Source organism: Staphylococcus sp. GDB20D11A (assembly GCF_016893255.1).
Lineage (GTDB): Bacteria > Bacillota > Bacilli > Staphylococcales > Staphylococcaceae > Staphylococcus > Staphylococcus aureus.
In genome coordinates, this window is record NZ_JAFEPJ010000035.1 from 1 (window position 1) to 57,671 (window position 57,671).

A 57,671-nucleotide genomic window follows, 5' to 3' on the forward strand; every position below is an offset into this window, starting at 1 on the left:
TGAATGGATTTATTCTTCAAGAAAATACATCAATTTTGATAAGTAGAAATGGTAAAAACATTGTATAGCATTTAACACAGGAGTCTGGACTTGACTTTTAGTTGCAAAAACAATAAAAAAAGTATAGTTACTATCATTATAAAAACCACAAAACCTCTTAAAAATAATTTAATAAGTCTTATAAAATAACCGTTATTATAGTAACCATAGACTTATAATTTATTACTTGAAAAATTAAGTGGTTTTGTGGTTTGAAACCTAGATATTTTATATTCGTAATTTAGTATAGAGAAACTATGGGGTGAAGATGTGAAATTAAAAAATCTTAAAGTCAAAAATTTCAGGAATTTTAGTGATATAAATTTAGCTTTAAATAATAGAAATATCATATTTGGAATGAATGACATTGGAAAAACAAATTTATTACAAGCAATTAGGTTTATATTTGATAGACAAATTAGAATTAATGGATTTAAATCTTCAGATTACCACAAAAATGATACTACCTTGCCAATTGAAATAATAATTGAAATTGATATAAGTGATAGAAGTGATGAAACACCAAAATCTCATGATTCTAAACTATTAATTTCTAAAATCAAAGAAGCTAGAAACAATCTCGATTATCCTGATTCTTTTTTTATTATGTTAAAAGGGGTATTTGATGAAAAAGAAATCTTTGGTAACCCAGTTTTATACTGGGGGTCAACATTAAGTGACTTAGAATTGGTACCAGTTAGAGGACAAACTTCTGCTATAGATGATATTTTTCACGTTGAGTATGTTAACCCCACCTCTTCTTTAGAGCATACTTTTAAAAAATATAAAAAAAGTCTTTTTAATAATAGTTTTAAAACTGAAGATGATATCACTATAGAAAATGACATCAACCAAAACATAAATGACTTAAATAATAATATTAGTAAACTTGATGTAGTTAAAGAAGCTCAAGAAAGTTTAACATCCTCCTACAAATCATTTAGAAATGAATCAATGAATATAGAACTCCGCTCTGAAATTGCAATAAATGGTTATTTAAATAATCTTATTCCTTACATTAAATGGACTAATGAGGATGGCTATTACCCAACTGGAGGCGATGGTCGAAAAAAATTACTAACCTATGCATTAACTAAAATGATAACTGAAAAGTTTGCTAACAGTAATATAGTTATATATTTAATTGAAGAACCTGAAAATAATTTGCACAGGTCCATGCAAGTAGCTTTTTCACAACAATTGTTTAATGACAAGATTTATAGTTACTTCTTTTTAACTACACATTCTTCTGAAGTTTTATATGAAATGGATGATACACAATTAATTAGGATTTCAAATCCCAATAAAAGTATTGGAAATTCTTATCATCATTATCTACCAGAAGGATATAAAAATATTAAAAAAATGTTAAATAAAGGATTATCACAAGCTATATTTTATAATAATGTCCTCTTAGTTGAAGGTGGATCGGAATACACTTTGTTTGAAACTGTTTTGAATTTTATATATCCAGAAAAAGAAATTGACGGAAAATATACACTTCAAGTTGATGGTGTCGGATTTAAAAAATACACAGAATTATTTGATGCTTTAGATATTGTTTATTTTGTACAAACCGATAATGATCTTCAACGTATGAAACATTCTCAAAATGAATATATGACTACTGGATTTAAAAGATGTTTTGAAATCATAAATGAAACCAGTCCTTTACAAAAAGTAACATTAGACTTAAATGACAAAAATAAAGACATAAAATTAAAAGAAAAGAAAAAAGAAATCTTTAATACTAACACACCCTATATATTGCAATTAAAAGAATCAAATATTTATCTCTCTGAAATTGACCTTGAAAATGATTTATATAAAGTTATGGGCGAAGATATGTGCGAGATATTAACTACAGATACTCCAGTTGCAAAACTTCAAGAAAGAAAACTTTTTAACATGGTAGAATTTGTTAATCATTTAAATGAATGCCAAGCCCAAAAAATATATGAAGGTTTTAGTGTTCTGAAAGGATTTATTGATTATGAAATATAATTCTTATAATACAAATGACTTAGAAACACGAAACAAAGCAATTCACAGTAATGAAGATACTCTTATTCTTGCAAGCGCTGGGACAGGAAAAACTAAATTACTTGTTGATAAATTAATTTATGAAAAAGATCATAATGATTCATATCAAACTTTTGCAGCCCTGACTTTTACTAATAAAGCTGCGAAAGAAATAAAAGATAGAGTTAAATTTAACAACAGACATCTTTTTATAGGAACGATAGATGGATTTTTAGAGAAAGAAATTATTGAACCATTTATTTCTCTATACTTAAAAACTGAAAGTAAATTATTTTACAGTTACATGAATGATAATAAATTCACTTCTTATAGTGAAGGCATGCAACAAATTATTGATGAAAATATTGTTGGAACCTATAAAGAACCATCAAAAAACTTCAAGTGTGAATTGTCATTAAAAATTTTAAAAGAGGTCATATACTCACGTGAGTATCTAAAATTTAAATATAAGAAGATCTTTATCGATGAATACCAAGATTGTGATTTTGCAATGCATTCCTTGTTTCAATTTTTAAATACTCAACTTGAAATTAAAATGTTTATCATTGGGGACCCTAAACAAGCAATTTATCAATTTAGAGGTGCGAAACCTCAATATTTAGAAGAGTTAATTAAAAAAGATAATTATTTAAAATTACAACTCAACAATAATTTCCGTAGTAAGCAAAATATAATCGACTTTTCACAAGCAATTAGTCCCGAAGTAGAAGTGGAGAATTTGGTCAATTCTCACAGTATATTTTATTATGCTAGCAATCCATCAGAGTCCAAAGTAAATATTATAAAATTTTTAATTAAAGAATCTATAATAGATCTTTCATCTAAAACATTCCTTATTTTAGGTAATAATAGCGATATTTATAAATTACATACGGAATTAGATAATATTTACCCTAGAGAATTTGAAATTATTAATAAAACTAATATAACCAATTGTATTAATAAATCTATACTTGAATCTATTGCAAGGTTTTATTTTGATTCCAATTTTTCTGAGTATGATTTTATTGAAAATTTATATTTGGAATATGATAATATATTGATTACTGATATTAAACATATTTTACTTAAAATTAAAAATGAACCACGTATCAAAAATATAGAAGAATTATTTGATAGATTAAAAATTCCTATATATGAATTTGAGGGTGAATTAGAATCAGAGCTTCTACAAACTATTTTGCAAAATGACATTAATAAAACCCTTTATAAAATGCAAACAACTTCGAAATTATTGTTAACTACACACGCTTCTAAGGGTTTAGAGGCTGATACAGTAATCCTTTTTACTAATTATTTCTTTCATTATCAGTCATTTAATGCAGAAAACAACTACGTAGCGATTACTCGTGCAAAAAACAAGTTAATTTTGATTGATGATTATAACTGCCGATATAAAAAGCGTATGAATATGCTTTTAGAAGAACATCAATATAACAAATTTATTTTTGATGATTTTGTAACTTGTATAGGTAATGCTACACAGTAGCTATCCTTAACATTTATTCTACTTCCATAATTCTCCTCAATAATGGGTATTTGTATCCAAATACCCATTATAAAAATAAAAGAGCTAATCCAAAATTGATTTGCATCTCAAAACTTGGATTAACTCTTTTTATGTTTTTTGACCATTTAAGCTTATCTAAGAGTTCGATCCCATAGTCTCTAACACAAAATAATATCCTAGGCGTTAGTATATTATAAAATTGATACAATATATCTTTTTTTATTATTCACAATAGATTATACACAATCTATTTTTTAGTTTTATTTGTGGTAAGCTTACCCGCATCATATTGTTCAACATGTTGAACGATATCAGATTGCTTATCCATGATGAGTACCAACGGCTTCTTAGCTGCAAGGTAGCCATAATTCTTGCTCGGCACGCCTAAACCAACGCCTTCTTTAATCAGCGATGCAATACATACATCCGCAATTTTTAATACGTCAGCATAGTCTGTACCTGTTAAAAACTCAAACATTTTAACATTTTCAATACGATGGTCTTCTATTGCCGTTTTGACATCTGCAAATTTCTTACCATGACCACAAAGTATTGTTAACGTTTGAGGCTGATCCTTATTTAATTTTAAAAATGAGATAAGTGTCTCCATATCCTGTAACTGCCCCATATTACCGCTATACAATATAATTTTGTCGTATTGCTCACGGTAAGCTTTAAATGTGTCATTATAGATACGATTGTCTTGTAACTGACGCATGTCATACCAGTTAGGAATCACATGAATATTGTCAGGATTTTTAGAAATTTGATGATTTACTAAATAGTTTTTCATTTCCGTACCAAGGACAATGACATTTTCAGCATTCTTGTAGACATGTTTATTAATGTAACGCATCAGTTTATCAATCATGCTACCTGGACGTGTTGCACCTGTCTTAATCGCATTATCAGGTGCTATATCATATACCACAAAAGAATATTTTTTCTTAAGCAGTCTGTGTAGAACGTCTGGTATTAATGGCAAGATTGGTGGATTAGAGTAAACAAGAATCTGATCATATTTCAACATTTTAGGTATATTAATCACGAATTTTGAAAATAAACTAAAGAAATTGATGATCCTTCCAACCTTACTTTTGTTATTAAACCTCGAACACTTGAGACGTCGAATGCGAATACCACGATGCATCTCGGTTTTAGAAACCTGTTTATGATTACTATATTCATATGGCCATCCACACATGACATCGACATTAATGTGATTCGCAATTAAATCTTCCGCCAATTGTGTTGGTAACGTCGCTGAAGATACATATTCCGGATAAAAATACTGACATAAAATCAAAATCTTTTTTTCACTCATCTAATCGACGTCCTTTTTATTAATGAATTTAGACTAAGAATTTTTGAACTGTTTATTTTTAGCAAAATAATAGAGTGCTATGAAAAATATCATGTACGATACGATTAAAACAACTGTATTAATAGATACAAAGTTTAAAAAAGTTAAATTAAGCATTTTTGATATAACAAATGTTACAGTAGTACCTATTAAAAATAACGCTTGTAGTATTAATTCTAACTGTTGCTTTTGTAATACAATCACAGAAAGTGATACCGTTGATACAATCAGCCTGATAACAAATAATGGGATAACAATTTTTATAACTGTAATTGCGTCAACCCAGCTGTGTCCTAATAATATATTGACTAATTCTTCACTGAACAAATAAAGTGGCATATAAAGAATTATAGAAACTATAACCAGTATGGAACTAAATTTAAGTAATAAATTTCGGAAGCTACCATGCTCAATATAATAGTCATTAGCTTGTTGCATAAATATTTTTGATAACCCTAAAGAAATAATTGTCACTGGTATGCCTAGTACTCTTATGGCCATACCATAAATACCTACTTCTGTATTGGTATACAAAATACCTATAAAGAACACAACAACCGAGAAAGACAAACTATTTAATAATATTGATGGTGTTGAATAAACTAACTGATTTTTATTTTCTAAAAATAATGCTTTAGTTTCTTCTTTATCTCTCACAATATTAAAGTGCTTTTTAAACGTTTTATATCCTAGTGTAATGCCTGCGATATAGGATAATGAAAAACCAATAATTAATCCTAGACTTCCTAATGCTAAAAGTCCGAAAATGATTTGAAGTAAAGCCATTGATCCAGCTCTAAACACATTAATCAAACTTAACACTTTATATTTTCTTTCCTTATTTAGATAATTTGTAAAAATGTTTGTTAAACTTACCAAAAACAACATAATAATAATGAAAATAAAATCTAATATAAAGTTTGGGTATAACCATGCACTAATCGCAAATATTGGTATCAGTATTAATAAAATAAGCAATGATATCAAAAAACTGATTTGTGAAAGTATATTAGCACTACGGTCATTTTTGGTATTCACAATCAACAAATCGTATCTTGCATTTATTATTGGTATTAAAATCATTGCGATATTTGAAAAAATTGTAAACTCACCAAATTCTGTAGGTGAATATAGTCTTGTAATAATTGGGGTAGTGATGATTAATATGACTTGAGCGATGCCACTGCTTAAAATCATTAAGAACGAATCGCCAATAAATTTATTTAATCTCATAATTAACCTCAGATTTTCTTGATGACTTTCGCTGGATTTCCACCTATAACAACGTTACCTTCTGGAAAACTTTTTGTTACAACCGACCCAGCCCCTACAATTGTATGTTCCCCCAATTCTACTCCTGGTAATATAACTGAGTTCATTCCAATCCAACTATAATTCCCTATTTTGACATCTTCACCTGGTGTATGTGACTTCAAATTTTTAATATTATGATTAGCTGTAATAATACCTACGTTAGGCGCTATATAAACACCTCTACCTATATATATAACTGCTGAAAAATTATTAAAATACGTCCCGGGCGATTGGAAAATATGAATATCATTTTTATCAAAAACAATGTTATTAGGGTTATGCATTCTAACAGTTATATCTGCAGGAAATGGCAAGCTCGTATTTATTCCTAACAACTTGAACGGAACAGCTTTCCACGCCCATAACCATCCAGCCACTTTATTTTCAAAATAATATCCAGTTAAATATTCTTTCTTATAAAATAATAATAGTGGTGTATTCATTAATCTAAATATTTTCGATTTCATAAATGTTTTTACAATCATTCTATCCCTACTTTTTTAGTAAATTTTTTTATTATAATGCCTCGGATAATAGCTATAACATATACAACTAAAATCATAGAAATCAATGTGATTAATGGTGTCGGGTGACTAAAAATACTCGTAATAAGTCTCATATAAATATATGTACCAATAAATATCACTTCTAACGAATGACTCTTCCGAATAATATACTCACTCAGAAATGCAAAAAAGATATTTGCAATTAAATTCAAATAGAAGAATAAGGGTCCAAAATAAATAATTCCATATCCAGCACTCGAAATTAGATGCCCAGTCAATTGTTTACTACCATATATCAATTGGTTAAAAAGTTGGCTAGTAATCAACTGCTTTTTATCTACAAAGAAATTAAAACCAAAAACAGCTCTAGTATTATCAAATAAATATTGTTTGAACGAACCATTATAGTAATTCAAATAGTCTATAGAAGCTGCAATATTGCTAGGTCCATAAAAATATGACTGCAACGTGTCAACTATCTTAAGATTACTTACACTTGTACTATTTAACGCCTCGCTATATGAACTATAATTAAACACATACAATTCTTTATATAGTGTCATCAATGCTAATACGAAAATACCAACAGATATAATAATGATATTGATACGTCTTTTGTGCTTAGAAAACAAGAGTGACACCACTGTTAAAACAGCAACCATCGTATAAAGTTGATAACTTCTTCTTTCACCAACAATTAAACTAATATTTAAAATTCCTATAGCTAGCGGCAATACAACATAAATAATTTTAGGATTCTCTTTATACTTTTTATATGAAGCATATGCGATTATTAAGAATAATAACGCTAAGGCAAGTTGAAATAGCATTACAAAAAGGACATTTAAACCACTTGTTGCTTCGGTTCCTCTTCCCATTGCATCTGTTTTAATAATTAAAAATGATATGTTTTTGCGCACTTCGGGAAAAGCTACAAAAATCCCACAAATAACAAGACCAAACACAATGTAATAAATTGATGATCCAGAAAGTGTAAAGCTATTTCTTGATACCACTTCATGTTTGAATAATTTAGATAGTATCAATATAAATAGAGAGCCTATGATAAACTCCACACTCATATAAATAACCGCTTGATTAAAATAAGCTTGTCCTAATGGTAAATTATCTATAGTTGAATCCTGGAAAAACACTATCATAGCAGGTATAAATACTAATCTAAGAAAACCTAAAACATCGTATACAATTTTCGAAAATTTAAAATTCGGATTATTCGAGAAGCTTATAAAGAGCTTTCCTACTCCATAACTTATAGGTGCTAAAAATAATAAAGGTTTATCACCTAACATAAGGCAAGGAAACATTAAAATGGCAATAACATATGAAGTGACATTATATATCTTATTCATTAAATATCCTGCCTATCTCTTGATAGAACTGTTTATTATTTTCAATTACATCGTTTCTATAAGCTTCTCTCTTATGATTAATGTCCATTACATCCAAATTGTTATACCAATCCATCAATTCATCACCAATACCTTTTAAATTTTCTGGATTAATACTAAAACCCAGTCCGAATTTATTAGCTTCTGTAGCGGTGAATGTATCATCTGTTGTAATAATAGGTTTGTTTAAAAACAACGCATAATACATTCTTATGGATAAAGCAGTATCTAAAGCAATATTTTGATTACCAAACAAATTATTAAGTATATCAATTTCATTTAAATATTTCGGTGTTTCTTTCAAGTCAAAGCCGCCAGAAAATGTAATATTATTAATAAAATTTTCTCGAGCAAAGACTTCTAATTTTTCCGACCCTGTTCCAAAATATTGCATATGGAACCTTGAATCATTTGCCAGTTCCTTTATCAATTTTTGATTTATCTCATTAAATCTAACATTACCAATAAAACCTATATTAATTGGCCATCTTTTTTTGAATCCATCGGTCACATTACTTTCTCTAATAATACTCATGTTATAACTATAAATAATTCTATATTTTTCAGATTTAGGTAAAAATTTAAGAAAACCTTCTGAAGATAATGTTGTCAGCCTGCTAGCATCAACGATTTTTTTCATTCTATACTTAATAAGTTTATTATTTTCAAAAAAGTAGTCCCTTATATTTAAAATAAATTTATTTTTATAGTGTTTTTCTAAAAAACTTTTAAATAAGTGTCCTGTATAACTTCCCCATACTATGACAAAATCATAATGATTTTCTTTAAGAATTTTCATAGCGTATGGCCTAAATCGATAGTAAGCAATAGCTTTTTTGATAAATGTCCAATCTTCTTTAATATCTACTTTATATTTATAGTAATTATTGATGCCTTGGATATGTTCTTCGATATCATATTTGTCAGTGTATATAATGTCCACCTCATTGATATTCAAATCAATGTGGTTTAAATAATGTGATAATAATGACATATGCTTAATGTTAGTAGCGCCAAGAATCGCTATCCTCATCGTCATTTCCTCCAAGTATTTCGATTGATAATATCTTTATAACTTTGAATAATTTTAACTACTTTTGTCGAAACGTTAGTGTCTTTATAATCAATAGCATCAATCATCGGTTCGTTATTGTTTTGCATCTCTCTTGCTAGTTCAACAGATTGGATTAGATTGTTATAGGTAATACCACCTACAATAACCGTACCTTTATCTAGTACTTCCGGTCTTTCTGTGGAAGTTCGAATAAGGACACCAGGGAACTTCAAAATAGACGACTCTTCTGACAATGTTCCACTATCTGATAGCACAACAAATGCATCTTTTTGCAATGCATTATAATCAAAGAAACCAAATGGCTTTAACTGTTTAACTAATGGATCAAATTCAAATTTACTTTCTTCAATTTTCTTCCAACTTCTTGGATGCGTTGAATAAATCACAGGCATTTTATACTTTTTGGCAATATCATTTATCGCATTCATTAATGATTTAAAATTCTTTTCATTATCGATATTCTCTTCTCTATGCGCAGATACTAAAATGTATTGTTGCGGTTCTAATCCTAGTTTATTTAAAACGTCACTGTGATTAATTTTATCTCGATGCGCTTCTATCACTTCTGTCATCGGTGATCCTGTCACAAAGATATTCGCTTTATTGAAGCCTTCATCTAATAAATACCGTCTGCTATGTTCTGTATAAGGTAGATTCACATCACTGACATGGTCAACAATTTTACGATTGATTTCTTCAGGTACATTCTGATCAAAGCATCTATTACCCGCTTCCATATGGAACACAGGAATCTTTAATCGTTTAGCAGATACTGCTGCTAAGCAACTATTTGTATCACCAAGAATTAAAAGTGCATCTGGTTGTTCGCGTAATAAAACATCATATGCCTTCGCAATAATATTCCCCATCGTTTCTCCGAGGTTACTTCCAACTGCCTCTAAGTAGTGGTCCGGTTGTCTTAATTCCAAATCATCAAAGAAAATTTGATTCAATGTATAATCATAATTTTGACCAGTGTGTACTAATATCTGATTAAAATATTGATCACATGCTTTAATCGTTGATGATAAACGAATGATTTCAGGCCTTGTACCAACTATTGTCATTAATTTTAGTTTTTCCATGCGCTATACCTCCAAGAAATACGTATCTGGCTGATTTGGATCAAACATTTCATTCACCCACATAATAGTTACCATATCTGTATCGCCTAAATTTTCAATATTATGTGTGTATCCTACTGGTATGTCTACAACTTCTAATTTGTCGCCAGAAACGTAATATTCAATGATTTCATCATCATTAACATGTCTAAAACGAATTACTCCTTTACCTGATACGACTAGAAATTTTTCGTTTTTAGTATGATGCCAGTGATTACCTTTAGTAATACCTGGTTTAGAAATATTTACAGAAACTTGACCACGATCCGGTGTTTTTATAAATTCTGTAAAAGAACCCCTATCATCCACATTCATAAGTAAGGGATAACTAAAGTCTGTACTAGGTAGATAGCTTAAATACGTACTATACAAATCTTTTTCAAATAAGTTATCTAATTTCGGCAATGTTCGATCGAGACGTGACTGTTTGAACTTGTATAATAAATCTACAATTTCTCCCAATGTCACTTTAAATACATTTGGTACTGTAGGTACACCATTTTCAATCGTTGGAGTTCCTTCAATAGCACGTTTTATTTCAGCGACGATATCATCCACGTAGTTTAGCGTTAGTTCAACGTCCCGATTATTAACTTGAATCTCTTCGTTACGTGCAATTTTGTAACAAAATGTTGCTATCACTGAGTTATAATTCGGCTTACACCACTTGCCGAATAAATTTGGCCAGCGATAAATATAAACCGTATTGCCATACTCTTCGGCATATTGTCTTAATAGCTGTTCACCTTGCAACTTACTCTCACCATAAGGATTATCTTGTGTTGCTTGTATTGAAGACGATAATAATATCGCCGGCTTTTTCTTATTTCTAGTTAATATATCAAGTACATGATCTAAATAACTCACGTTTCCTAAGCTGAATTCTTTGTCGTGTTCAGGTCGATTGACTCCCGCTAAATGTACGACAAAGTCTGCTTTCAACAACGCTGACTCTAATTCTTCCTCTTTAGTTTGTCGATGTACTTCGAAAATATGATGATCTGTCGTTGATGTTAAATCTGCTTTCAAGTTTTTTCCTACAAAACCCTTTGCTCCTGTAATTACAATATTCAACGTCAATCTCTCCTATCTCATTGAAGCTTTATAATCATTCAATTCGTTTCTAACATATTCTAGTGTTAAAAGTTTTTCTTTTATCTCTTCCACCGTTAAAATATGTGTATTATCGGAGTTATATTCATAAGATTGCGTAATCTTTTCGTTACCGGTTTCAACATAATTACTATAATTTAAATCTCTGGAGTCTGCCGGCACTCTAAAATAATCACCCATATCTTCACATTGTGCGTATTCTTCTCTCGTCAACAATGTTTCTGCTTTTTTCTCTCCATGTCGCGTACCAATGATTTCAATTGCATTATCAGCTTCAAACAATTCTAATAATGCGGTCGCAAGATCCCCTACCGTTGAACTTGGTGCTTTTTGAACCATGATATCGCCTGTCTCTGCATGCTTAAATGCATGAACAACTAGTTCTACCGCATCTTCTAAACTCATTAAAAATCTTGTCATATCAGGATCTGTAATCGTTAAAGGTTCTCCAGCTTTGATTTTGTCGATAAACAAAGGAATTACTGACCCTCTTGAAGCCATCACATTGCCGTATCTTGTACCGCAAATAAGCGTTTGTTCACTACGAATATTTCTTGATTTGGCTACGAATACTTTTTCCATCATTGCTTTCGAAATACCCATAGCATTAATAGGATACGCTGCCTTATCTGTAGATAAACATATGACTTTTTTAACATTTTGATGAATAGCACTTTGTAAGACATTTTCTGTACCAATAATATTTGTCTTCACTGCCTCAACTGGAAAGAATTCACATGACGGCACTTGTTTTAAAGCTGCTGCATGGAATACGTAATCAACATCTCGCATTGCTGTTTCTACACTTTGACTATCACGCACATCACCAATGTAGAACTTTAATTTTGAATTATTATATTTTTTTCGAATATCATCTTGTTTTTTCTCATCGCGTGAAAAAATACGAATTTCTTTAATATTAGAATCTAAAAACCGTTTCATAACAGCATTACCGAATGATCCTGTGCCCCCAGTAATTAATAAAATTTTGTCATCGAACATAATTATCTCCCTTTTTGCCATTGGCATAGTTAATAATTTTTTCTTTACTAAAGTCATTGACGATGTCTTGAATAATCGCTTCAACTTCATTACATTTCATATGTTGTACTTTGCCACGATAAATTTTTTCAAATACTTGTTCAGGATGAACCTCATCTTTATTCATAAGCTCTTCAAACATTTTTTCACCGGGTCTAATCCCTGTATAAGTAATGCGTATCTGTCTTCTTTTTTACCACTTAGCTTAATTAAATTACGTGCCAAATCTACAATTTTCACTGGTTCTCCCATGTCTAGCACAAATACTTCGCCACCTTCTGCTAATGCCCCTGCCTGCAAAACTAGTCTAGAAGCTTCAGGAATTGTCATAAAGTAACGTGTCATTTCAGGATGTGTCACAGTAACTGGCCCACCTTCTTCAATTTGACTTTTGAAAAGTGGAATCACAGATCCTCTCGATCCAAGTACATTACCAAATCTCACTGCAACAAAATTTGTTCGATGCGTTTCATCATTTAAACTTTGAATAATCATTTCTGCAATTCGCTTTGAAGCTCCCATGACATTAGGCGGATTAACGGCTTTATCCGTAGAAATCATAACGAATTTCTTTACCTCTGCATTTTTAGCAGCTTCAGCAGTATTTTTCGTACCTAAAATATTATTACGTACTGCTTCTTCAGGGTTGTCTTCCATTAACGGCACGTGCTTGTGTGCTGCTGCATGATAAACTGCGTATGGTTTATACATTTCCATAATTTCAAACATACGCGCTCTATTTTGCACATCCGCTATAATAGGAACGATATCAACATTTTTTCCGAAGCGATTTCGCAATTCACGATTGATTAAATAAATACTGTTTTCACCATGGCCAAGTAGAATAATACGTTCTGGATAGAAATTACAAACTTGTCTACAAATTTCTGATCCTATTGAACCACCTGCACCCGTAACTAAAATAGTTTTATTCGTCAATTCATTTGATATCATATCCATATCTAATTCAACAGGATCTCTGCCTAGTAAATCTTCTACTTCAACTTTTTTCAGTTGGTTCACTTCTAACTCACCAGACATGACGTCTTCTATATTTGGCATTTTCAATAACTCAACGCCATCCATATGGCAAATATTATTAATTTCTTTCAAACGCTCTTGACCAATAGTTGGAATTGCAATGATGATTTTTTTAATCTTATATTTCCTCACTAGTTCTGGAATATCCGCAATTTTACCTTGGACTTTTACACCCTCAGTAATTGTGATATTGCGTTTATGTTCGTCATCATCGACTGCTAATACCGGTTCAAGTTTCATTTCGTCACTTTTCAACATTTGTCTAATCAGCATTGAACCTGCTTGACCAGCACCAACAACTAAAGTTGGCTTCTTATTAAATGACTTACCTCCAAGGTATTTCCGATAAATACGCCAAAATAACCTTGAGCCACCTATTAAAATCAAGTGCATCATCCAAGTAATTAAATACAATCTAAAAAACGGTCTATTGCCTGTAACAATTGTCACGACCACCATCGTAATAACGATAGATGTCGTCACAGCTTTAACAATTAATATCAATTCACTCACACTGGCATATTCCCACGCTCGATGATACATATTAAAAATAAAAGCTGAAATATGATGCGATATGAATAGTGATATAGCTGCCAATATTAATAATTTGACAGAATATGTTTTGAAATACGGTTCTAAAATGTAATAACTTACGAATACTGAAAATGTCACTATCAGTGAATCGATTAATGCTAGTATTAAAAGCCGCAATTTCACAGATAAATGTGCCATAAAACCCCTCATTTGCTGTTTATAACCCAAACCATCTTTTCTGTTTATAATCTTGTTGTGGCATTCGTTTAGGAATTTTTTTATCATCAACAACTAACTTCGCATTACTAATAAATCCGTTCATATCTTCATAATAATCACGTAATTTCTTATCATTAAATAAGTCTTTCATTAAGAACGGTCTGATTTCTGTGTTATGCGCATCTGAACCGATGAAATGTGTCAGATTGTTTTCAATCATTTGAATTGCTAATTTTCTAATTTTTTTACCGGAAATACCCGCTAATGACGCCGTTGTCACTTGACTTAAAGCACCTTTGTTAATTAAATCGTATAGTATGTCAAGGTTTTGACTTATTGCTTTATTCCGCTCTGGATGTGCAATAATCGGTACAAAGCCTTTACTCTGTAATTCGAAAAATAATTGATCAGTATAGTGTGGAACTTCATTTGATGGAAATTCTATTAGTAAATAGCGTGAATCATTAATACCGGTAATAACTTTTCGATCAATATCATTAAGGATTTGATCGGTAATTCTTATTTCCTGTCCATAATAAAACTTTAGATTTAGTGCTTGTACTTCCTCTAAGCTTTCAATATGGTTTAAACATGATTTCACTTTTTCTATAGGTGTGGTATATCGAGGATGTAAGTGATGTGATGTTACAATGATTTCTGTAACACCTTGTGTTGTCGCTTGTTTTAAAAGATCCAGCATCTCTGTTTCATTTGTCGGACCGTCATCGATATTAGGCAATATATGGTTATGAATATCAATCATACTTATTCATCTCCATAATAGTGATAATAACTAGAAGATTTATCTACTTTTGCCTTATTTAAAATGACGCCTAGAATGTTACTGCCTGCTTTTTCCATAAGTGTTTTAGCTTTTTTAACTTCATTTTTATCATTTTTTTCACTATCAATTACTAACAGACTATCTTTAATAGCACGCGCATATAGTTGTGCATCAGTCACGGTATTAACTGGCGGTGTATCGACAATAATAATGTCGTAACGTTTATTAAACATATCAACTAATTCTTTGAACCTTTCAGACCCAATTAACTCAGATGGATTTGGAGGTACAGGACCAGCTGTTAGTAAATCTAAATTATCAATTTCTGTCGACGTAATTGCTTCTGACATAGTCGTTCTACCAATGATTAAGCTTGATAGTCCATTATTATTTTGCTCATTAAAAATATAATTTTGTGTTGGTTTACGCATATCGCCGTCAATAACTAACGTCTTATAGCCTGCTTGTGCATAAGTAATCGCTACATTCGATACAACTGTACTTTTACCTGCACCAGGCTTTTCAGAAGTAACCAACAAGCGCTTTACTTCACCATTTGCTTTTGAAAACATGATGTTTGAACGTATACCTCGAAACTTTTCACTAATTGTTGATTTTGGTTTTTCATACACAAATAGTGTTGTTGTCGTATTTTCCTTTTTTGACATAAGTAGCAACCATCCTTAATTAAATTTTTGAATTGAACCCAATACAGGCAATCCTAATTCTTTCTCTACATCTTCTTCATCTTTAATTCGCTTATCGAAAATTACTTTGAAGAAGATATATATAAGCGCGACAACTAATCCTAAAAAGAATGCACCGATTAGATTCACTACAGTTTTTGGTGCGACTTTAACTGCTGTACCGTCTGCTTTAGATAAAATTGATACGTTATCCACACTCATAATCTTCGGAATTTGTTTACTTGTAACTTTAGCGAAGCTATTCGCAATTTTTTCCGAATCTTGTTTATGACCACTTTTAACTTGGATGTTGATAAGTTGTGTATTTTCTTGGTTTGTAATTGTCAACATACTCGATAATTTAGATGGTGAATACTTATCATCTAAGTCCTTTGACACCTCATCTAAAATTCTAGGACTTTTAACAATTTCTTTATACGTATTTACAAGTTGAATATTACTTTGAACCTCTTGCGCCATAAACTGAGGATTGTCTCCCTTAGTTTGATTCACTAAAATTTGAGTATTAGCTTGATATTTAGGTGATAAGACGAAAAATGTAACAATAGCGCTAATAATTAAAAATAATAGCGGTAAAATAATTAAAATCTTCAAGTTTTTTTGTAATACTTCTTTAATTTTTGTTAATTCTAATGTACTTTCCATTATTTACCTCCCTTAAAAATTTTCATTAAAATTGGTATTATATATATAGTATTTACATATTACATATCGTTTAAACAATTAATTACTTTTAAACCGCATTATTTTCGCCTTTTTATTTATATGAAATTAAAAATAATTATACTCTAAAGTAGTAATAGTTTGTGAAATGAGTATCAATCTTAATATTTTCTTTATTTAAAAAAATGATTGTCTAGTTTGTATCTCTCTGAAGATTTGGCAATAAATAAAAGCCGATAACCATATAATGATTATCGACTTAAAGTTTATTTGGCATCTTTTACTTTTGTAATTTCAGGTGAGTTAGATGATTATTATCAGATAGATTATTGCTTATAATCATATGATGTTTGAATGATATCTTTGATTTCACTGATTAGTGCTTCTTTAGGGTTAGCAGTTGTACATTGATCTTCAAATGCGAGCTCTGCCATTCTATCAATTGACTCATTTAATTCTTCTTCAGACACACCTTGTGATTTCAAATTCATTTCAATTCCGACTGATTGACCTAATTCGTAGACAGCTTTAGCTAATGATTCTACGAGTGCTTCTGTCGTATTACCTTTTAATCCTAAGAATTTGGCAATATCTGCATAATCTGTATCTGCTCTGAAGAACTCATATTTAGGGAATAATGCATGTTTTTGCGGGTCTTTGGCATTATAACGGATAATATGCGGTAGTAATATCGCATTCGCTCTACCATGCGGAATACCATATTCCCCACCAATTTTATGCGCAATTGAGTGTGCAATGCCTAAGAATGCATTTGCAAATGCCATACCAGCCAAAGTTGATGCGTTATGCATTTTCTCTCTTGAAACTTTATCACCTTTTTCAACAGATGATTTTAAATATTCGAACGTCAATTTAATCGCTTGTAGACTCAAACCTCTTGTGTAATCTGAAGCCATTACAGATACATATGATTCCATTGCATGCGTTAGTACATCCATTCCTGTATCTGCTGTAACGCTTTTTGGCACACTCATCACAAATTGAGGGTCAATAATTGCAACATCAGGTGTTAAAGCAAAATCAGCCAACGGATATTTTACATTCGTTTCACTATCTGTGATAACTGCAAATGGTGTTACTTCTGAACCTGTACCTGATGTCGTAGGGATACAAATGAACGTCGCATTTTCAGGCATGCCTATTTTATAAGTACGTTTACCGATGTCTAGGAACTTTTGTTTAGCACCGAAGAATGATGTCTCAGGGTGTTCAAAGAACATCCACATTGCTTTTGCAGCATCCATCGCTGAACCACCACCAAGTGCAATGATTGTATCCGGTTGGAAATCAACCATCATTTCCAGACCTTTATATACTGTATTCGTTGATGGGTTCGGTTCGACTTCGCTAAATATTTTAATTTGAGGCTGTTCCGTTCTTTGTCTTAATACATTCTCAACTGTTTTTGTATAACCGAATTCGACCATACCAGGGTCACAGACAATCATCACTTTTTCAATCTTGTCCATTGCTGTTAGACTCATGATTGCATTTTCTTCAAAATAAATTTGAGCAGGCACCTTGAAAATTTGAGTATTATTACGTCGTTTAGCAATTGTTTTAATGTTTAATAAATCTGTCGCACTAACATTATGTGAAATTGAGTTTCTACCGTACGAACCACAACCTAATGTTAAAGACGGAATCAATTCGTTATACATATCACCAATACCTCCAACCGCTGATGGTGTATTTACAAGTACACGACAAGCTTTCATTCTTAGTCCAAAATCTTTTTGTAATGTTTCATCTTCTGTATGGATAACGGCTGTGTGTCCTAATCCACCAAAATGTAGTGTGTCTTCACAAATTTGAAATGCTTGTTTTGTAGATTGGGCTTTTACTAAGGCTAATACTGGAGATAATTTTTCACGAGATAACGGATAGTCTGAACCTACACCGCTAATTTCAGCTATGATAAGTTTTGTATTTTCGGGGACAGGTATACCTGCTAATTCAGCTATTTCAACTGCAGATTTACCGACAATATCAGGCTTAATACCTGTTTTTTGTTCATTCATAATTGCATTTTCTAAGCGTTGTAATTCATCTTTTTTAACAAAATATGCTTGATGTACTTTAAATTCATTAGTAACGTCTTTATAAATTTCTTTATCAATGACTACAACTTGTTCAGAAGCACAAATCATACCATTATCAAATGTTTTTGAACCAATGATATCATTTACTGCACGCTTAATGTGTGCTGTTTTTTCAATGTAAGAAGGCACGTTACCTGGTCCCACACCTAATGCCGGTTTACCAGTTGAATATGCAGACTTAACCATGCCTGAACCACCTGTTGCTAGAACTAATGCAATACCTTTGTGATTCATTAATTGTTTTGTTGCTTCGATAGAAGGCACTTCAATCCATTGAATAATATCTTTAGGTGCACCTGCCTTCATTGCCGCTTCTAATACAACTTCTGCTGCACGCTTCGACGATTCTTGCGCACTTGGATGGAATGCAAAAATGATTGGATTTCCTGTCTTAATTGCAATCATCGCTTTAAAAATAGTTGTCGACGTAGGATTTGTTGTTGGCGTAACACCACAAATAACACCAATTGGTTCCGCTACATACGTTAATCCTTTTTCTTTATCTTCACCAATAATCCCTACTGTCTTGTTGTCTTTTATTGAATTCCATATATATTCAGAAGCGTATAAATTTTTAATCGCTTTATCTTCGTATATACCTCTTCCAGTTTCTTCATGTGCTAATTTTGCTAGCACCATATGTTGATCAACAGCTGCTAAACTCATTTGATGAACAATATGATCAATTTCTTCTTGTGACTTTTTAGATAATGCTTCTAATGCTTTTTTCCCTTTGTCAGCTAGAGCATCAATCATAATTGCCACTTCTTGTTCTTTCGATCCACGATTTTCTTTTTCAGGTATAGTTAACATATACAACCACTCCTTTATACTTTGTGAATTATTTCACAAACATTATAGTACATGTCTCTCAGGATATAAAGAAAATTCTATACAAAAAAGTTTAATTTCGAATATTATTTGAACAAATATCAAATTTTAAAATAAATGTTTTCATGAAATCATTGTTATTTCGGTGTTTTTAGAATGATTTTATAATCATAATTTTTTCAATGACATAATTTATTCATAATTATATATTTAATTCTGAATATTCTTTAATAGCCTAAAAAAGCTTGTTATATCGCACAAAACACAACATTAAAAGGTCCTTGTCGATACCTATCAATAGATGTTACAAATAAAAACCTCGAACTGAAATGATGATCTTTTCAGCTCGAGGTTTAAATATTGGTGCCTTATTTATATAGATTCGTTATATTATATTCTCTATTTTCATTAACATAATCCTTAAAGAGTTTTAAATTAATACCTGCTAGATGATTCAAAAATGTTTCATCAACTTTTAAATAATTCAATAATTTTTGTGGTGTCAGTATATTTCTATCAAAATACAACTTTAATAAACTATTCATTTTGACAGGACGTGACATTTCAATCACGTCGTCTAAAGGCTCTTTACTTTTATAGCCTTTTTTATTTAATGATGCCCAAAAATATCTGTACTGAGTACTAGACATTAGACCTAGATAATAGGCTCTCATTGCAATTGCTTGTATAGAAACATACCATTTTTCTTTCAATACAGCTAAATAATCAGGATTTGATTTTTTTGTCATTTGATCAAAGTCCTTTTTAAACGCTTCTTCAGGTAGTAAAAATTCAGAGGCGAAAATATCTGCCTCATGTTCAATTGTCTTATATTCTTCAGGAGATAATAAGTCGAATTGAATATGACGATGTAGAACGAGATGTCCCAGCTCATGTGCAAGATCAAAATTCCTTCTAACTGCTACCCCCTTATTTGTACCCAGTATAATAAAAGGTGTCAGATCTTTACTCCAAAAACTATATGCGTCTATGCTATCATTAATTCGCTTTTCGTATATAACTATACCCGCTTTTTCAAGCATAAATAATAGTGCTTCATTGCTTTCGTCTTGAAGAATTTTAGCCCTCACAACTTTAGCAATTTCTTTTATGCTTTCTTTTTTATTTAGTGATTCTAAATTACCATTCAACAAGTCATCTAAATTATTTATTAAAGATAAAATAATATTATCCGGTATCTTTACAAAAGAAAATAAGTAGCTAGTTAAATTAGATAAATACATTGCTTGATAATATTGCTTATTTAATAGTTTCGTAGATACTTTATAATTTTTTGCTCTAAAAGCTATACTATGTTTATCGACAGAATTTATTAGGAGCTCTTCGGGCTGCTCGCTAATAAAGTAGCTAGATTTAACATTAAAAATAGATGTCATATCATAAATTTTACTAATTTCTGGCATCATATTTTTTGTTTCATATTGCCAAATTGCTTGTTCACTCACATTTATTTTTTCTGATAATTCTTTTCTACTTAGAGCATTAAGCTTTCTCACGTATTCTAAATTCTTGCCAATAAACATTAACTTCACCTTTCACTTTCAATCATATCGTTACCTTCATCGATACTGATACCAAATGCATGTTCCACATCTATGAGTTCTAACTCTCCATCGTTTTTAAGTACTTCTAACTCTTCTTCGTCAATATGATAATCTTCTCTTTCTACTATTACTTTTTCTATTAACTCTGTCAAATCATCAACCATAATTGCAGAATTTGTTTCTGGATTTGGTAACCATTGTTTGATTGCAGCTAATTGCTTTGATTCTTTATCAATACGATATGTAATAATTAAAAAATAAGAATTAATATCTCTATTACTGCCTTCTTTTATATTAAATAATATACTATCTGCAGTCATTTGATGCCTAATTTTAAAATCTTCTCCAACAGTATCAAAATTAATGCCACTATTCTTAGCTATAAGTCCCTCTAGGTAGTTTTTACTTTTTTGATTCTTATCAGCAACTAAACTCTTCCCTACGCTTACATTTTTTTCATCAAAGTAATCTTCATTTTTCAATATAAACATGATATTATTTTTCTCTTCATCTTTATTAAATATAAACTTTAAATACTTCCATGATGGTCCAGCATTTTCTTTAATATACTTAACAAAATTTTCCAAATGCTTAGCAACTTGATTTTCAATATGATTAGATTTGGTGTACACATAGGCATCACTAATCACCATACGTTTCTTGACTTCATTTCTCTCATTAACATAGTCCTTATATCCCGCGATAATTCCTTTAACAATAGATTCTCTTACTTCTTGTTTAATTGTTTCCAAATTAATCACTTCCTAATATTAAGTTATATAAAATATAAGCCTTATTTTTTGTAAAATCAACATTTTTCTTAAAGTATATTGGTTTTTAAGAGTGATTAGTTTAAACAAAAACAAAAACTTACCCGATTAAAATCAAGTAAGTTTTACATATATCCGTCACTTTTCAACTTTAAAATCAACAACTTGCGGGATGCGCATCAAATTATTATTTGATAAAAAATCAATAAGTAATTGTGCGCCTTCAACTTGAATATCTTTTACAACTGGCGCGTCGATATACATATCATACTGACCACCGCCAACTGCACGATAATTATTTACACAAATTGTATATGTCTGCTTTAAATCAACTGCGTGCCCTTGAATCATCATATTGCTCACACGTTGTCCCTTTGGCCTTCCAACATGAATGTTATAACTTACGCCACCATATATATCATAATTAAAGTGTTGGGGTTTGGGTTCAAGGAAGTCTGCGCTCACACTTACTTCATCATTTTTCACGTCAAAATATTCTGCTGATCGTTCAATGGCTTCTTTAAGTTTGGCACCACTTACAGCTAAAACTTTAAATGTATTTGGAAATGGGTAATTGTTAATAACATCTCGCATCGTCACGACTTGCTTGAAACCACTAGCAGAATCAAACAAAGCTGTACAGGCAACATCTGCACCACTTTTTTCTAATAAAGCGTAATTCATAAAATTAGTAAAAGGATGCGGTGCCACACGTGCCTCAAATGCATGATTAATCGTCATATCATATGGCAATGTAGTAATTTCGTAATCTAACCAGTCCTCTAACTGCTTTCGTAAATGTTGGTCATCTTCATCAATAGTAAATGTGGAATCATCTATAACAGGAAGTAATTCACATGATTCAACGGATACATTTTCATATTCATCAGTACTCAAGACAACTTTGCCTACAGTTGTACCTCTCGTACCAGGTTGAATCACAGCCGTTTGCTTAAATCTTTCAGCAATTTGTCGATGTTGGTGACCCGTAATAAAGATATCTATATCTTTAGAAAATGCTTCTAACATGGCATATCCTTCATTTTCACCCGTTAACACTTCGGTCGGCATACCACTTTCTAAATCCTTTTCAAATCCACCATGGTAACAAACCACAATGATATCTGCATGTCGCTTCATTTCAGGTAAGTGTTGTTGAAGTGTTTCAAAAGCACTATGAAACGTAAGTGACTGAATATGCTCTGGTTGTTCCCAATGGGGAATAAATTGTGTCGTTAAACCTATCACACCAACCGTTTGATCTCCAACCTGAAAATACTGCACACCGTTATCAGTCAATGTACTATCATTTTCATAAATATTAGCGCACAAAACTGGATAATTGAGTCTGCGTAAAGTGTCTTTTAAGTATGGTAATCCATAATTAAATTCATGATTACCAAGCGTACCAAAGTTGAATGCCATTCGATTATAAAAATCAACTAAAGGCTGGCTACTGCCGCTATGCGCGATTAAGTAATTACAAAATGGTGACCCTTGCAAAAAATCACCATTATCTATTTTAAAACTTTGGTCATACTGCCTTCTGTCTTGTTCTATAACATGATTCGCTAGTAACAATCCCATAGGTTGATATTGATTTCTACTCGTAAAATCTGTTGGGAAAATATAACCATGTACGTCACTCACGACATAAAATGCTATGTTTGACATCCTCACTCACTCCTTCAATCACAAACATCTTTCTTATTTCTATTATATATTTATTTGAAGTCTGTTGTAATCAAGGTTTTGTCACCGAGTTTTAAACGGATCTTTGAACCTTCCATACTTTCAAGTACTTTAGCATTGACCTTAATTGTGGCATTTCCGTTTTCATCTGCTTTAACTGTTGGCAAAGTACTGTAACCTGGCGGGTTATAATCGTTATCTTTACTTGAAAATTGTCCGATTTGACGTCCGCCTTCTTTGTAAATACCAACTCTAAGATTTTCAAGTGTTTGATTTGCTTCAAATCCTTTTAAATGTATTGTCACTTCAAATGGCTCATTTACAGAAACATTTTGCGGGATATCAAATGATACTTTTTCGGTCTGATTTGGTGGCGTATGATCATCTGGTGTGTTTGGCTGAGGATCCGCGCCTTTTTCACTGCCATAACTACCTGCTTTAAATGTTGTTGGGTCATACCATTTATAACCACTCGGCGGTTGTGACCATGGCTCTTTTTCAGGCTCAGTTGAAAGCTCTGGTCGTTCAAAATCAAGCAACTTAGTCTTTGTATCTAATGTTAGGCCACTCGCCTTAAGTGATTTCCCATCATTATCTTTAGACATCCAAGCCGTTATATTATTTAATAGCTTACCGTTGTCTTGTTCTTTAAAACCATCATATGTTTTCTTCTTTTCTCCATTATCTTCTCTTACATATTTGGGCGAACTATCTTCCACAAGTGATGAATCACCGATAAATGCTGCTTTACCTTTTCCAACTTTAGAAATTGCTACATAGGGACCTTCTGCTTTACCGCCCCCATTATAAATACCTTGATCTACAGCATGTGACCATTTACTTTTCGCTGGCAATTGTTCTGGTGTATACACAATACCTTTTGCTTTCTCTGGATTAGTAATTGCTAATGTCGATCCAGCATGCATAGATACAGATTTCACACCTTCAGTAATACCGAAACTTTCTTTTGAAGAAACAATATTGCTCGTATTTAAATCACCTAGTGCATTATATCGAAAACGTACGCCAAAGTTTGTAGATAACCAATCTGAACTTTTCACACCTTGCATTGCAGTAGAACTTTTTTCTTCTGCATTCATACCTTTCGACATATCTTCATACGCTCCACGTCGATAACCATTCATTGCCTCTGATGAATCAATACGATTTAAATTTCGGTCAGCATTGTAATGATCTGAAATAAAGACAACATTTCCCCCTTGTTTCACATAGTTAACAATTGCTGCCTGTTCTGATTCTTTGAAAGGAATGTTAGCCTCAGGAATTACAAATATTTTGGAACTTTTCAAACTTGCTTCTGTTATGTTCGAATGACCATCAATAGCTTTAACGTCATAACCTTGTTTTTGTATTGAATCCGCATAATCTGAAAATGCACCATCACTAACCCAATCTGCAGCACCAGCTGTTTGACCATGAGAACGATCGAATAATACCGTTCGCTGTTGCTTTGTAGGTTGCGATTCATGCGTTATAGCTAAAGATTGTGGTAAAGCACTTAATGATACCGTTGCAACAATTGCAGAGACAGTTAATGACTTATATATTTTTTTCATTTTGTGAGGCTCCTTTTAAAATAAATTTGTTCTTGAATTATAGGATAAATATATGTTTGTAATGGGCAATTTAACGAAAAATTTACAAAATCTTATCAAACTCTTAAAGAAAGTTATTAAAATTCATTTTTATAAAATACTTTTTCGTATTTAAATGTGGTACGCTATAAGTGTAATTTCATTGCATACATATTACACGATTAAGAATGTGAAGGGGACAGTTATCAAATGAAAAAATTTAAGTGTTTATTTGTATTAATGTTAGCAGTCATTGTTTTTGCAGCAGCATGTGGAAATTCAAGTTCTTTAGATAATCAAAAGAACGCTAGTAATGATTCGGATTCTAAATCAGGAGGATACAAACCTAAAGAATTAACAGTACAATTTGTACCTTCGCAAAATGCTGGAACATTAGAGGCTAAAGCAAAACCATTAGAAAAATTACTATCTAAAGAATTAGGAATTCCAGTTAAAGTGTCTGTATCAACTAACTACAATACAATTGTTGAAGCTATGAAGTCTAAAAAAGTTGATGTTGGTTTCTTACCACCAACGGCATACACATTAGCACATGATCAAAAAGCAGCTGATTTATTATTACAAGCACAACGTTTTGGTGTAAAAGAAGATGGTTCAGCAAGTAAAGAACTTGTAGATAGTTATAAATCAGAAATTCTTGTTAAAAAAGACTCAAAAATTAAAAGCTTGAAAGATTTAAAAGGTAAGAAAATTGCCTTACAAGATGTAACATCAACTGCTGGATATACATTCCCACTTGCGATGTTAAAAAACGAAGCAGGTATTAATGCAACTAAAGATATGAAAATTGTGAATGTTAAAGGTCATGACCAAGCAGTTATCTCATTATTAAATGGAGATGTAGATGCTGCGGCTGTATTTAACGATGCACGTAATACTGTGAAAAAAGACCAACCAAATGTATTTAAAGACACACGAATTTTAAAATTAACACAAGCTATTCCGAATGACACAATTTCAGTAAGACCAGATATGGATAAAGATTTCCAAGAGAAATTGAAAAAAGCTTTTATAGACATTGCTAAATCAAAAGAAGGTCACAAAATTATTAGCGAAGTTTATTCACATGAAGGATACACAGAAACGAAAGATTCAAATTTCGACATTGTAAGAGAGTACGAAAAATTAGTTAAAGATATGAAATAATCATTATTTAACCAATGAATCATTATCGAATTTGGTATTAAAAGCTTTCGATCAATAGATATATTCTAGATTAATATTGAAAAGCTAGGCGCTAAACTGAAACAGATATAGAAAGGTGTCGCTGTACATTTGAAATCATTTGTACACAGAAACCCAATGTCTATGATATTTCAGTTTACCTTGGCTTTTCTTTATTAAAGAAAGGTGTCAAACATGAGTCAAATCGAATTTAAAAACGTCAGTAAAGTCTATCCTAACGGTCATGTAGGCTTGAAAAATATTAACTTAAATATTGAAAAAGGTGAATTTGCAGTCATTGTCGGACTATCTGGTGCTGGGAAATCCACGTTATTAAGATCTGTAAATCGTTTGCATGATATCACGTCAGGTGAAATTTTCATCCAAGGTAAATCAATCACTAAAGCCCATGGTAAAGCATTATTAGAAATGCGCCGAAATATAGGTATGATTTTCCAACATTTTAATTTAGTTAAACGGTCAAGTGTATTACGAAATGTACTAAGTGGACGTGTAGGTTATCACCCTACTTGGAAAATGGTATTAGGTTTATTTCCAAAAGAAGACAAAATTAAAGCAATGGATGCACTAGAACGGGTCAACATCTTAGATAAATATAATCAACGCTCTGATGAATTATCAGGTGGCCAACAACAACGTATATCTATTGCACGTGCGCTATGCCAAGAATCCGAAATTATTCTTGCAGATGAACCAGTTGCTTCATTAGACCCATTAACAACGAAACAGGTTATGGATGATTTAAGAAAAATCAACCAAGAATTAGGCATTACAATTTTAATTAATTTACATTTTGTTGACTTAGCAAAAGAATATGGCACACGCATCATTGGTTTACGTGATGGTGAGGTTGTCTATGATGGTCCTGCATCTGAAGCAACAGATGACGTATTTAGTGAAATATATGGACGTACAATTAAAGAAGATGAAAAGCTAGGAGTGAACTAACATGCCTTTAGAAATACCTACAAAGTATGACTCCCTTTTAAAGAAAAAGGTTTCTTTAAAAACGAGTTTTACCTTCATGTTAATCATTGTGCTTATCATTTGGAGCTTCATTTATACGGGGTTTAATTTTGGAGATTTAATGATAGGAATACCTCAAATAGGTGATCTATTCAAACAAATGATTCCACCTGATTTCGAGTATTTACAACAAATTACAACGCCAATGTTAGATACCATTCGAATGGCTATCGTAAGTACAGTATTAGGTAGCATCGTTTCAATACCAATTGCGTTATTATGTGCTAGCAATATCGTTCATCAAAAGTGGATTTCAATACCCTCGCGTTTTATTTTAAATATAGTTCGTACTATACCGGATTTGCTATTAGCAGCAATCTTTGTGGCTGTATTTGGAATCGGTCAAATTCCAGGGATATTAGCATTGTTTATTTTAACTATCTGTATTATTGGAAAATTATTATATGAATCATTGGAAACGATAGATCCAGGTCCAATGGAAGCAATGACGGCTGTTGGCGCTAATAAAATAAAATGGATTGTTTTCGGTGTTGTACCACAAGCCATATCGTCATTTATGTCATACGTATTATATGCATTTGAAGTAAATATACGTGCTTCAGCTGTTCTTGGATTAGTCGGCGCTGGCGGTATTGGATTGTTTTATGATCAAACACTTGGTTTATTTCAATATCCAAAAACAGCAACGATTATTTTATTTACTTTAGTTATCGTCGTCGTCATTGATTACATCAGTACGAAAGTGAGGGCACATCTCGCATGACACAGGAAATAGCAAAATATAATGTTCACACAAAAGCACACAAACGAAAATTGATTAAAAGATGGCTTATTGCAATTGTCGTCTTAGCTATTATCATCTGGGCATTTGCAGGTGTACCAAGTTTAGAACTTAAAAGTAAATCATTAGAAATCTTAAAATCCATATTCAGCGGATTATTCCATCCTGATATCAGCTATATCTATATACCAGATGGCGAAGACTTATTACGTGGTTTACTTGAAACCTTTGCGATAGCCGTTGTAGGTACTTTCATCGCCGCAATTATCTGTATTCCATTAGCATTTCTAGGTGCAAATAATATGGTAAAGCTACGCCCAGTTTCAGGTGTTAGCAAATTTATTTTAAGTGTTATACGTGTCTTCCCAGAAATTGTAATGGCACTTATATTTATCAAAGCTGTTGGCCCAGGTTCATTTTCAGGTGTATTAGCTTTAGGTATCCATTCCGTAGGTATGCTTGGAAAACTTTTAGCTGAAGATATTGAAGGTCTAGATTTCAGTGCTGTAGAATCATTAAAGGCCAGTGGTGCGAATAAGATTAAAACACTCGTATTTGCAGTCATACCACAAATTATGCCTGCCTTTCTATCACTCATACTTTATCGCTTTGAACTAAACTTACGTTCAGCTTCTATACTAGGGGTAATTGGAGCTGGTGGTATCGGGACACCACTCATATTTGCCATTCAAACACGTTCTTGGGACCGTGTAGGTATTATATTAATCGGTTTAGTACTAATGGTCGCAATTGTCGATTTAATTTCCGGTTCAATCCGAAAACGTATTGTTTAACATTGAATCAAGATACTCCTAAATAAGAGGTACTACCGTCTTACGTTTCTCTATTATATTAAAACAGCAGTGAAGAAAACTATTATTATAGTTAACTTCACTGCTATTTTTATAATATCTAAATTTATTCTATTTTAATTCCTTTAAATAACTTTTACCGAACTCTGGTAATGTTACGTTGAAATTATCCGCTATAGTTGCACCGATAGAACTGAATGTAGTATCACTTTCTAGTGCATGACCACCTTTAAATTTCGGACTGTACATAATTACTGGGATATATTCTCTCGTATGGTCCGTACCTGGCGCTGTCGGGTCATTACCATGGTCTGCTGTAATAATTACTAAATCGTCTTCTTTTAAGTTGCTAAACAGTTCTGGCAAGCGATCATCGAAATCTTTAATTGCTTGTGCATAACCTGGTTTATCACGACGATGACCGTATAATGCATCAAAGTCTACTAAGTTTAAGAAGCTAATACCTGTGAAATCTTTCTTAACAATTTTCATCAATTGATCCATACCGTCCATGTTACTCTTCGTACGAACCGCTTCTGTTACACCTTCACCATCATAAATGTCATTAATTTTACCGATGGCAATGACATCATAACCACCGTCTTTCAAATGATCTAAGACAGTTTTACCAAATGGTTTTAACGCATAGTCATGTCGATTAGATGTACGTGTAAAGTTTCCTGGTTCACCAACATATGGACGTGCGATAATACGACTAATTAAATATTTAGGGTCTTTTGTCAACTCACGAACCTTTTCACAAATATCATATAACTCTTCTAATGGGATAATGTCTTCATGTGCAGCAATTTGCAATACTGGGTCTGCACTTGTATAAACAATTAAGTCACCAGTTTTCATTTGGTGCTCGCCCCACTCATCGATAATTTGCGTACCCGATGCCGGTTTGTTAGCAACAACTTTACGACCTGTCATTTCTTCAATTTGTTGAATTAACTCTTCAGGGAATCCATTAGGGTATACTTTAAAAGGCTGCATAATATTTAATCCCATAATTTCCCAGTGACCAGTCATTGTATCTTTACCAACTGAAGCTTCACTCAATTTAGTATAGTATGCTTCTGGTTGTTCAACTGCATTTACTACTGGTAATTTATCGATGTTCCCTAGACCTAACTTTTCAAGGTTTGGTAAAGTTTGATCGAAGCCTTCTAAGGTATGTCTTAAAGTATGTGAACCTTCATCTTTAAAATCAGCTGCGTCTGGCGCTTCACCAATACCTACTGAATCCATTACGATTAAATGTACACGATTAAATGGTCTTGTCATAGCTATCACTCCCAAATTTTATATATATTAGTAATCTGAATCTGCTTCTAAACCTTGCATAATTTGAACGCCTGCGCTCGCACCAATACGTGTCGCACCTGCTTCAACCATTTTATTGAAATCTTCTAAATTACGTACGCCACCTGATGCTTTTACTTCTACATCAGCACCTACTGTATCTTTCATTAATTTAACGTCTTCTGCAGTCGCACCGCCACCTGCAAAACCTGTTGAAGTTTTAACGAAGTCCGCACCAGCCGCTTTTGTTAATTCACTCGCTTTTACGATTTCGTCATGGTTCAACAATACCGTCTCAATAATCACTTTTACTGTGTGACCTTTCGCAGCTTTAACCACTGCTTCAATGTCTTGTTGTACATCATCAAAACGTCCATCTTTTAATGCGCCGATGTTGATGACCATGTCAATTTCATCTGCACCATTTTGAATTGCATCTTCTGTTTCAAATGCTTTCGTTGCAGTTGTCGACGCACCTAATGGGAATCCTATTACCGTACAAACTAGCACCTCTGAATCAGCTAGTCGCTCTGCTGCATATTTTACATGCGTTGGATTCACACATACAGATTTAAAATTGTATGCTTTCGCTTCATCGATGATTTGATCGATTTGCGTACGTGTTGACTCAGGCTTCAATAAAGTGTGATCTATATATTTCTCAAATTTCATACTTACTACTCCTCGTGTTATATAATCTCTTTATTTAATTTTACTATAAATACGAATATATCTCGCGAATTTATATCTATTTATTTTTCAGATTGTGTCCAACGATTTAAGATGACGAATAAAACTAATCCGACAATACTCATTAAACCTAAAATAATTAAAATAATACCGAAATGTGAACTTAATGCATCATTGCCTGGGAAATTTAATGCTTTAAAATCGATTAGAGCCGCAGCAATCGCAATACCTACAGATACCGCCACATTAATAATTAAATTATAAAAACCAATAGCCACACCTGTCATATTAAGATCTATTGTTTTAATGGCTTCGTTAAGTAAAGGTGCATACATTAAAGCAAAGCTACCTGCAAAGAATATCATAGAAATGACGAAGATTGAAATGTGATTACCTACTGCAAATGCAGGTAAAATCAAGCTCAGTGCGATTAAAATAATTGCTGTGATAATCGCTTGTTTTGAATTAAGATATTCGCCGATTTTACCACTTAGTGCACCAACGATGACTGCTACAATATAACCCGGTACTAATAACAGTGATGTTGTGTCTAGTTGAAGATGATAAGTTTGTTCCATTATGAATGGGAACGTAAAAATATAACCCAATTGGATGGCATACATTACAAATACTATAAATAAAAATGAAGCATAACGTTTATTTTGGAAAAATGATTTGTTTACTAATGGACGTTGAGCATTTTTAATATATAGCGCAAAAACGATAATCGCAATTAAGGCACCAATCATATATAACCAATTAAAGTTCGTAATAAACAGCATGACTGTTGTAGCGATAGTTGCCACTAGAATTAAGCCAACAAAATCTAAATGAGCTTTATTTGTATTATTTTCTTTTGGTAATAATTTAAATAGGAATGGCAACGTAAATACTACGATTAACGCAATTAAAAACATATTTGTCCAGTGTAAATACGTAGAAATAAATCCACCTGATAATGTACCGATAACTAATGACAAGGAATAACTGCTCGTACTTAAGCCAAGGTAAGTCTTCTGGTCCTCTTTAGAAAGATACTTTGCAACATATATCACATATAATGTCTCTGCAGCAGCTAAACCTGCAGTTTGAATAATACGTCCAACTAAAAGTAATGCGAATTGATGTTGGAAAATGTAACCAATAATTGATCCGATAATGATTAATATCACGCCATAAATAAATAGTGTGCGTATACTAATGGCATCAGATAATGAAGCGTATACTACAGCGCCAATACCAATTACTAAACCGGCTAATGTCGCTTGCCAACTTACTGTCGTTACAGAGATATTTAAGTCATCAGCAATGGCTACAGAAATCAATTTAAATGAGTTGTCTATAACCAAACTGAATACAAATAAGAATAGTAAAATAGGTACTGCTTTCTTTATTTTAGAATATTCAACATTCATAATCATCTACACCAATGACAGTGCAATTTCAATCATATCTGTAAATGCACGTTCCCTTTCCTCAGGTGTTGTTGACGTTTCATGAATTAAATGATCGCTCACTGTGAACACACCTAATGCTTCGACACCAGCGTAAATTGCATTCATGTATAATGCAGCTGATTCCATTTCTACACCTAAAATACCCATACGCATCCAACGTTCACTCGCTGTTGTATCCGCGTTATAGAAAATATCACTTGATAACACATTACCTACATGATGACGTACACCTTTGTCACGTGCTGTTTCAACTGCTTTTTCTAATAACTGATAAGAAGCAATTGGCGCAAAATGACCTGGTAATTGATATTGTTGAACGTAATTTGAATCAGTAGAGGCACCTTGTGCAATAATCACATCATATAAATCAATGTTTTCTTGCATCGCGCCACAAGAACCAACGCGAATTAATTTTTTACAACCAAATGTATGAATTAATTCATAAGAGTAAATGCCAATAGATGGCATACCCATTCCTGAACCCATGACAGAAACTTTTTTACCTTTATATGTTCCGGTAAAACCAAACATGTTTCGCACTGTATTGAACTGTTCCACATCGTCCAAATATGTTTCTGCAATGAACTTAGCTCTTAACGGATCTCCTGGCAATAGAACCGTTTCTGCAATTTCGACGTCATTCATTGGTTTAATGTGTGGTGTTGATTTCATAAAATATTCCTCCCAATATTTGTATAGTGATTTGTCTATTTGTCTAACCATGTATATAATAATATTTTTTAAAAGCGCTTTCAAGCATTACATTTTGACAATATTAAGAACATTTTACAGTTATAGCTTCTAACCTTGTATAAAACTAATTTTCAAAGTCTATCTATGTTTAATTTTTATAATTTTTCCAATTCGAGTAAAAATTATTGTATGATGAGAGTGATTAAGTAACTTTATGGAGGTTGTCTACGTGACGCAAACACAACCAAAATTTTTAACGATTTATAATACGTTATATAAAGAAATTCAAATAGGAAAATATCCGAGTGGCCATGCATTACCTACTGAAAAGGAACTTTGTGCGCGCTTTGATGTCAGTCGTATGACTTTGCGCCAAGCTATAAAATTGTTAGCCGAAGATGGCATCGTAGAGAGTACAAGAGGGAAGGGACACTTTGTTATTCCACAAACAAATGCCCAACACGCTTCAAGTATGGATCAATTTAAGCATCCACTTGATCAAATATTGCTAGCTTGCGTATCTATGTCATCAATTAATTATCGTGTTGATTTAGAAAGTGAATATACAAATCATTTGTTTGCAAACCATCCTTCTGCCGTCATTGCAATGGAACGCTATTATCAAAAAAAGGACAATCATTCTAAGCAAGCTGATGCATTTTGTTTTACCTTTATACCGTTAAATGTCATTGACACATTTAAAGTGAATACACAAAACGAAGACGACATGAAGACGTTCGTTGAGCAAACGATTTATAGCAATGCATATCAATCAGATTTAAAAATGTCTATTACCAAAGCGCCCCACTTCAAAAATCATAGTCACGTGTTTGATGGTGATACACATTGTTGGCTGATTATTGAAACATTGTACGCACAAACACCTTATCCAATTATGATTAATAAGTGGTATATTCCACAGGAAATATCTGAATTAACACTGACACGTATAAGACAATCGGATTATTAAAATTATTGAAATATGAGAAATTTTGTGATGACTATTTAGGGAGTGGGTAAGAAATGGAAAAGCTTGTTACAAGCGCAATTTCATTCAGTCAACTAATGCCAATATAACATTAGCGAGCCTAGGATATTGATTTATGTCCTAGGCTCGCTCAGATAATCACACGATTTTTCTATTATTAATCGTATTATGTTTATTTATTTGTTGAACGTCGTCTAAATAATTTTGTTATTCGATGTGCGCTCTTCTCGAAACATTTAGTTCACAAGCACAGAGAACACAAGTAAAGTATTCATCATTGTATATGATTGTACTGTTTTATTTTGCCACTTTTACGTGCTATCCCATAACACATACACGAATAAGTAAAGATATTAAGTACAAAAAAGGGTGAAACACCTTGTAGATGCTCCACCTCAATTATATTAAGTTATATTATTTTGCTGCTTGGTATAATTCATCAACTTTTTTCCAGTTAACAATATTCCAAAATGCAGTCATATAGTCTGGACGTTTATTTTGATATTTCAGATAGTAGGCATGCTCCCAAACATCAAATAGTAAGATTGGTGTTTTGCCTTCTGTTAATGGATTATCTTGGTTTGGCGTTGTCACAATTTCTAATTTTTCATCATTAACAACTAACCAAGTCCAACCTGATCCAAATAATGTTGTTGCTTTATTTGCAAATTCATTTTTAAATTCATCTAAAGTGCCCCACTGCGCTTTAATGTCGTCTATTACGCCACCTTTTTCTTCAGAATTAGGTGATAGTATTTCCCAGAATAATGAATGGTTAAAATGACCACCGCCATTATTACGGACTGACATCCTCATCGCTTCCGGTACCTTGTCTAAGTTAGCAATCATATCCGCTAGTGATTGATGCTCCAACTCTGTTCCTTCAACTGTTGCGTTTAATTTCGTCACGTACGTATTGTGATGTTTGTCGTGATGAAACTCCATTGTTCTTTGATCTATATATGGTTCCAATGCATCATATGCATATGGTAAATTTGGTAATTTAAATGCCATAAGTATATTCCTCCTTTTATGAATATACTTTTATAATAATTAATTTCGGGTGTGTTTTGCAATAATTATTATTTATTTGTTATATCCAATTATATAAAATTTAAATATTCGAAATTGATATAATATTTAACATTGAATGCAAAAAGGCATTTAACTGCTTTTGTTTCCCGCTTTTAAAAAGAATTAAAAAAGACAACTTCCATTTTTCAATAAGAAATTGCCTTTTCTTCTTCATCTTAAATTTCTAAAGTATAGCGTTACCGATACTTAAATTGTTTTATGTCGAAGATGCCTCAATATTTGCCATACGTATTGATTTTTCATAGTCATCATTAATAAAAGATAAACTACTATACCAATCGCAATTAATAGCAGCGTAGCGTACATTGTAGGGGGCAAATAATGATTGACCACACCAAGCACAATAAACATCATAACGGCAGCAATGACACATTGAATCGTACTTACAATATTCAACTTCACATTGATTTTAGTAATATCAATAAATCGCCAAATGAGCAAGAAAAACTCTGTAATTAAACGCGCAATAGCAGCACCGTAAATTCCATAAAAATATATCAAAACAAGACATAATACTAAATTCATTACCGCACCAATAGTAATTGACGCATTATATAATCTTATTTTATTCACTATTAATAAATATTGCCTGCTTATCAACATATTTAAAGGAATGATTAATACAAGTATCGCCAAAATGGTCATCAATGGGACAGTTGATGCGAATTCCTCACCAAAGAACCATAAATAAAATGATGGCATAATTGCAATTAAACCAAAGACCATAGGTATTGTTAATATCAATTGAATATTCATATTATTAGCTAACGTTTTAGTTAAACTATGTGATTTCTGGATAGACATTTTGGTAATACGCGGAATCATTACAAGATCAAATGTATTAATCATTATGATTGCGACCGTTAAAATATTAAATGCGTTAGAAAAGATACCAACTTGTTGGTATGTGCCTACTAAACCAAGAACAACGCAAGAAATACTAGTATATAAGTTGAGCTGTCCATTTGGTAATAAGTATGCTAATGACGAACGAAACAATTGCCAGACGTGTATCCAATTAACCGAAACAAAGCTAATGTATCGTTTTAAATAGATAAACAAAGGTAATTGGTTTAATACCGTCACAATAGCAATAGTAAATACATACAATGATAAATCTGATTGATCTTTGACAAAGATAACAACGACACTTAATACAATACCAGACGCAACAATATTACTAAGGCTAGGTATTTTAAACTTTTCAGTTCCAGCATAAAACCATGAAATATCGAGTGCTGCACCTATTATATAGATTCCTTGTAGTAGGAAAATAAGATAGTAATCATCTATAAATATAGTAATTACGACCATATACATCGCAAAAACTGTTAACGCTAAAAATAATTTACTGACAAAGATATCCCAAAACTGCTGAGACAATTGCCGTTTGTCGTTAACGGACTTCGCGATAACTCTATTAAAATATAACTGAACGCCAACACTTGCAATCATCAAAAAGTATTGCACGATATTGAAAGAAAATGAAACAATACCTACACCACTGGGACCAAATGCACGTGAAATAATGGGTATTGTAATCAGTGGTGTCATCGTCCTAATCAATTGGTATAGCCCTTGATAAATAATATTTTCTTTTAGTGAATCACTCTTCATTACGATCCCTTTCCATCTTTTCATATTGAACAATAAAGACGATAATTCCTAAAATAAAAGCGACATATCTTGAGTTATTAAACGATACTGTTAAAAAGTAAATCAGCATCGTCAACATTACAACAATTGCGGTTACATTTTTCCCAGAAATGTTAAATCTAAATAATTCAAACAGTAAATAAAGCATAAATATGATAAATAATGCACCGAATAAAATGCCCCATTCCGCAAAAATCTGCAAATATGTATTATGGGCAACAAGTAAAATACCATTAATTTGCGAGCCAATATGTACATAATCCACTAATCCGACACCAAAACCTAGTGTATATTTAATTACTGAAATGGCATTTATCCATACAACACTTCGCTCAGACCCACTATCATTTAATGATGCAAATCCCTCTTCAAAAATTGATGCCATTCGATCTAAAGATGGTAAGCCATCTAGATCGCTCAATTGGAATAAATAGTAGTTGATATTATAAAAGGTAAAACAAAGTAATATCAGCATAATCACTAACATACTCACAACACTTACCGCATTTCTGCTAAATAACTTTTTAATAAAGAAATAAATGGCTAAGACGATTAATATGATAAACGCAGTCTTAGATCCGGTTGTAGTTAATGACCATAGCAGAATGCCACATGCAAGAACCTTGAATATGTAATTATGAATATACTTGTAAGCAAGTACCAATGTGATAATCTGTGTCATCGCGAAATAGTTAGGGTCATTCATTAATCCTTTTGAACGTATTTCATCAAAGTATAACAATTTCATTAGTAAAGGGGACTTGTTCAAACCGGCTATAATACAAAATAAACCTATAGTCACACTGCTTATAATATAAGAGGTAACGATCACTTTCTTGCTATTACCTAACTTAAAGATGATCATCCCTAAATAGAAATAAATGACTACAAATGCATATTTAACTGTAGATGCAAGAACTTCCTTAACCGTAATAAATATCAAATCATCAAAAAATAGTAAACAAAGCGTAATAATCATACGATATGTATACAAAATAATGAAAAACTGTAAAAAATGATTTGCCTTTAATAAATGGTTAGCGAAAAACAGTAAATAAACTAATATTAGTAATGTGATAAAGTCAGCTATAGAAACATTCACACCGGCAATAACCGAAGATTGCTGAATAAAAACCGCTAAACCGATAAGTAACAATGTTAGTAATTTACTATTGTGTTGATTTTCCATTATAAACGTCTTCCACTTCTTTAATCATTTTCTCCTCAGTAAAACATTCTAAATAACGTTTTCTAGATTGATTACTCATTTTGATGTAATCACTGTCTATTAAATATTTTTCCAGGACTTTGGCAATAGTTTCGGGTTGGTTGTTCATCATACATATACCATTATCAGTTACTAATTCTGAAATACCGCCAACATGACTGGCTATAACAGGCAAACCTGTAGCCATAGCTTCGATAATGCTAATTGGCAAACCTTCATGCTTACTTATTAAAATAAACGTATCGTATTGTGATAATAAATGACTCGCATTAATGACATTGCCCAAAAATGTGACATCATTTTCTAACCCAGCTTGTACAACTTGTTGCTGACAATCATTTAATGTAGGTCCATCGCCTATAAATGTAAAATGCGCATGATTACTGTTATGTAATTTCAATATCTCTATTGCCGCGATTAGATTTTGTGGCAATTTTGGATAAGCAAATCTTGCAATCATAACAAATTGATGCTTTGTCGGGGCATTAATCTGTAAATCTTGTTTATTAGGCAACATTCCAACTACTTCGCCAATATTGTTATGTGATTGGCTTTTTAGCGTTTGCTTAACAGCGGGAACATCTGCAATACCATTATGTATTGTGGTTAATTTCAATCGATTAAATCGATATTTTAGCGCTAACTGTTTATCGAAATCTGAAACACAAATAATGCTATCTGTAATACGTGACATTAATTTTTCGATAACTAGATATAGAAATTTTTTAGCTGGTTTAACACCCTCTGTAAAAGCCCATCCATGCGCTGTAAAAACTACACGTGTGTCTTTCGATTTCGAAATGAACTTCGCAATTCGTCCGACCGTTCCAGCTTTGGAAGAATGTAAATGGATAACATCAGGTTTAATTTTCGAGAATAACTGTGCTAACACTTTGACAGCTAAAATATCTTGTTTAAAGTCAATTGGACCTACTAAATGTTCGATAATAATTACATTAACTCTTGCATCTAGTTGTTCAATCATTGGTCCATGATTGCCTACAATGACATAAACATCATGGTGTACGCAAAAATGGTTGGCGAGTTGAATGAGATGTGTTTGTGCACCACCATTGTCTGCTTTAGTAATACAATATATAATTTTCAACTGTTACAAACCCCTTTAACGCTATACTTTCAATTTCTTAACATAGCTATCTCATCAGATGAATAGTATTTATAGCCATGCAAATCAATGATGGCACATATTTCTTAATGCCATTTGATACTGTCTCAAGGGATTCCTCGTTATACTGTAACAATTGGTCACAATCTTTAAAATGTAACTTTTATTTGAACTTATTAAGTAAATTAAGACTACCTTGAGCCTTCCCCTGTAATAACAACCATCAATGTTCTAATTGATATATATAGTTCCATCATTAAACTACCTTTATGTATATATTTCATGTCATATTTCAGTTTTTGTTGCGGTGTTAAGTCATATCCACCTTGAATTTGCGCAAGTCCTGTTAACCCTGGTGTAACAAGACATCTTTGCTCGAAACCTATCACTTCTGAACTAAATAATTCTACAAATTCCGGACGTTCCGGGCGTGGTCCAATAAAACTCATTTCCCCTTTAACAACATTAATTAGTTGTGGTAATTCATCAATGCGTGTTTTACGAATAAACTTCCCGACATTTGTTATACGATCATCATCTTTATCAGCCCATTGCGCACCATTTTTCTCTGCGTTTTTACACATCGAACGTAATTTGTATATTTTAATTAATTTACCCATCTTCCCAACTCTAACCTGACTATAAATAGGATTTCCTGGCGAATCTATGACAATAGCAATGGCGAATATGAACATAATCGGAAATGTTAAACATAATAAAACGATACTTAATACTAAGTCAATCGCACGTTTAATTGGGTAATAGCCTTTTCTCACTTCTTCGAGTGCATCTAATTTTCTTTGATAATTATAATTTTTATTTATATGAACATCTTCAATGTTATTTTTATGACATTTCCACTTCTTTAGCTGTAACTTCTTCAATATTATCTACCTCAAAATTAAAGTAATCCTTTAAACCTGTTTCTACTGTATATTTAGGAACAAATCCTAATGCCTTTAAGTTAGAAATATCTGCATAAGAATGCTTAATATCTCCTTTTCGTGCTTCTTTAAATTCATGCTCGACTGATTTTCCATATAATTCACCAATAATACGATAAACCTCTAATAAATTAGTAAAAGTGCCTGTACCAATATTATAACCGTGTCCAATTGCATCTTTGTGTTCCATAATTAAGCGTACAGATTGAACAACATCATATACATATACAAAATCTCTAGTTTGCAGTCCGTCACCAAAAAATGTAAATGGCTTGTTATGCTCAAATGAATCGAACATCTTTGAAATCACACCTGAATATTGTGACTTAGGGTCCTGTCTTGGCCCAAATACATTAAAAAATTTAACAACCGCTGTTGGTATGTTATATAACGAGCAATAATTTAATGTCGTCCGTTCGCCGTAATATTTATCTATTGCATATGGTGATAATGGTAAGATTAATGATTGATCATTTTTAGGTAAATCGGGAAGATCACCATAAACAGCTGCTGACGAAGCAAAGATAAAACGTTTTATACGACTATTATATTTTTTAATGATTTCTAACAATCTTAATGTTGCTACGACGTTTATTTCCTGAGATAAGATAGGTTTCTCAACCGACTCAGCAACACTAACTAATGCTGCTAAATGAATAACATAATCAAATTGATATGTCTTCATGATTTGTTCAACTGCATCATATTCACGAATATCTAATTCAAACACATGATCGTCAGCCAAACTTTTAATATTTTCTCGTTTACCTGTTCTATAGTTATCTAGAACATAAACATCATAATCTTGTTGTAAATCATCTACTAAATGCGACCCAATAAAACCAGCCCCACCAGTTATCAAAACTCTTTCCAAATCTTCCACCTCTTTTATACATTAAAAATATATCATAAAAACATAAAGTATTGTAAGCTTTTTATAGATATTTTTTATTTATAAAAATAAAATGAGATAACTTTGTGAATTTTTATTGAGATAAATTAGATAGTGGGGTTTTTGTGATATTTTATAATATCTTGAGTGTGTTAATACTAGTAATGCTTTCAACTGATGCATTAGACAGTGACATCATAACTCATTTAGGAACTTCTGTTATTAATTTTCTACCAATACAATCCCTTCTAAGTGCACTAAAAAATCCTTACTGCTAAGTGATTAAACTTAACAATAAGGATTTATTTATCATTAGTGGATGATTATTAACGGAATCTCATACCACCATCTACAATAATTGTTTGTCCAGTAATGTAATCAGAGTCTTTACCAGCTAAGAAGCTCACTACATTTGAAACATCTTCTGGTTGAGAAACTCTGCCCAAAGCAATCTGACTTGTAAATTGTTCCCAGCCCCATGCTTCAGGTTTACCTGCTTCTTCGGCTGTTGCCACTGCGATACTTTCCATCATTGGTGTTTGAACGATACCAGGTGCGAATGCATTCACAGTAATACCTTCAGACGCTAAATCTTGTGCGGCTACTTGTGTTAAACCTCGCACTGCGAATTTTGTACTGCAATATAAAGACAAGCCTGGGTTACCCTCAACGCCTGCTTGAGATGTTGCATTGATAATTTTACCGCCATGATTGAATTTTTTAAATTGTTCATGTGCGGCTTGAATACCCCATAGCACACCTGCTACGTTCACGCCATATACTGTTTTAAACTGTTCTTCAGTAATTGTATCGATTGGTGTTGTTGGTCCAAGGCCGGCATTGTTAACCATAACATGGAAATCGCCAAATTGCGCTGCAGTTTGTCTTACTGCATTAAATACATCATCACGGTTTGATACGTCTGCTTTGATAGCAATAGCTTTTGTACCATCACTTGATAATTTAAGTGCAGCTGCTTTTGCCCCTTCTTCATTGAAATCAACAACTGCTACTTTGAAACCATCTTCCACTAAACGTTCTGCAATTTTAAAACCAATCCCTTGTGCTCCGCCAGTTACTAATGCTACTTTGTTGTTTGTCATAAAGATCACTCCTCAAATTACTTTCCTTTAATTACATTTTACTCCTCTTCATTTGAATAGTACAACAAAGGTAACTCCATTTAACAAAATATTCAGATATTTAAGGTATAGTTAAACGCACTACCTTTAGTGATTGGCAATGCGTTTAAATGTCGTTTTAAAAGTGCTTATGTTGAATATTATTTTTTAAGTCTCTCGATTAGTTTGTTATCAATCTTTTTTCGAGACATGGTCTTTTGATTCAATCGGCGGTTCCGTATTATCACTGTCAACTTTAGTTGTAGCTTCATCTTTATGTACTTCTTCGTTTAATCCTTCTAGGTTTTTAGTCGTGGGATTTTTAAACTCAGGATGTTCTATCATGTCTTGACTATCAAGTTCCTTTTTACACGTGTCTTTATGTGATGCTTGATTTGCGTCAGTACTAATCTTTTTTAATATTTCACTTGAATCAAGGTGAATATCAATTGTTTTGTCATCAATTAGTTTTTTATTTCCCACTGTATGTGCTACTTTAATTGAATCATCACTATGTTTTATCGAGACAGACTTGTACACAAGTTTATAACGTATTTCTTGTTTAGAAGCTCCTTTGTGACTTTGAACAGCAACAGTATTTTCTGCAGATAAAGATTTTTTTCTAATAAAAAGAGAAATGGCTACAATAAACCAAAGTATTGCAGATACAAAGTTGTATAATAACGCAGCAATAATCGCATATACAACTAATATGATACCTTTTAAAATTCTTCTTTTAGATAAGTCAAATGCTAGTACAGTAACAGGTAAGACTGAAAATATAATTAGACATGTAGCAAATATCATAAATGAAGTGGGTGTTTTTAATAAATCTCCAATTTCATTACCTGTTAACAAAAATAAAAATCCAAAAAATGATCCAAAAAATAATGTAAATATATATATGAGCAAAGCTATAATAGCCATGTATGCTATTTGAATATATATACCCATCCATATTAATATCAATTCTATATTTTTCCTCATGCTCATTCCCCATTTATTTAAACTTTATACACTACCACAAATATTCACTTTATTCTTTAGTAATTTTATCTTTAGATTCAAATTGATTCTCTGTACTTTCAATATCAACTTTTTTATTTTCATTCTTACCTGTTGACCCATCTTTTGAATATTTAGTCCAAATAAGAAAAATGCCGCAAACCACCCATAACATTGATGAAAGGTAATTAAACATACAAAATGCCACAATCGCATAAACAATAAAAAGCGTACCTTTTACTTCCATTTTATTCTCTAAGTTAATCGCGGTTAGGATAGGTGGTAAAGTTAAGATAAGAATGATTACTAATGCTATTAAAACAGCTATTTCAGGGCTTGCTCCTTCAGCATTTATAAAAATGATAAAGGTTGTCATGCTAACAATGACGACGTTATAATACATTTGCACTGCGATGCCTATCCAAATAGCTATTCTTCCTATAATTAAATCCATATTCATACTCATTCCCCATTTATTTAAAATTTATACTTTACCTTAATATACCTTATTTTATTTAATTTTTATATGCAAAATACAAAAATAGAGAACTTTAATATTTATAAAATATCAAAAGTTCTCCACACTATATTGTTTATTATATTTTCGCTATCAATACGCTAAATCATCATATTTCTCTCAACATCACAGTAAAACTATTGCTCCACCAAGTATACTTTTTCAGTATAGCATCTCATATTGGCAAACTTATCTGCTAAAAACTGCTTCCAATTGCGCAGTTGTTCAACATCATCATCTTGTTTAAGTAATGCCAGTGGTACTTGAAGATTAAGACATCGTCCTGAAATATTAAAGCGTGTCACACCTGCTGGCACAGTTTCCCCTTTATGAACAACTGCTTCAATTTCCTTATAACTCAATGGCTGATACTTCATGAGTACATCTTGTTGAGAAAGACAAGGATATGTACCTTGTGCAATTCTCTCTACAGAACAACAACCACTATAACTTGCGACAACCTTTTCCCATACTTGAAAATGTGCTTCGCCTAAATCTTTTGTATACAAATATTGTTCTGTATCACCATGACACATCGTAATAAATGGCGCTTCTTGTCTTGTCTCAGTAGTCCATGGCAAGCGATGTTCTTGTTGTAACGTTTCCCACCACACACCAAATGGAACTTTATGTTGCCATGTACTAATTGAATATTGTGTTTCATGGATTTCTTGCACTGGAACTTTCTTACATCCTAACGCTTTCAAACTTGTATACCGATGCACACCATCTATAACCATATATCTACCATGTTGCATCGCTGTCACTAAAATAGGATGACGTATAAAATCATCTGCTTCAATACTACTTTTCGTCTTTTCCAATCTTAAAGGTTCGAATGTTTCGTGAAGATCAATCTTATCTACTGGTACCAATTTTAAATGTTCATGAATATGATTCAATAGTTATTCATCCTCCTTTGTTTGCGTTAAATAAATAAATTCAGGATGTGGATGGCTTAAGAAATCGTGATGTGAAATAGACCATCCGTATGCACCTGCATATTTGAAAACAATAACGTCGCCTGTACTGATTGCATCTATCTGTACTTCTCTAGCAAAGACATCTTTCGGTGTACATAATTGACCGACTAACGTTGTGTCCTGCCTCGAAATTGAAACTTTTTCAAATGAATATGGATTGTCCTTATAGCGATAAATGTCAAAAGGATGGTTATGCTGCCAAGATACCGGCAATCTAAATTGTTGCGTACCTCCTCTTAAAATGGCATACCAAGCACCATGTACTTTCTTAATATCTAGCACTTCTGTCACATAGTAACCAATATGTGCCACAATAAAGCGCCCACATTCAAAGTTCAATGTCACATCTTCCATTTCTTGCTCAACGATAAGTGTTTTAAAATTTTCTACAAAATTATCCCACTCAAATTGGCTAGTTAAATCTGCATAGTTAACGCCTATGCCACCACCAAGATTGATATGTTTGAGAGGAAATTGATGTTTTTCAGACCATGCCTTTGCTTTTTTAAAATAAAGTGTCACTACATCGACATGTAAATTCGAGTCTAAATTGTTAGAAATAGAATGAAAATGAAATCCATCTAAATGAATATTTGGCATTGCTAGCGCAGCTTCAATGACATCATCAACTTCGTCTTCAGAAATACCAAATTGTGTTGGGCGTCCTGCCATATGCAACGTTGCATTGGGAAATGGTCCTGCTAAATTAACACGCAATAAAATGTGTTGTGTCTTATCTTCATCTTCTAAGATGGCATTTAGCCGTTGTAATTCATGCATACTTTCAACATGAATACGCTGAACACCTTCACTTACTGCATATCTTAGTTCCTCGTCTGTCTTACCAGGGCCACCAAAAATAATATGATTTGCTGGTTTAAAAGCAAGACCTTTTGCTATTTCACCTTGAGATGCAACTTCGAATCCTTCAACATACTGACTAATTGTATCTAGGATTGTTCGTTCACTATTTGCTTTCATTGCATAGTACATCTGACAATTACTAGGCAATGACGATGTAATATGTTGCAAATGATGTTCCAGTCCAACTAAATCATAGATATAATGACAAACTGGATGAGATTGTGCTTTTAATTGTTCAATAACGGGTTGAACTATACGCATTAGTCTTCATCCCCCTTCTGTTTAGACGTCGCTAGAGATGCACTTAAATGGCGATATATTTTTCCACGATCATCACCTAAAATAAATGTTTGTACACCTTGTGCCTGCCATTTTGCAATATCTTCATCTTCACGTGGTAATGCACAAAAATGTTTACCATGTGCATTCACAACTTCAAAAATATGTTGAACATGTGATGTTACTTGATCATCACGCGTTTGCCATGGTATGCCAAGTGACTGGGATAAATCTGCGGCACCTTCGACTATCATGTCTAAACCTTCGACTTGTGCTATATCGTCAATGGCCATAACCCCTTCAACATCTTCTATCATGGCAATCACCATAATATGCTCATTAGCCATCTCCATTGCATCAAGTAATGGTGTACGTCCAAATCTTGCCATGCGACCACCATTCAAACTTCTTAATCCTTGCGGGTAATAACGACTTAATTTCACAATATGCTCAACTGTCTCACGATCTTTAACGTGTGGCACAATAATACCTCTCGCACCCATATCCAACACTTTAATGATATCTCTATCTATCACTGCAGTGACACGTACAATTGGTATAATATGCGCTGCTTCAGCTGCACGAATTAAATGCGCTAGTGTCTCATCATTAATCGCCACGTGTTCTGTATCAATCACAACAAAGTCATACCCGCTTGCTGCGATAACCTCTATCATTAATGGGTCCGGTATAGAATTAAAAATGCCATAAACTGAATCACCATTGTTTAATCTATGTTTCAGAGATAGTTGTTGCATCAGTAATACCTCCTACACCTAATGGATTTGTAACATGATGAATTCTTAACTCGGAGTCACTTAATAATCGACGTGTCGTTAACTTTTCAACTTGAATCGTAGGTTCAAACAAATCGAAATGTTGATAGTTATTCAACTCTGGAAATGCTTCTTGATACGCCTCGATGATGCCTTTAACCCATTTCCATTGCAGCTTCTCATCGATATCATATTGCTTTTCAATAAATAAGATGATTTCGGCGATATTAATAAAGAAAAATGCATCATGTAAAAAGTCGCGTACTAAACGTTCGTCATCTGTTTCAATAAATGAATTACTATTCACTTTTTTATGTGCTTCTGGCATTGGCTTTAATGTCAGGTGTGAAGCAGCTTCACTTAAATGCTCACGCTTAAAACGAACACCATCATGGAAATCTTTTAAGGCAATACGTGTAGGCCAACCATTTTCATGAATAAGCATCATATTTTGTGCATGCGATTCAAAGGCAATACCGTGATAATAAAGCATATGAATCATTGGACGAATCGCTACAGCTAAAAATTGCTTTGTCCAAGCTTCAGAACCATATTGTTTAATCCAATTTTCAATGAATGGTACACCATCCTTATCACTCGCATAAAGTGCATTAAATGGTATCGCATCCTCTTCATCGATTAACATATGATATATATTTTCACGCCATATAACACCTAACGCACCATAAACTTGAGTTTGTTTATAAGGCGAAAGTTGTGTATTTAAATAAGACTGTCCTAAGACTTCCCCTAGAAAAGCTGTCTTTAATTCATCTTTTAAATACGTATCTTGTTGCTGTATCTGCTTTAACCAATCCGTAATTTGCGCTGCATTTTCAATTGTATGAGGCGCCAACACTCGTTTCGTTGAAGTATTCGTTATACTTATTGGTACCTTTAAATAATATTTTGTCGTGTCTATTGGCGACATCGTACGAATCGATTGTTGAGGGTGATATAGCTCATCACTTTCCCCTAACCATAGTACTGTGCCATTAAGCCTTTCTTCAGCCAAATCAACTTGGATGACATGTTCAAACTGCCATGGGTGTACAGGTATCATCTCAACATCATTTACATGTTTACCAGACGCTTCAATTTGCTGTACAAAATGTTCATAAGTCTTATCGCCAACTTGTTGACGTAACATTTCGTTAACTACAACATTTCTTGATACCGTCGTTTCTACTTTATCTTTGTCGATAGCTAACCATTGCAGTTTAACGTTTGGTACAAAGTCAGGACCAAATTTCAAATTATCACTCAACGTAAATCCTAAACGTGATTTGTAACTTGGATGATACTGATGACCTTCCATCGCATAAAATTCATAGTCGTTAAATGTCTCAGGTGTTGCTGGTGGGGTTGATTCTCGATACTGCATACTTTGTGTATCTTTTAGTTCTGTCTGTAATAACTCGACAATAAATTGTTCTAACTTTTCATCATTTTTAGGAAATGTAAATACAACCTCTCTCAGTAATTGTGTATAGTCTGTTGTTGTATCTGCCTCATCTCCTACGACACGCTCAATTGGTGATGTGATACGTATACGATCAAAGCTATGTGTCTTTTCAGCAGTAAAACGATACTCTGAATCTTGTCCTTCTATTGTAAAATGACCGACACCGTCTTGATATGACGTCTTATAAACAACGATATTCTCATAAATAAGTGAGGATACCAGTTGATGCATCACTCTAGTCTTTACACGATTAAGAATTGTTTGATTCACAATACGATACCTCCTTGTTATGACAAATTGGATTTGGTATATGTGTATAAATAGGGTTTGCACCACAATCATTCAATTTACTCATCAAATTCGCTTTAGCCGCAATGGTCGGCGTTTGATATAAATCTTCTACACAGTCAACAAATACTGCGTTATTCGCGTATTCTTTTTTCCAAGTCATAAGACGATGCGCTACAAGTTGCCATAACACAACTTCATTTCTAGTCGCTTTACCAATGGTTGATACTAAATGTCCTAAGTGATTTACTACAACATAATATTTAAGACGATGCCACGCTTCATCATGTGCATATACAACAGGGCTAGATGCTGCCACAACATTTGGCACAAGTTGTTTTTCAGTAGCAATCGTTCTAGATAGACAAATGCCTTCAAGATCTCTGACAAAGCATACGTCGGGTATGCTATCTTTTAATTCAATTAATGTATTTTGTACATGTGCTTCTAGACTAATGCCTGTGTTACTAAACAGCTTTAATATCGGCAATAATGTACGATCCAAATAACATTCAAGCCATGCTTCTGGCGCTAAACCACTTTGCTCAATCACTTGTGATAACTTAGAGGTCGGTGAATCAGGCATCGTTTCAAATAATGACGCCAATACATGAATATCTTTATCAGCATGGTAATTCGGTATCCCTTCACGAACAATCATGGCACTATTTGTTAATAAATCCATTTCAGGTTCAACTGTTTGTCCTAATGGATTCGGTAACAATGCACGATAGCCTTCTTCAAACATCAATTTAAAATGGGGTGTTTCAACCTCATCTTTGACTGATGCGATAACTTGTGCGGCATCGATTGTCCGTTCAATTTGTTCAAGATCATTCGTACGTATAAAATTAGTAATTTTAACGTGTATCGGTAATTTTAAATAAATGTTTAATGCTTTTGAAAATACAGTTCTAACCGAAGACGTCGGGTAAACTGAATCACCGGAAACGCCAAGGTCTTTTATTAAACCTTGTTCACTATATTGCATATACTGTGGATGCTGTCGCAACACATTGATTTGATAAGGATGTATTGGTAATAAAATAAAATCTTTAGGTATCTCTGATATGTCTATATCTGCTAATTGATACAACACTTTCTCAACCTGATCTTCTTTACCTTCTACATAGCGCGTGAGCAGAACATCTTGATGCACAGCTAAATAATGCAATTGGAATGACGTATGACATTCGGGTGCATATTTCTCTAAATCTGCTTCTGAAAACCCACTTGCACTCTTAGGAGTCGGATGAAATGGATGACCTAAGTATAAAGATTGTTCTGAAACGATATAGCGATCCTCTGCGTAGTCTATTGTGTTACTTTGCAAATAACGCGCCGTGCGATGAATGCTATTATCGATGTCAGACATAATTTGCGCCATATGTTGTTGCACTGCCGTTTGATTATCTGCACTTTGAGCCATATGTTGCAAAATACGCGCAATGGCTTCTTTATAAGTTGTTAATTTTTTAATTTTTCCATCAATTAGCCATACCTCTGGATGATACATATGATGCCCCATCGCAGACCAATAAGCGAATTGACCTGTTAAAGTTTCGAGATCTGACAATTGTATAGACCATTGATGATTTTGAGGTGGCACTTGATATAAATTTTCTTCTCTAAAATATTCATTTAAAATACGTTCGATAGCCGCATACGCTGCATGTTGTATTAATTCTTTATTTTGCACTTTTTTGTTTCAACTCCCATAATTTCATTAATGTGTGATCGTTGATTTGATTAGTGATGGTTGAACAAATTAAAAATAAACTACTTACAGCAAATACTATGCCCATAACGATAAACGTAGTAGCTGGTGTAGTATAACTTGTAATGGCAGCGCCACTAAGACTACCAATAATTTGACCAATAACTAACATACTGTTCGTCGTTCCAACAAATGTGCCTTTAAGTTGCTGATGACAAGCATTTACAACAACAAACATGACACTTTGAATCAATGCGCTATATGTTAATCCTTGAAGTATTCTTGCAGCCATTAAAAACTCTATATTCGTCGCTAAACCTTGCAGTATCGCACTACAACCACATGCAATCGTGGCAAATATATATACTGATTTAACATATGATTTATCATTAAAGCGACCCCATAAAGGCGCGCTTAATATCGAAGCCGTCCAAAATGCGGACTGTAAAAATCCAATCACACTACGGTCATCTATCGCTGTATGATTCACTGATGAAGCAAGTGGTGATAATGCAGTTAGCATGCCATACATAGCAAAGTTTGCTAAAACGCCAACGATAATAAATCGACACGTTTGTTGTGTGCATAATAGACATTGAAATGAACGGCGAATACCTTTATTAATATTTGGTGTTTGTGATTTTGGCATATGTGTCGTTTCAATCAATTTTAATGCACCGAAAATACAGACAATAAAAGTAATAACGGCAATACTCATCAGTAACGCACTAAAACCTAATATCGAAGCTGTAACACCGCCAATTAATGGCCCCACAAGAGACCCTGCGCTGACTGAACTTTGCAGTCTTCCTAATACCTTTCCACGATCTTCAGCTGGCGCCTCTGCACTCGCAAACGCACTTGATGCATCAACAACACCACCAAATAGTCCCTGCAATAACCTCACAAGTACAAACTGTAATGGTGTAGTACACAATGCCATTAAAAATAAACATACCGCCAAACCAAGTAACGCTCTTAACACCATCCATTTTCGACTGATCTTATCACCTAGCTTCCCCCATATCGGCGAAGCTATCATCGTCGTTACAGCTGGAGCAGCAATCGCTATACCACTCCACAACTGTATTTCTACGACTGATAGATTTTGTAGTGATGCCATATAAATTGGCAATAATGGCACAAGTACTGTCAGTCCAGCAATCGCTATAAACTGACTGAGCCATAAAATGCGAAAGTTACTGCGCCATATAGACTGATTAATCATATGTCACCATTGGATTTGGTACGGTAGTTAAACCTGAAGGCATACTACCTCCACCACTATCACGTTGATATAGCAATGGTAATAAAATTTGTTTAAATGGCCACGTCTGTTTATCAAATAAAATGTGTCTGACAGCTAGCTGATCAGTTGTAACCCAAGAAATAGTTGCCACTTCATTTTTTAAAATTTGTTTTAACAACGACATAAGTTCATGCTCACTTACACCAAATAAATCTTGAATTGCATCAATAATGGCATATAGATTTACCGATACAGCTAATGTTTGAAAATAAGCAAAGAATGTTTCCAAATCTTCATTAATTAGCGTATTAGGTGTATCTTCTCTGACGACATACTTCGGCAATGAAAGCTGATGTGCTGTTAGCCATGGTTTATAAATTCTGACAGTATCATGATCACGTAACACGCATTTTTGTACACGTCCATCTTCAAATGACAACAATATATTTTGACCATGCAACTCAGGTAATGCGCCGTATTGCATAAATGATAGTGTTACCTTTAAAAAGACTTGTGCGATATCTTCAAATAACGTCATAACATCATTTTTAGAAATATTATCTTTTCCACAAATCATTTGATATAAGGTGCGATCATTTGCCGCGAGTGCTGCCATTGAAACTAGCTGTTGCGTATCATTTTTGGCTAGCACTTCGGGATATTTTCTTAGCTGAATAGTTAAATGGCCTAATTGATCTTTGAAAATATCATTATCTTGACCCATATATGACCACCAAGCTGTTTCATCACAAACCATGACATACTTAGCTAGTGCTTCATCTTTTTCTATAAGCTGACGTAATAATTGTTCTGCTTGTTCTCCGTTTTTCATGTAACGCGTAGGCGTTAGTCTTAATGCGCCTAATGACTGCATTGCAAATGGTACTTTGACATGGTTATACGGTGCGCCAATATCAATTAATGAACGCATACTTGAAGATGACAGATAATCTCCAAATTTTAACGGTAATAGTACAACCAACTTTTCACTAATCTCTTTCGCAAAGACGTTCGGCAGAATATGCTGATATTGCCAAGGATGTACCGGAAATAGTACATAGTCATCTATTGATAACGCTTGATCATTTAACATATCTGTCGCTTGTTCTTTTATAGGTGCTGTCAATGATTCTAATTCATCGATATTTGCAGTATCGCCATGAATCATATGTGTCTTTTTAACTGCTGCAACCATTAAAGGAAATGATTGATTTAATTCAGCTTGATACACTTGATAATCCGCTTCTCTTAATCCTCTTTTTTCTTTAGCTAATGGATGAAATGGACGATCTTTTAAACTTGCAAACTGCTCTGACATCACAAAAGGATGTGACGCTAAATCTAATTCTGATAATTGTTTAGCAAGCTGTGTGGCAGCAGTAGTCAGTCCTTCTTCAACGCGAGCCACTTCCCATTCATGACTTAAATCACAATTCATATTAGCGATTGTTTGCCAAAATTCAGTTGCAGTTAGTGGTTGTTTAGACGTCCTTCTTTCTATCGTAATTGGTTGTGAACTTTCATAACGAAACATATTTAAAGCACTAAAATAAACAGGTATCTTTATTTGTTGTGTTTCACGTTTGTATATCAAAATGGTTTGTCCATTTTCTTTAGTAATCTCACTATTCGATACAATGCCGGCTATATCTTCAAATAATAATGCATCAACTAAATCCCTTAATATTATCGTTTGTGCTGTATTGACTGCTGTATGATTCTGCAATGTTCAGACACCTCGCATTCTTAATATAGGTTCAATGTTGTCCCAATATTTTGTTGTTGTGCCTGTTGATAAATAAAGTAAGCACTTGAAATATCTTCGATAGCCATACCCATCGGATTAAGTAATATGATTTCATCATCGTCTTCACGTCCTGGTATGTCACCTGTCACAAGTTGTCCTAGTTCAGCATGAAGTGCTTCTTTGCTGAATTTACCTTCTAACACTAATTGGTTAATAGTTTTCTTTTCTCGATTACATTGTGACCAGTCATCTACTACGACTTTGTCAGCTTTAATAAAGACTTCTTTATGCACATCCATGATAGAAATGTTGCTAATAAATGCACCCTTTTGTAACCAATCATATTCAATGTATGGTTGATCCGTTACGGTACATGTAATGACTACTTCACCATTTGATACTGCTTCTTTAGCATTTTCTGTCGCAATAAAATTAATTTCCGGACGCTGTTGTTGCCATCTATCAACAAAGCGTGCACATGCTTCAGAGAATTGATCGTAAACAAACACGCGTTCAATATGATCGAATTGCTCTAACATACTTTGTAATTGCTTGTCTCCGATTAGCCCGCAACCAATGATTGTTAAATCTTTAAATCCTTTTTTAGCCAAATGCTTAGCTGCAATCACTGAAACTGCTGCAGTACGCATACTACTAATCAAACTTGCTTCCATAACTGCAATTGGATAATTCGTTTCTGGATCATTCAAAATAATAACACCACTTGCACGCTCCATATTACGTTTCGATGGATTGTCGTGCTTACTACCTATCCACTTAATACCTGAAATTGCGTGTTCACCACCGATATGACTTGGCATTGCAATAATTCGATCTGCGATGTGTCCATTTTCAGGATCCTGTCTTAAATACCGCTTAAGCGGTTGTACAAAATCATTGTGCGCATGCGCTGTTAATGCCTCTGTTAATGCGTCCACATAAACTTGTGAATGATTTCCTCCCGCTTGTTCAATATCTGATCTATTTAAATACAACATCTCTCTATTCATTCTGATTTAACTCCTTGTCTTGATTTCATTTTTTCTAACCATGTATCTGAATAAACTAAATCTAAGTAACGATCGCCTCGATCTGGTAAAATCGTGACAATTGTTGCACCTTCTTCAATTGACGTTATCAACTGCTCAATCGCTGCAATAATCGAACCTGTTGGACCTCCAGCAAATATGCCTTCATAATCAATCAGTTTTCGACAGCCCAAAGCAGATTGATAATCATCTACATGGATCACTTGATTAATTTCTGATCTATTCAATATTTCGGGTACACGACTAGCACCGATACCAGGTAATTCTCTATTAATAGGTTTGTCACCAAAAATGACTGACCCTTTCGCATCAACAGCAACAATTTGTGCGTTTGGATGCACTTCTTTTATTTTTCTACTCATACCCATAATGCTACCTGTCGTGCTGACTGGCGCGACAAAATAATCTATAGGTTGCTTAATTGTTTCAACAATCTCTGTGCCTGCACCATGATAATGGGATTGCCAATTTAACTCATTCGCATATTGATTAATCCAATATGCATCGTCAATAGTGGCTAACAGTTCTTGCACCTTTGCAATACGAGTCATTAAATAACCCCCATGTGCATCAGGTTCTTCAACCATTTCTACATTGGCACCATAACTTTTAATAATTTTCAAATTTGTTGGTGATATTTTAGGATCAACAACACACGTGAGTTTTAATCCCTTGATTTTAGCTATCATTGCCAACGCAATGCCTAAATTACCAGAAGTACTTTCAATTAAATGTGTATTCTCAGTGATTAAACCATGTTTAATACCATGTTCAATGATGTACTTGGCAGGTCGATCTTTCATGCTGCCTCCAGGATTCATATACTCTAACTTTGCAAACACTTCATGTTTCGGAAATAGTTGATGAAGTTGAACCATAGGTGTTTGCCCTACAGAATCTAACAATGAATCGTGACATACTTGACTTTTTTCAATCAAAAGCGCTTCCTCCTCAAATTTAAAATTCTATAATATTGTGTGTTACCTAATTGATAATGATTCTCACTATCAAGTAATTAGGATTATATTTTTTATGCATTTATATGTCAAATAATTATAAGTTGCATGTAAATCATAAATATTTTATTGACTTAGGAAAAAATTTAATTCATACTAAACCGTGATAATGATTCTCATTGTCATACATCACGAAGGAGGCTAATTAGTCAATGAATAAAGTAATTAAAATGCTTGTTGTTACGCTTGCTTTCCTACTTGTTTTAGCAGGATGTAGTGGGAATTCAAATAAACAATCATCTGATAACAAAGATAAGGAAACAACTTCAATTAAACATGCAATGGGTACAACTGAAATTAAAGGGAAACCAAAGCGTGTTGTTACGCTATATCAAGGTGCCACTGACGTCGCTGTATCTTTAGGTGTTAAACCTGTAGGTGCTGTAGAATCATGGACACAAAAACCGAAATTCGAATACATAAAAAATGATTTAAAAGATACTAAGATTGTAGGTCAAGAACCTGCACCTAACTTAGAGGAAATCTCTAAATTAAAACCGGACTTAATTGTCGCGTCAAAAGTTAGAAATGAAAAAGTTTACGATCAATTATCTAAAATCGCACCAACAGTTTCTACTGATACAGTTTTCAAATTCAAAGATACAACTAAGTTAATGGGGAAAGCTTTAGGGAAAGAAAAAGAAGCTGAAGATTTACTTAAAAAGTACGATGATAAAGTAGCTGCATTCCAAAAAGATGCAAAAGCAAAGTATAAAGATGCATGGCCATTGCAAGCTTCAGTTGTTAACTTCCGTGCTGATCATACAAGAATTTATGCTGGTGGATATGCTGGTGAAATCTTAAATGATTTAGGATTCAAACGTAATAAAGACTTACAAAAACAAGTTGATAATGGTAAAGATATTATCCAACTTACATCTAAAGAAAGCATTCCATTAATGAACGCTGATCATATTTTTGTAGTAAAATCAGATCCAAATGCGAAAGATGCTGCATTAGTTAAAAAGACTGAAAGCGAATGGACTTCAAGTAAAGAGTGGAAAAATTTAGACGCAGTTAAAAACAACCAAGTATCTGATGATTTAGATGAAATCACTTGGAACTTAGCTGGCGGATATAAATCATCATTAAAACTTATTGACGATTTATATGAAAAGTTAAATATTGAAAAACAATCAAAATAATTAAGGAGTTTTACGATGCTACTTAAACCAAAATACCAAATCGTTATTGCTGGTTTATGTCTTGCAATAGTAGCTATCTTAAGTTTAATGATTGGAAATACGCTTGTGTCACCAGGTACGGTGATACAGGCGTTATTCAACTTTGATAGTGAAAACGATTTACATGATGTTGTCACTGGTGCACGGGCGTCGAGAACAATCATTGCGTTATTGACTGGTGCTGCCCTTGCTGTCTCAGGTTTGTTGATGCAAGCACTTACACGAAACCCAATAGCATCACCAGGGCTTTTCGGTGTCAATGCAGGCGCAGTATTTTTTGTCATCTTTAGTATTACATTTATCCAAATTCAATCTTTTAAAATGATTGTTGTCATCGCATTTTTGGGGGCTATTGTTGTTACAGTCTTAGTCGTTGCACTAGGTATGTTTAGACAAACCCTATTTTCACCTCATCGTGTCATTTTGGCAGGTGCTGCGATTGCGATGCTATTTACAGCCTTTACTCAAGGCATACTTATTATGAACGAAACAGACTTACAAGGCCTATTATTTTGGTTGAGTGGCTCCGTTTCATTACGTAACATTTGGGATATCCCATGGGTTATTCCGCTTGTATTGATACTTATTTTAATTGCATTTAGCATGGCTGCACACATCAACATCTTGATGACAAGTGACGACATTGCAACCGGCCTCGGTCAAAACATAAAATTAATCAAATGGATGATTATTATGCTTATCAGTATGTTAGCCGGTATTTCGGTAGCCGTAGCTGGATCAATCGTCTTTGTGGGTCTTATCGTATCGAATATTAGCAAACGATTATTACCACCAAACTATAAGTATTTAATTCCTTTTACTGCATTAGCTGGAGCAATCCTAATGATCATTTCAGACATTGTTGCTCGTATAATAATTAAGCCACTAGAGTTGCCTATCGGTGTCGTTACCGCTGTCATTGGCGCTATTGTCTTAATCTATATTATGAAGAAAGGACGTCAACGCTTATGACCGAAAAGATTAATAAAAAAGACAATTACCATCTCATCTTCGCGTTAATCTTTTTAGCCATCGTTTCAGTGGTAAGTATGATGATTGGTTCAAGCTTTATACCATTACAACGCGTACTGATGTACTTTATAAATCCAAATGACAGTATAGATCAATTCACTTTAGAAGTATTACGCTTACCTCGCATTACACTTGCGATATTAGCTGGTGCCGCACTAGGGATGAGTGGTTTAATGTTACAAAATGTATTGAAAAATCCAATTGCCTCACCAGATATTATCGGAATCACAGGTGGTGCTAGCTTAAGTGCTGTTGTCTTTATTGCATTTTTCAGCCATTTAACGATACATTTACTTCCACTATTTGCAGTATTAGGTGGCGCAGTTGCAATGATGATACTATTAGTGTTTCAAACGAAAGGACAAATACGCCCGACAACACTCATAATCATCGGTATTTCGATGCAAACATTGTTTATTGCGCTTGTCCAAGGATTACTCATTACAACGAAGCAA

The 57,671-nt window shown here is 33.2% G+C and carries 49 protein-coding genes and 2 pseudogenes (1 of these 51 running past the window's edge); 10 read left to right on the plus strand and 41 right to left on the minus strand.

The annotated features are described in order from the left end of the window. Window positions 1–309 precede the first annotated feature (309 nt). Together JV528_RS13535 and JV528_RS13540 are read left to right on the plus strand one after the other, a co-directional pair. On the plus strand, window positions 310–2,043 hold the full coding sequence (locus JV528_RS13535; protein ID WP_204177518.1) for an ATP-dependent nuclease: 1,734 nt from the start codon (window positions 310–312) through the stop codon (window positions 2,041–2,043). After that, on the plus strand, window positions 2,033–3,571 hold the full coding sequence (locus JV528_RS13540) for a UvrD-helicase domain-containing protein (RefSeq protein WP_204177517.1): 1,539 nt from the start codon (window positions 2,033–2,035) through the stop codon (window positions 3,569–3,571). The genes JV528_RS13535 and JV528_RS13540 overlap by 11 nt, the downstream gene beginning before the upstream one ends. A gap of 298 nt (window positions 3,572–3,869) precedes the next feature. On the opposite strand, the pseudogene cap8L reads toward JV528_RS13540, so the two are convergent. The 18 genes and pseudogenes from cap8L to JV528_RS13625 all read right to left on the minus strand — a co-directional run. Then, a pseudogene (cap8L, locus tag JV528_RS13545) lies at window positions 3,870–4,916 on the minus strand (type 8 capsular polysaccharide synthesis protein Cap8L); the annotation flags it as partial. A 33-nt stretch (window positions 4,917–4,949) separates the two neighbouring features. After that, on the minus strand, window positions 4,950–6,188 hold the full coding sequence (cap8K, locus tag JV528_RS13550; protein ID WP_001238812.1) for a type 8 capsular polysaccharide synthesis protein Cap8K: 1,239 nt from the start codon (window positions 6,186–6,188) through the stop codon (window positions 4,950–4,952). Between the two features lie 8 nt (window positions 6,189–6,196). Beyond that, window positions 6,197–6,754: an acyltransferase gene (gene cap8J, locus JV528_RS13555; RefSeq protein ID WP_204177515.1), complete on the minus strand. Its 558-nt coding sequence runs from the start codon at window positions 6,752–6,754 to the stop codon at window positions 6,197–6,199. Further along, window positions 6,751–8,145 carry a type 8 capsular polysaccharide synthesis protein Cap8I gene (gene cap8I / locus JV528_RS13560; RefSeq protein WP_204177513.1) on the minus strand — a complete coding sequence of 465 codons (1,395 nt, stop codon included), beginning with the start codon at window positions 8,143–8,145 and terminating at the stop codon, window positions 6,751–6,753. The genes cap8J and cap8I overlap by 4 nt, the downstream gene beginning before the upstream one ends. Next, window positions 8,138–9,217 (minus strand): type 8 capsular polysaccharide synthesis protein Cap8H, encoded by a 1,080-nt coding sequence (gene cap8H, locus JV528_RS13565; protein WP_001216929.1) that lies wholly within the window; start codon window positions 9,215–9,217, stop codon window positions 8,138–8,140. Before cap8H ends, cap8I begins: the two co-directional genes overlap by 8 nt. 2 nt (window positions 9,218–9,219) lie before the next feature. Continuing rightward, complete coding sequence (cap8G, locus tag JV528_RS13570; RefSeq protein ID WP_000413165.1) at window positions 9,220–10,344, minus strand: type 8 capsular polysaccharide synthesis protein Cap8G; 1,125 nt, start codon at window positions 10,342–10,344, stop codon at window positions 9,220–9,222. A gap of 3 nt (window positions 10,345–10,347) precedes the next feature. Beyond that, a complete protein-coding gene (gene cap8F, locus JV528_RS13575; protein WP_001028290.1) occupies window positions 10,348–11,457 on the minus strand; it encodes a type 8 capsular polysaccharide synthesis protein Cap8F in 1,110 nt (369 codons plus the stop codon). 12 nt (window positions 11,458–11,469) lie between these two features. Further along, window positions 11,470–12,498: a type 8 capsular polysaccharide synthesis protein Cap8E gene (gene cap8E, locus JV528_RS13580; protein WP_000459062.1), complete on the minus strand. Its 1,029-nt coding sequence runs from the start codon at window positions 12,496–12,498 to the stop codon at window positions 11,470–11,472. Beyond that, the gene (locus JV528_RS14925) at window positions 12,488–12,664 is read right to left on the minus strand and encodes a hypothetical protein (RefSeq protein ID WP_398572690.1); all 177 of its coding nucleotides are present in this window, start codon (window positions 12,662–12,664) and stop codon (window positions 12,488–12,490) included. The genes cap8E and JV528_RS14925 overlap by 11 nt, the downstream gene beginning before the upstream one ends. Before the next feature lie 6 nt (window positions 12,665–12,670). Next, window positions 12,671–14,397: pseudogene (cap8D, locus tag JV528_RS13585) on the minus strand (type 8 capsular polysaccharide synthesis protein Cap8D); the annotation flags it as partial. Beyond that, window positions 14,330–15,094, minus strand: coding sequence for a type 8 capsular polysaccharide synthesis protein Cap8C (cap8C, locus tag JV528_RS13590; RefSeq protein ID WP_000565293.1), 765 nt, complete (start codon window positions 15,092–15,094; stop codon window positions 14,330–14,332). The pseudogene cap8D and the gene cap8C, both read right to left, overlap by 68 nt. Before the next feature lie 2 nt (window positions 15,095–15,096). Next, a complete protein-coding gene (gene cap8B / locus JV528_RS13595) occupies window positions 15,097–15,783 on the minus strand; it encodes a type 8 capsular polysaccharide synthesis protein Cap8B (protein ID WP_000037326.1) in 687 nt (228 codons plus the stop codon). A gap of 15 nt (window positions 15,784–15,798) precedes the next feature. After that, a complete protein-coding gene (gene capA, locus JV528_RS13600) occupies window positions 15,799–16,467 on the minus strand; it encodes a capsular polysaccharide type 5/8 biosynthesis protein CapA (protein WP_000446296.1) in 669 nt (222 codons plus the stop codon). A 344-nt stretch (window positions 16,468–16,811) separates the two neighbouring features. Then, on the minus strand, window positions 16,812–19,421 hold the full coding sequence (gene adhE / locus JV528_RS13605; RefSeq protein WP_000955792.1) for a bifunctional acetaldehyde-CoA/alcohol dehydrogenase: 2,610 nt from the start codon (window positions 19,419–19,421) through the stop codon (window positions 16,812–16,814). 386 nt (window positions 19,422–19,807) lie between these two features. Continuing rightward, window positions 19,808–20,983, minus strand: coding sequence for a spr1629 family repressor/antitoxin (locus JV528_RS13610; RefSeq protein ID WP_000469825.1), 1,176 nt, complete (start codon window positions 20,981–20,983; stop codon window positions 19,808–19,810). A 5-nt stretch (window positions 20,984–20,988) separates the two neighbouring features. Further along, on the minus strand, window positions 20,989–21,756 hold the full coding sequence (locus JV528_RS13615; RefSeq protein WP_000447783.1) for a spr1630 family ClpXP-sensitive toxin: 768 nt from the start codon (window positions 21,754–21,756) through the stop codon (window positions 20,989–20,991). 156 nt (window positions 21,757–21,912) lie between these two features. Continuing rightward, window positions 21,913–23,448, minus strand: coding sequence for a bifunctional metallophosphatase/5'-nucleotidase (locus tag JV528_RS13620; protein WP_000065052.1), 1,536 nt, complete (start codon window positions 23,446–23,448; stop codon window positions 21,913–21,915). Between the two features lie 50 nt (window positions 23,449–23,498). Beyond that, entirely contained in the window at window positions 23,499–25,043 is a 1,545-nt protein-coding gene (locus JV528_RS13625; protein WP_000725600.1) for a hypothetical protein, read from the minus strand. Window positions 25,044–25,271: 228 nt separating this feature from the next. Here JV528_RS13625 and JV528_RS13630 point away from each other — a divergent pair, with 228 nt between their 5' ends. The 4 genes from JV528_RS13630 to phnE (JV528_RS13645) all read left to right on the plus strand — a co-directional run bounded on the left by JV528_RS13630 (window position 25,272) and on the right by phnE (JV528_RS13645) (window position 28,829). After that, a complete protein-coding gene (locus JV528_RS13630) occupies window positions 25,272–26,228 on the plus strand; it encodes a phosphate/phosphite/phosphonate ABC transporter substrate-binding protein (protein WP_000713597.1) in 957 nt (318 codons plus the stop codon). 213 nt (window positions 26,229–26,441) lie between these two features. Then, window positions 26,442–27,215: a phosphonate ABC transporter ATP-binding protein gene (gene phnC / locus JV528_RS13635; RefSeq protein ID WP_000078092.1), complete on the plus strand. Its 774-nt coding sequence runs from the start codon at window positions 26,442–26,444 to the stop codon at window positions 27,213–27,215. Between the two features lies 1 nt (window position 27,216). Continuing rightward, complete coding sequence (gene phnE, locus JV528_RS13640) at window positions 27,217–28,017, plus strand: phosphonate ABC transporter, permease protein PhnE (protein WP_001127689.1); 801 nt, start codon at window positions 27,217–27,219, stop codon at window positions 28,015–28,017. After that, window positions 28,014–28,829 (plus strand): phosphonate ABC transporter, permease protein PhnE, encoded by an 816-nt coding sequence (phnE, locus tag JV528_RS13645; protein ID WP_000191093.1) that lies wholly within the window; start codon window positions 28,014–28,016, stop codon window positions 28,827–28,829. Before phnE (JV528_RS13640) ends, phnE (JV528_RS13645) begins: the two co-directional genes overlap by 4 nt. A gap of 129 nt (window positions 28,830–28,958) precedes the next feature. On the opposite strand, the gene deoB is transcribed toward phnE (JV528_RS13645), so the two are convergent. From deoB to deoD, 4 genes are all read right to left on the minus strand, one after another. Then, window positions 28,959–30,137 (minus strand): phosphopentomutase, encoded by a 1,179-nt coding sequence (gene deoB / locus JV528_RS13650; protein ID WP_204177511.1) that lies wholly within the window; start codon window positions 30,135–30,137, stop codon window positions 28,959–28,961. 27 nt (window positions 30,138–30,164) lie between these two features. Continuing rightward, window positions 30,165–30,827: a deoxyribose-phosphate aldolase gene (deoC, locus tag JV528_RS13655; RefSeq protein WP_000667277.1), complete on the minus strand. Its 663-nt coding sequence runs from the start codon at window positions 30,825–30,827 to the stop codon at window positions 30,165–30,167. Between the two features lie 80 nt (window positions 30,828–30,907). Next, window positions 30,908–32,260 carry a tetracycline efflux MFS transporter Tet(38) gene (gene tet(38), locus JV528_RS13660; RefSeq protein WP_001100296.1) on the minus strand — a complete coding sequence of 451 codons (1,353 nt, stop codon included), beginning with the start codon at window positions 32,258–32,260 and terminating at the stop codon, window positions 30,908–30,910. Between the two features lie 6 nt (window positions 32,261–32,266). Next, window positions 32,267–32,974, minus strand: coding sequence for a purine-nucleoside phosphorylase (gene deoD, locus JV528_RS13665; RefSeq protein WP_000843292.1), 708 nt, complete (start codon window positions 32,972–32,974; stop codon window positions 32,267–32,269). 235 nt (window positions 32,975–33,209) lie between these two features. Between deoD and JV528_RS13670 the strand changes: the two genes are divergently transcribed. Next, window positions 33,210–33,965: a GntR family transcriptional regulator gene (locus JV528_RS13670; protein WP_014532538.1), complete on the plus strand. Its 756-nt coding sequence runs from the start codon at window positions 33,210–33,212 to the stop codon at window positions 33,963–33,965. 432 nt (window positions 33,966–34,397) lie between these two features. On the opposite strand, the gene JV528_RS13675 is transcribed toward JV528_RS13670, so the two are convergent. The 19 genes from JV528_RS13675 to sbnA all read right to left on the minus strand — a co-directional run bounded on the left by JV528_RS13675 (window position 34,398) and on the right by sbnA (window position 54,922). Continuing rightward, the gene (locus tag JV528_RS13675) at window positions 34,398–34,997 is read right to left on the minus strand and encodes a superoxide dismutase (protein ID WP_065315806.1); all 600 of its coding nucleotides are present in this window, start codon (window positions 34,995–34,997) and stop codon (window positions 34,398–34,400) included. Between the two features lie 267 nt (window positions 34,998–35,264). After that, window positions 35,265–36,695, minus strand: coding sequence for an oligosaccharide flippase family protein (locus JV528_RS13680; protein WP_065315805.1), 1,431 nt, complete (start codon window positions 36,693–36,695; stop codon window positions 35,265–35,267). After that, a complete protein-coding gene (locus JV528_RS13685; RefSeq protein WP_000431231.1) occupies window positions 36,685–37,923 on the minus strand; it encodes an O-antigen ligase family protein in 1,239 nt (412 codons plus the stop codon). The genes JV528_RS13680 and JV528_RS13685 overlap by 11 nt, the downstream gene beginning before the upstream one ends. Further along, window positions 37,904–39,070, minus strand: coding sequence for a glycosyltransferase family 4 protein (locus JV528_RS13690; RefSeq protein WP_000692495.1), 1,167 nt, complete (start codon window positions 39,068–39,070; stop codon window positions 37,904–37,906). Before JV528_RS13690 ends, JV528_RS13685 begins: the two co-directional genes overlap by 20 nt. A 209-nt stretch (window positions 39,071–39,279) precedes the next feature. Next, window positions 39,280–39,972: a sugar transferase gene (locus tag JV528_RS13695; protein ID WP_000736077.1), complete on the minus strand. Its 693-nt coding sequence runs from the start codon at window positions 39,970–39,972 to the stop codon at window positions 39,280–39,282. Next, window positions 39,935–40,915, minus strand: a complete 981-nt coding sequence (locus tag JV528_RS13700) for an NAD-dependent epimerase/dehydratase family protein (RefSeq protein WP_072433290.1) — start codon at window positions 40,913–40,915, stop codon at window positions 39,935–39,937. Before JV528_RS13700 ends, JV528_RS13695 begins: the two co-directional genes overlap by 38 nt. 69 nt (window positions 40,916–40,984) lie before the next feature. Beyond that, complete coding sequence (locus tag JV528_RS13705; protein WP_014532536.1) at window positions 40,985–41,107, minus strand: hypothetical protein; 123 nt, start codon at window positions 41,105–41,107, stop codon at window positions 40,985–40,987. Between the two features lie 143 nt (window positions 41,108–41,250). Continuing rightward, window positions 41,251–42,027, minus strand: a complete 777-nt coding sequence (locus JV528_RS13710; RefSeq protein WP_000183771.1) for a (S)-acetoin forming diacetyl reductase — start codon at window positions 42,025–42,027, stop codon at window positions 41,251–41,253. Window positions 42,028–42,237: 210 nt separating this feature from the next. After that, window positions 42,238–43,032, minus strand: a complete 795-nt coding sequence (locus tag JV528_RS13715; RefSeq protein ID WP_001230656.1) for a hypothetical protein — start codon at window positions 43,030–43,032, stop codon at window positions 42,238–42,240. A gap of 49 nt (window positions 43,033–43,081) precedes the next feature. After that, a complete protein-coding gene (locus JV528_RS13720; RefSeq protein WP_001055593.1) occupies window positions 43,082–43,510 on the minus strand; it encodes a hypothetical protein in 429 nt (142 codons plus the stop codon). A gap of 194 nt (window positions 43,511–43,704) precedes the next feature. Next, window positions 43,705–44,469, minus strand: a complete 765-nt coding sequence (gene sbnI / locus JV528_RS13725) for a bifunctional transcriptional regulator/O-phospho-L-serine synthase SbnI (RefSeq protein ID WP_001015549.1) — start codon at window positions 44,467–44,469, stop codon at window positions 43,705–43,707. 3 nt (window positions 44,470–44,472) lie between these two features. Then, window positions 44,473–45,675 carry a staphyloferrin B biosynthesis decarboxylase SbnH gene (gene sbnH / locus JV528_RS13730; RefSeq protein ID WP_001223711.1) on the minus strand — a complete coding sequence of 401 codons (1,203 nt, stop codon included), beginning with the start codon at window positions 45,673–45,675 and terminating at the stop codon, window positions 44,473–44,475. Further along, a complete protein-coding gene (gene sbnG, locus JV528_RS13735) occupies window positions 45,675–46,451 on the minus strand; it encodes a staphyloferrin B biosynthesis citrate synthase SbnG (RefSeq protein ID WP_001186805.1) in 777 nt (258 codons plus the stop codon). The genes sbnH and sbnG overlap by 1 nt, the downstream gene beginning before the upstream one ends. Then, window positions 46,426–48,276 carry a 3-(L-alanin-3-ylcarbamoyl)-2-[(2-aminoethylcarbamoyl)methyl]-2-hydroxypropanoate synthase SbnF gene (sbnF, locus tag JV528_RS13740; RefSeq protein WP_078061078.1) on the minus strand — a complete coding sequence of 617 codons (1,851 nt, stop codon included), beginning with the start codon at window positions 48,274–48,276 and terminating at the stop codon, window positions 46,426–46,428. Before sbnF ends, sbnG begins: the two co-directional genes overlap by 26 nt. Beyond that, window positions 48,185–49,921, minus strand: coding sequence for an L-2,3-diaminopropanoate--citrate ligase SbnE (sbnE, locus tag JV528_RS13745; protein WP_001179874.1), 1,737 nt, complete (start codon window positions 49,919–49,921; stop codon window positions 48,185–48,187). The genes sbnF and sbnE overlap by 92 nt, the downstream gene beginning before the upstream one ends. Continuing rightward, complete coding sequence (gene sbnD, locus JV528_RS13750; RefSeq protein WP_000610049.1) at window positions 49,911–51,167, minus strand: staphyloferrin B export MFS transporter; 1,257 nt, start codon at window positions 51,165–51,167, stop codon at window positions 49,911–49,913. The genes sbnE and sbnD overlap by 11 nt, the downstream gene beginning before the upstream one ends. Then, entirely contained in the window at window positions 51,160–52,914 is a 1,755-nt protein-coding gene (sbnC, locus tag JV528_RS13755; protein ID WP_204254854.1) for a staphyloferrin B biosynthesis protein SbnC, read from the minus strand. Before sbnC ends, sbnD begins: the two co-directional genes overlap by 8 nt. Window positions 52,915–52,934: 20 nt before the next feature. After that, window positions 52,935–53,945: a 2,3-diaminopropionate biosynthesis protein SbnB gene (sbnB, locus tag JV528_RS13760; RefSeq protein WP_204177508.1), complete on the minus strand. Its 1,011-nt coding sequence runs from the start codon at window positions 53,943–53,945 to the stop codon at window positions 52,935–52,937. Continuing rightward, window positions 53,942–54,922 (minus strand): 2,3-diaminopropionate biosynthesis protein SbnA, encoded by a 981-nt coding sequence (gene sbnA / locus JV528_RS13765; RefSeq protein WP_204254855.1) that lies wholly within the window; start codon window positions 54,920–54,922, stop codon window positions 53,942–53,944. The genes sbnB and sbnA overlap by 4 nt, the downstream gene beginning before the upstream one ends. 230 nt (window positions 54,923–55,152) lie before the next feature. Between sbnA and sirA the strand changes: the two genes are divergently transcribed. The 3 genes in view from sirA to sirC are tightly spaced (at most 15 nt apart) and all read left to right on the plus strand, a layout consistent with a single transcriptional unit that may run on beyond the window. Further along, window positions 55,153–56,145: a staphyloferrin B ABC transporter substrate-binding protein SirA gene (gene sirA, locus JV528_RS13770; protein WP_001045117.1), complete on the plus strand. Its 993-nt coding sequence runs from the start codon at window positions 55,153–55,155 to the stop codon at window positions 56,143–56,145. A 15-nt stretch (window positions 56,146–56,160) separates the two neighbouring features. After that, a complete protein-coding gene (gene sirB / locus JV528_RS13775; protein WP_204177506.1) occupies window positions 56,161–57,156 on the plus strand; it encodes a FecCD family ABC transporter permease in 996 nt (331 codons plus the stop codon). Next, a protein-coding gene (sirC, locus tag JV528_RS13780) for a staphyloferrin B ABC transporter permease subunit SirC (protein ID WP_000136629.1) crosses the window boundary here: on the plus strand, window positions 57,153–57,671 show its 5' portion. The gene runs 480 nt beyond the window's last position; only the first 519 of its 999 coding nucleotides appear in the window; the start codon lies at window positions 57,153–57,155; its stop codon lies off the right edge, out of view. The genes sirB and sirC overlap by 4 nt, the downstream gene beginning before the upstream one ends.

Excerpts from the sequence above, each read along its gene's own strand:
- JV528_RS13680 (WP_065315805.1), bottom strand. The coding sequence starts at position 36,695 with ATGAAGAGTGATTCACTAAAAGAAAATATTATTTATCAAGGGCTATAC.
- JV528_RS13710 (WP_000183771.1), bottom strand. The coding sequence starts at position 42,027 with ATGACAAACAACAAAGTAGCATTAGTAACTGGCGGAGCACAAGGGATT.
- cap8I (WP_204177513.1), bottom strand. The coding sequence starts at position 8,145 with ATGAATAAGATATATAATGTCACTTCATATGTTATTGCCATTTTAATG.
- cap8E (WP_000459062.1), bottom strand. The coding sequence starts at position 12,498 with ATGTTCGATGACAAAATTTTATTAATTACTGGGGGCACAGGATCATTC.
- deoB (WP_204177511.1), bottom strand. The coding sequence starts at position 30,137 with ATGACAAGACCATTTAATCGTGTACATTTAATCGTAATGGATTCAGTA.
- JV528_RS13670 (WP_014532538.1), top strand. The coding sequence starts at position 33,210 with ATGGAGGTTGTCTACGTGACGCAAACACAACCAAAATTTTTAACGATT.
- JV528_RS13675 (WP_065315806.1), bottom strand. The coding sequence starts at position 34,997 with ATGGCATTTAAATTACCAAATTTACCATATGCATATGATGCATTGGAA.
- adhE (WP_000955792.1), bottom strand. The coding sequence starts at position 19,421 with ATGTTAACTATACCTGAAAAAGAAAATCGTGGATCGAAAGAACAAGAA.
- sbnG (WP_001186805.1), bottom strand. The coding sequence starts at position 46,451 with ATGCAACAACTATCTCTGAAACATAGATTAAACAATGGTGATTCAGTT.
- deoC (WP_000667277.1), bottom strand. The coding sequence starts at position 30,827 with ATGAAATTTGAGAAATATATAGATCACACTTTATTGAAGCCTGAGTCA.
- JV528_RS13625 (WP_000725600.1), bottom strand. The coding sequence starts at position 25,043 with ATGAAAAAAATATATAAGTCATTAACTGTCTCTGCAATTGTTGCAACG.
- sbnF (WP_078061078.1), bottom strand. The coding sequence starts at position 48,276 with ATGATTGTGGTGCAAACCCTATTTATACACATATACCAAATCCAATTT.
- JV528_RS13705 (WP_014532536.1), bottom strand. The coding sequence starts at position 41,107 with ATGCATCAGTTGAAAGCATTACTAGTATTAACACACTCAAGATATTAT.
- JV528_RS14925 (WP_398572690.1), bottom strand. The coding sequence starts at position 12,664 with ATGAATAAAGATGAGGTTCATCCTGAACAAGTATTTGAAAAAATTTAT.
- phnE (WP_000191093.1), top strand. The coding sequence starts at position 28,014 with ATGACACAGGAAATAGCAAAATATAATGTTCACACAAAAGCACACAAA.
- JV528_RS13620 (WP_000065052.1), bottom strand. The coding sequence starts at position 23,448 with ATGTCAAACATAGCATTTTATGTCGTGAGTGACGTACATGGTTATATT.
- JV528_RS13630 (WP_000713597.1), top strand. The coding sequence starts at position 25,272 with ATGAAAAAATTTAAGTGTTTATTTGTATTAATGTTAGCAGTCATTGTT.
- sbnD (WP_000610049.1), bottom strand. The coding sequence starts at position 51,167 with ATGATTAATCAGTCTATATGGCGCAGTAACTTTCGCATTTTATGGCTC.
- cap8G (WP_000413165.1), bottom strand. The coding sequence starts at position 10,344 with ATGGAAAAACTAAAATTAATGACAATAGTTGGTACAAGGCCTGAAATC.
- capA (WP_000446296.1), bottom strand. The coding sequence starts at position 16,467 with ATGGAAAGTACATTAGAATTAACAAAAATTAAAGAAGTATTACAAAAA.
- sirB (WP_204177506.1), top strand. The coding sequence starts at position 56,161 with ATGCTACTTAAACCAAAATACCAAATCGTTATTGCTGGTTTATGTCTT.
- cap8K (WP_001238812.1), bottom strand. The coding sequence starts at position 6,188 with ATGAGATTAAATAAATTTATTGGCGATTCGTTCTTAATGATTTTAAGC.
- cap8C (WP_000565293.1), bottom strand. The coding sequence starts at position 15,094 with ATGATTGATATTCATAACCATATATTGCCTAATATCGATGACGGTCCG.
- sbnH (WP_001223711.1), bottom strand. The coding sequence starts at position 45,675 with ATGCGTATAGTTCAACCCGTTATTGAACAATTAAAAGCACAATCTCAT.
- sirA (WP_001045117.1), top strand. The coding sequence starts at position 55,153 with ATGAATAAAGTAATTAAAATGCTTGTTGTTACGCTTGCTTTCCTACTT.
- JV528_RS13720 (WP_001055593.1), bottom strand. The coding sequence starts at position 43,510 with ATGAATATGGATTTAATTATAGGAAGAATAGCTATTTGGATAGGCATC.
- JV528_RS13685 (WP_000431231.1), bottom strand. The coding sequence starts at position 37,923 with ATGGAAAATCAACACAATAGTAAATTACTAACATTGTTACTTATCGGT.
- JV528_RS13715 (WP_001230656.1), bottom strand. The coding sequence starts at position 43,032 with ATGAGGAAAAATATAGAATTGATATTAATATGGATGGGTATATATATT.
- cap8H (WP_001216929.1), bottom strand. The coding sequence starts at position 9,217 with ATGAGGATAGCGATTCTTGGCGCTACTAACATTAAGCATATGTCATTA.
- sbnB (WP_204177508.1), bottom strand. The coding sequence starts at position 53,945 with ATGAATAGAGAGATGTTGTATTTAAATAGATCAGATATTGAACAAGCG.
- JV528_RS13540 (WP_204177517.1), top strand. The coding sequence starts at position 2,033 with ATGAAATATAATTCTTATAATACAAATGACTTAGAAACACGAAACAAA.
- phnE (WP_001127689.1), top strand. The coding sequence starts at position 27,217 with ATGCCTTTAGAAATACCTACAAAGTATGACTCCCTTTTAAAGAAAAAG.
- cap8B (WP_000037326.1), bottom strand. The coding sequence starts at position 15,783 with ATGTCAAAAAAGGAAAATACGACAACAACACTATTTGTGTATGAAAAA.
- JV528_RS13610 (WP_000469825.1), bottom strand. The coding sequence starts at position 20,983 with ATGTTTATTGGCAAGAATTTAGAATACGTGAGAAAGCTTAATGCTCTA.
- phnC (WP_000078092.1), top strand. The coding sequence starts at position 26,442 with ATGAGTCAAATCGAATTTAAAAACGTCAGTAAAGTCTATCCTAACGGT.
- cap8J (WP_204177515.1), bottom strand. The coding sequence starts at position 6,754 with ATGATTGTAAAAACATTTATGAAATCGAAAATATTTAGATTAATGAAT.
- deoD (WP_000843292.1), bottom strand. The coding sequence starts at position 32,974 with ATGAAATCAACACCACACATTAAACCAATGAATGACGTCGAAATTGCA.